Source organism: Olivibacter sp. SDN3, assembly GCF_014334135.1.
Taxonomy (GTDB): domain Bacteria; phylum Bacteroidota; class Bacteroidia; order Sphingobacteriales; family Sphingobacteriaceae; genus Olivibacter.
Genome location: NZ_CP060497.1, coordinates 5651803 through 5707195, shown reverse-complemented (window position 1 = coordinate 5707195; position 55393 = coordinate 5651803). Strand labels below are relative to the sequence as shown.

The window sequence follows — 55393 nt, the reverse complement described above, 5'->3', positions numbered from 1 at the left end:
TCGGACGAACAGAATAAGCTGTCTTCACTATTTAAGGTTTTGGCGCATCCGGCAAGGATTGCCATTCTTCAATATATCATCAATCAGAAAGCATGCATCTGTAATGATCTGGTTGAGGAATTAGGTCTGGCACAGGCAACCATTTCGCAGCATTTAAAAGAACTAAAGAGTATCGGTATCATACAGGGAACTATTGAGGGGAAATCCGTTTGCTATTGCATTGATGACAATATATGGAAAGAAATTCAAGCTGAATTGAACTCTTTTTTCAATCAGGAAGTAAAGGTTACCAAGTGTTGTACGTAGTATTTTTTTAGTATTTAACATCGTTATATTGCAATATATAGTTTAATATGTTTATTTTTTTAAATTCAGTTATTATGAAACTATCAGAAATCAAAGGAGTCCTGCCAACATTGAATAATGTTGAATTTCAGTTAGAGAACGGATCAGCTGTTCCCGAACATTTCCATGTTACGGAAATAGGACAAATCACCAAACATTTTATTGATTGCGGTGGTGTAACCCGTACAGAGAAAACGGTAAACTTCCAATTGTGGGATGCCAACGACTATGAACACAGGTTAAAGCCCACCAAACTATTAAACATTATCAAGCTGTCCGAAGAAAAATTGGGCATTGAGGATGCCGAAATAGAGGTAGAATACCAAGGAGAAACGATTGGAAAATTTGACTTGGATTTTGACGGTAAGCATTTCATCCTAAAGAACAAACAGACGGCTTGCTTGGCAAGTGATGCCTGCGGTATTCCTGCGGAAAAACAAAAAGTAAAATTATCGGAACTGAACAGCACTCGCTGTACACCTAATTCGGGATGTTGCTAAACACTAAACACCAATCGTCATGTATAAGAATTTAGCCGAAACCATAAAGGGGATTATTGACGTCCGAACCGTAAGCGAGGAACGCAAAACGATACTGCAACCGCTGATAGATTATGTACAGCAGAAAGCACACAGCGGAGAGGATATAAACCTCAATTTCATCTGTACCCATAATTCACGCAGAAGCCACTTCGCACAGGTATGGGCGCAGGTCGCAAGTGCGTATTTCAATATCCCGAATATACATTGTTATTCGGGCGGTACGGAAGAAACAGCACTATTTCCGAAAGTGGCGGAAACATTGACTAATCAAGGCTTTAATATTTTCAAGATTGCGGAGACCGATAATCCTGTATATGCTATAAAATACAAGGATAATGCTTTGTCAATCATCGGGTTTTCTAAAAAATACGATAGTCCTTTCAACCCTGCATCGGCATTTGTCGCCATTATGACCTGTTCGCAGGCAGACGGCGGATGCCCGTTCATCGCCGGAGCGGAAAAGAGAATACCCATCACATTTGAAGACCCCAAGGTTTCGGACGGTTCACCCGAACAGGCACAGGTATATGCAGAAAGGAGTTTGCAGATAGCAACAGAGATGTTTTATGTTTTTTCAATGATTAAGAGTTAGCCGATGCAACCCAAACTAAAATTTCTTGACCGTTACCTTACCTTATGGATATTCCTTGCTATGGCGACAGGTGTAGGCTTGGGATATTTCTTTCCGAACATTTCCAATGCTACCGATGCCCTATCCGTAGGCACGACCAATATCCCTTTGGCGATAGGGCTTATATTGATGATGTACCCACCATTGGCTAAAGTGGACTATTCATTGTTGCCCAAAGCTCTTAAAGACACCAAAGTAATCGGTATATCCTTATTGCTGAATTGGGTTATCGGTACGGTACTGATGTTCGGTTTAGCCGTTCTGTTCTTACGGAACGAACCGGATTATATGACGGGTCTGATACTGATTGGCTTGGCGAGATGTATCGCAATGGTCATCGTATGGAGTGACTTGGCAAAAGGAAACAGGGAATACACGGCATTATTGGTGGCATTGAACAGTATCTTTCAGATAATAACCTACAGCTTCTTTGTTTGGCTATTCATCAACGTACTGCCGAACAAATTAGGCTTAGCCGATTTCAATGTAAGCGTATCCATGAAAGATGTAACCGAAAGTGTACTGATATACTTAGGTATTCCTTTCTTAGCAGGTTTTATAAGCCGTTATACACTCATAAAGTCAAAAGGTATAGAATGGTATAACCGCAAATTCGTTCCCAAAATATCACCCGTTACATTATACGCTTTACTGTTTACCATTGTGTTGATGTTTAGTCTGAAAGGCGATAAGATATTGGAACTGCCAATGGATGTGGTAAAAATAGCTGTACCGTTAGTTATCTATTTTGTGCTGATGTTTTTCGTGAGTTTCTTTGTCAACAAATCGTTGAATGTTCCTTACGACAAGAACGCATCCATCGCCTTTACAGCCACAGGGAATAATTTTGAGTTAGCAATAGCCGTGTCCATTGCTGTATTCGGTATTCATTCACCACAGGCATTTGTGGGCGTTATCGGCCCACTTGTAGAAGTGCCTATACTGATACTGTTGGTAAGAACGAGTCTTTGGTTAAAAAAAGTATGCTATACAACCAGATCGACTGTATAAAGTTGTATGCCACACAATGTGGATATGCTTTTCGGATGTTGAATAAGACCCATATTTAATGATCACATAATCATTGTGAACCTTTGATAGAGCGCTCTTTGAAGAATAAAAACTCATTCTTTTTTTATGCTGGCTGAATTGGCGGATTGGCAATGCTGTGTTTTCATCTATTTGTTTGTTTTTAACGGATAATGAGAGCTCACCCGACGATATCGAGTTCGGTTTCATATCAACTTACTTTAGTGGTTGCATACCCGTGTTTCGGTGCTATCTGCTTGGGTTTGATATGTAACAGGTGACTAACAATTAGAAACCGTGTGTCAAACGACCACAAAAAGTAACAAAACAAACAAGCGCAAAAGCTGATTTTTAGATATTTGAACCTATTTCGGTGACCCAAAATTAGGCAAAGAAAATGGGTAACCGAATAGGTCTCATTTTCTTTGGTTTTACTTGAACAAATTGGGGTAAGAAAAAAAGAAAAACCCCTCTAATCATACGATTAGAGGGGTTTTGACCGCCCTTGCTTTCGCAAGAGCTTCAATTTTACTGGTCGTCTTGTCGGGACAATTTTCGAACCATTTTTTGGAAGATTTGGTGAAATTGATGAATCAGGACACTTCATAAACACACTTATAATCAATTTTTTATGATAAAAAATTAAGAGCTTCTAATTTCAAAGCCAGAGAACAAAAAATAAAGGGTTCGAACTTTCATTCAAAAAACCTGCTCTCTTACGCGATATGATGTTCCAGCTTTTCTTTCCACGTTTTCCAGTCGGACATAAGGCTTTTTTGAAGATCAATTATAAAAAGATTGTGAAGTCCCAAGGAACAACGTTCATGAATAACCACATATTCAATATGGATATTTATGGGTATGTTTTTGGGTAAGCAGTTATTTATGGGTATATTTGGGTAATTTTATGGGTATGAATATAGCTTCGTTAAAAATCACACCAGAAATACTGGCCTTAATTGCAGAGATAGATGAGTTTAAAGGCGCATGGAAAGCACTCGGGCAGCTGGCGCCAGAGCAGCTCACATCGCTGAGGCGGGTTGCTACGATTGAAAGTATTGGATCGTCTACCCGCATTGAAGGCAGTAAACTCTCCGACCGTGAGGTAGAGGCGTTGTTGTCCAATCTTCACATCCATCAGTTCGAGCATCGGGATGAGCAGGAGGTAGCTGGATATGCCGAGGTGATGAATACTATTTTCGAACACTACCAAGAGATTCCACTTAATGAGAATTACATCCGTCAGCTTCATCGCGATTTACTGAAATTCAGTGATAAAGACACACGCCATCGTGGCGAATACAAAAAGCATAGCAATCAGGTGGAAGCTTTCGATTCAACCGGCAAAAGTGTAGGTGTTGTTTTTGTTACAGCCAGCCCTTTTGATACACCGTTGCGTATGCAGGATTTGGTAAAATGGACGCGTGAAACATTGGAGACAAAGTCGCTTCATCCCCTTTTGGTAAGTGCAATATTTATCGTTGAATTTCTGGCTATCCACCCGTTTCAGGATGGAAATGGTCGCCTTTCACGCGTTTTGACAACCTATCTTTTACTACATGCGGGGTATACGTATGTACCCTACAGTTCGCTTGAAGCCATCGTTGAATATAGCAAGGAGGCTTATTATCTTGCACTGCGCCAAACTCAAGGCACCTTACATGAAGACACCCCAGATTGGCAACCCTGGGTGTTGTTTTTCCTTAAGGCATTACGGCAACAAAAGCAGCGGCTGGAGACCAAGGTAACCCGCGAGCAATTATTGCTCGGGCAATTGCCTGCCTTATCCCTTCAAATTCTGGAATCTGTAAAATCACGTGGACAAGCGACTATCAGCGAGCTGGTAGTCTTTACTCAGGCTAATCGTAATACGGTGAAGAAATATTTGAAAAATCTGGTGCAGGCCCATCTCCTGACTAAGCATGGCATAGGTAAAGGAACCTATTACACATTCATTAACACACAAACAGCCCAAAAACAGGAAATAACTCAATCTGTTAGCACCCATAGAAAGTTAAGTTAGACTATTGAAAAATTATTCTCTGAATAACTTAATATCTTGCCACGATTTTTTTATAGCTAGCTGCAATTATGTTTTATTCTAATTATCGCGAACATGCTTAATAAATTTCAACTGCCACGTCTATCCAATGAAGATATTTTCGAGCAATTCGTTTGTGACCTGTATAATCTAGAATTTCCTGAAAGCAGCTTTCAACGTTTTGGGAAAAAGGGAAATAACCAAAATGGAATAGACATTATATCAACAAAAAGACGCATAGCCATACAATGCAAAAAAAAAGAAATACAACGGAATAACAAAGGAGTACTTTCTGAGTTAAAACAAGAAAGTATTCCGAACCACATTCACAATCGTTTCAAAAATCCTTTGTTCCAAAAGATATACAGGACTATCCAGCAAAGGCACATGAATATTATGGCGATGTAAGATCGCTCCGGCAAACGTATGTTGGTGAGTACGCTGAAACTAAAATGCAGGGCTACCGCAGTGGCTAAGCTCCCTGTCCTCTCGGTCACCTTGAGCACCAGAAAGCTGCCTATCATGAGCACCAAGACAAAGAGTACCTCCTTTATAGGCGAATAATACACATATATAAAAGATAGATGCCACAGATACCAGATAATACCTACAATGAGAGATTTGATGTAGTCATTCGCACGCACCACTTGCTGGATATAACCCCGCCAACCAAATTCCTCGCCAATGATATACAACAGCCACATGCCCGATACTTTGAGGGCAAATAGATGAGGGTCTATGGATTCCTTATTGGTCACTCCAAGATACACGACGGTGACGATGGGAATGAGCAGGAACACCACCGACTTGACAACCGAATTGCCCCAGAAACGGAGCGTCACACGGCTATTGCGGAACATGGCACCGCTGGCAATGGCGGCTATGAGGGGGCCAATACCGACAAGCATGTTCAGACCATAGTAGCCGCCATAAGGTAGCCGGAAAACGTCCAGCCATTGGGGAGTGAAATGCCTGAAAAGAAAGGATACCAATGTGGCGATTGAGAAATATACCAGTAGGTTTAGTCGAATTTTCTTTTCCATAACGCTGCGATTATGATTTCCATACTGTCTAAGACCATTAAACAAAGCCAAAAATAACCATAAAAAAGATGAAGCGGTGACATGCGCCCTAAAAAGTCCATGACTTGACCTAACAAGGCCTACCCAGCCCTAGGATCGGGCCGGAGAGGCGTCCTCTTACAGCGTGTAACGGTACCACCTGACCCGATGGGAAAAGGGGGATTACAAAACCTATCTGGAATGGAGAGAGGGCGAGATCGGAGACAAACGATAGATGCAGATATATAGGTGTCTAACCGTGTTTTGTACGTTTGCTTATGTAATATTAAAGAGTAACTAAAAACTAGATCTTCTTTGCAGACAGAAGTGAAGCTAAACAGCAAAATCTTTCAAAGAGGTGACATGGATGAAAGTATCATCATAGGTACGCCGTCCACCCATATACGTGCGTAGAGCGGTGCAGTACCTTTGCTGGCTTTGTCTTTCTTAAGAAAGAACTGAAAATTGAATGTGTGATGGCCTGTCATATCATTTGCCCATTTAAACAACTGAATTACAATTTATTACATCTATTTCGAGCACAATAATACGAGAAAAGGATAGGGCACGGAATAGGGCACAAAAACCTTAATATTCCTTGTATTATCTTGATATGATAAAAAAATGAAAAGCCCCTAAATGTGATATTTAGAGGCTTTTTGTAGGCTTTTGCTGCCTATGCTGTTGGGGTGGCAGGATTGGCTGCGACCCACAGCCCCGCACTCTCGGCTGCAGCCATCCAAAGGGGGCAGCTCAGCTAAATTGAAACTGGCACTACGTGCCTGTGACTTTTCTTGTTTTCTCGCTCGCCCAAACAAGTTTGGCATGCCGTAAAACAAGAAAAGCCCTTGCTTTCGCAAGAGCTTCAATTTTGCTGGTCGGGGTGGCAGAATGACCACCTCCTACTCTAAATATCTATATTCCAGCCATTTAATATCCTTATTTAATAAAAGGGCATGAAATAGGGCACGATTTAAACTATATCAAAATAAAACAATCTGTCCTAAAGCTCGATTTTTTTGCTTAAAAATGGTATCAAATCAATCGTCTTTACACTATACGAATATAAGAAATTTAGTTTGCATATTGCTTATTTGTTTTACTTAATCTCTCAAATTCATTCCTAACGGGATTGAGAAAGGATACGTCAGGTTGATCTGTGATAGGGTTGGTTAAAACCGTCATGATATGTGTCATATCATCAATCTTTTCAAGATTAAAATAAAAAGCTTTAAAGGATAAATACCTATCTAACATAAAGAAACCAAGCATTTCAGAAGTTTTATGATTAGCGCGTTCTTTAGAGCTCATTCTTAATAGATCGTTATAATTAGGGCTATCTTTAGAATAGACTAGCAATTCAGTAACATAAAACACTTTCACTATTTTGTTCCTTTCAATTAACTGAGCAATCTCATTGAACTTTCTGTATGTTGTAGTTTTTATAGAGCTATCATTTTTATAGAGCTATCAAAGGACTTAAACTCAAATGTATCATCGTTGTAAACTATCATGCAGGTAGGCATCAAATTTTTTTGCATTTTAAATAAGACAATGTGCATCAAGACAAAATTGTAAAAAGGATCTTTTTCTTTTCCATTAGAAGCCATATTTGACAATCTATCTATAGGAACCCTTTGGGGCGGTGATTCTAAAGTTAATTCGATTCTAGAGCCTTTTTCGAATAAATCTTTCTGACAATTATAAACATAGTCGTCAACGAAAAGCATGTTCTTTGGTACTCTATAGAAATTCATACTATTAATTTTTTGCTCTAATTGGTCACATAAAGTGCATTCCTCATTAATTGCACTTTTTACTGCCGTAACAAATAATTTCATGTGATTAATTCCAGATATTAAGCTTTCGTATAATTCCATGGATTGACCTTTTTCGTAGAAAGAAAATTCAGCAGAGAAAAAAACTTCTATAGGATTTATATTAACAAGAAATATCCTTAAGGAATCGATTATGGTCGAAAACTCAATATCATTTTCAACTGTAAAAATTTTTTCTACTAATGCTAGTGAGGTTTTTCCGGTATATACAGTAATTATTACTTTCTTCTCTAAATCAAACGGCTGTTGTTTTAAAACCTCATTTCTCTTATCAACGAACCATTTACATGTATCATTAACAAGAAATTCGTCTTTAAATTGCTGGTAAATATCGATGTAATTTGTGTGCGCTAAAGATTTCTGTAGCATAAAAGTTATGTTACGATATTCGGAGAAAAAATTATCTAGATATGATATATTATCAAAAAAATTCTTTCCTTTTTCAAATTGTTCCAGACTTTTTAGTGCACTATAGAACTTCTGCATTGCTGGATATAACAATCTTTTTTTAGTTCATCCATTTACATAAAAGTTTTAAGAATGGTATGTGTAAAGATCTTTTGGAAATTAAGCCTTAAAGTTTATTCAGAATCGTCTTAACAACAAATATCGGATAATAGTAGTAAAACTGAGGAGCAATATCAGACAATTATCGATCCGCTATCAAATTTATATCAATATGCTGTATTTAATCCTTTAGGGAATAAAAAAGGAAACATACAGAATTTAGCATAATCTGTCATAATATTGCAGAATACTGACATTTAGTCACCATAATTATTAAAACCTCACTCCTTTTACATTTGGTACATCTGTTGTGCACTGAAAATCAAAAACTTAAATATGGCAACAAAACTACTTAGGTTCAAAGTCTTAAACTTTAGATCCATTGAAGAAAGCGATTGGATTGAAGCTTCAGATAACACTTGTCTTGTAGGCACAAACGAGGCAGGAAAAACCAACTTACTTATAGCTCTTTGGAAGCTTCGTCCTGCAAATAAAGAACCAATAATACCATTGGCAGATTATCCACGCCATCTGTATAGCCAGTATAAAGCCGATGGTCATGATAGCGACGTGTTTATAAAAGCGGACTTCGAAATTGACGAAAAGGTTAAGAATAAAGTGGCAGCAGATTGTAACTGTGATCCAGAACAAGTTGCTGTTGTCCTGATCCAGCGGCAGTACAACGGCACTTATAATATAAGTCTTCCTTATTCCAAAATTGAGAAATATAAAAAAAGCCGTATTGAATAAATTTTTGCTGATTTCATAGGAAAGTTGCATGGTTCTGAGTATTACACCAAGGAGACACGTGAGCTAAAGGAAAAGATTGATAATACACTGAATGGTATTTTTACTGGCTTGGATTCTGAGTATTTAAACCAGCAAGAGGTTGACACAATTTCGGCCAATGTTCAAACTCTTCTTGGTGAATTTGGAAAAAAGCAAAACTTACCAGATTTATTCAATCAACTTTTATTACCTCCATTGAAGAAAATTCAGGACTCATTTAATGGAAAGGCCATTGTTACTTCTGAAGAAACTCGTAAATACATCTTAAAAAACATACCCAAATTTGTGTATTATTCAGATTACGGGAATCTTGACAGCGAGATATACCTTCCAAGAGTAATAGAAGATCTTGAAAGAACAGATTTAACCGATTCAGCAAGAGCAAAGGCGAGGACACTCGATGTATTATTTAAATATGTAAAGTTGTCGCCGGAACAAATCTACGAGTTGGGAAACGATCGCAAGGTGATTATCAAGAAAATGGATGCTTACAATCGGGAGATTAGTTCCACGGAACAAAATCTAAGCGAAGAAGAGGTTACGGAATGGGCAGAGAAGAAGAAAGAGAGAGGAGTGCTACTTAGATCAGCAGCAAGTGAATTAACTAAAAGTTTCAAACAGTGGTGGCAACAGGGTAATTATATCTTTGCTTTTGAAGCAGATGGAAGTCACTTTAGAATCAATGTTTCAGATGAGCTAAGACCGGAATCCATCGAGTTGGAGGGACGGAGTCGTGGATTACAATGGTTCTTTAGTTTCTTTTTAGTCTTTTTGGTGGAAACTAAGCAGGATCACGCAAATGCAATTTTGTTACTTGATGAACCAGGTCTTTCTCTTCATCCCTTGGCTCAATACGATCTCGCTTCCTTTTTTAGAAAGCTATCTGAAAACAATCAACTTATTTACACCTCCCATTCGCCTTTCTTGGTTGACATGGATAACTTGGCAAATGTAAAAGCGGTTTACATTGACAAAACTTCGGGTCGTACAAAAGTATCTTCTAACTTGAGATATGATGAAGTCGATGCGGAAAAATCCATTTACCCAGTTCATGCAGCGCTCGGTTTAACAGTTTCCGACACTTTACTTCTGGGTTGTACGCCAGTGTTGGTTGAGGGGCCAAGTGACCAAATATATTTGACAATGATTAAGCGCTATCTTATCAGTAAAGGAAAATTGTTAAATAGCCGGGAATTTGTATTCATACCGACAGGTGGTGTTAAAGGAATGGGGCCCGTTACTAAATTAGTCTCATCCCGCGATAATGAATTGCCATTTGTTTTGTTAGATTCCGATAAACCTGGCAAGGATTATATAAAGCAAATTAAAAATGGAGTGTATAAAGATCAACAAAATAAAGTACTCGATGTCGGTGCCTTTTTAGGAGACAAGGAGTTTGAAATTGAAGATCTAATTCCGTCCAAACCTCTTGCGCAGATCATTGACCGCAATTTCAAAGGAAGAACTTATTTTGAAGATGTTTTAGCTAAGGGCGATCCCATCGTAAATCAAATCGAAAAATGGGCAAATGACAATACCCTTGTATTGCAACAAGGTTGGAAAGTGGACATTGCTAGAGAGCTTATCAATACTTTTGATAGGGTAATGAAGGATGTTCCTGTTAACCTAGAAGCCAATTGGGTAACGTTATTTGAGACCTTTAATACAAAGAACTAACAATGGCACATAATAGATGGTGAAGATGAGCTGGAATAAAATACAAGATCTTAGTTTGTCACTTAAATGAACTTAAAAGGCACTTAAGGCGCCGCAAAAAAATGCCCCTTGATTTTCGTGGAAAATCGAAGGGGTAAAAATTAAAGTACCGCTAAATTGTCAGATACAATAAATCAACTGCCATTTTAAATTTTTCGTTCGTGGCCTTTTCTTTGGCGTACCTAACCAAACATTCGTTAAAGAAGATTGCATTATGATTAAAGCATAACTGCTCTGCAAAAACATGTCGGCTTTTTATCATGTCATAGCGTAGACGTTTAATAAGACTTTTCGTTTCATGAGCAAGATGAAGCCAAAAACTAAATGTTATTATACTTTTGCTGCTCCATCCACTTTCATAAGCTGTCTTATTTTCAATTAGATTTTCGCAAAACGATAATGTATATTCTAAAAATGGTGCTATCTCTTCGGGAAAAAGCTGGTGTATTAACTTAGCTTTATCGGTATTTGTTAATTCGTCTATTGATTTCATAATAAATTGCGCCCTTTGTGCGGTTGCGCCTCCGCTTGGGTTAAATCATTAATTTAATGCTGCTGCTCCGTACCGTGCAAAACCGTTACAAAGATCAAAGGCCGCTTGTGTCTGCTGCTGAGCCGTTCCGAACATGAGGGATTTTAATTTGTTCTCGCCATCACTGTAATCACGGACATTTTGAAAATAACGTGGGATAAGCTCCTGACGCCTTATCGATATTACTATCGGTAGGTTTCCCTGAACTCTCCCCCGAACCGTACGTACAACTCTCGCTGTATACGGCTCTCCACATAATATATGCAGTCTATTCACCGTTGTGGATTTTTCTATGGCAATCGTGACAGACCGCCAGTGTTTTCCTTCTTCTTGCCATCATGACCAACTCCCAAGGTTGCTTGCCCTCGACATCTTTCATTTTCCTGATGTGGTGCATTTCCAATTGTCCATTTGCCTCACATAACTCGCATTTCTCTGCTTTCAATCTGTCAATCAAGCTTGTAATAGACCTTGTGAAGTATACATCTGGGTGGTTATCCACCTTGTTGTCTTTAATAGCTTCGGTGTTTCTTTTGAAACCTTTGTTATAGAATACACGTTTGAGAGTTTTGCCCTTTTTGTTTTTATAGAATACAGTAAAGTCCTTGTCATGCATGTATTTGTTGAGGATTTTATGTACAGATGACTTGTACTTGGCCGCAAAGGTTCGGTACAGGCTGTATTCCATGATATAACCAAAGTGATTAATCTGTTTGAGATTGTTCACTAATGAATAGTAATTGTAAAAGCCCCGTACTTCAGAGTTGTATCTTGTTAAGATTTCGAGGTCATCGTTATTTATAAGTGAACCTCTATGCAATGGTTTCCAGACTTCTTTACCATTGTGATATTTTACCTGTACCCGACGGTAGTAGAGTAATTTTTTCAGTATGGTTGAACGGGACACCCTTAGCATAACTCGTTTGTTGTGGGCTTTCTTTAAAAAGCCATTCTTGTCTCTCATGCGCAAGTCAGACCTTTGGACAGTGATTTCATAACCGAGGAATATTGCAGGTTTCTTTGAATGGGTAATCAGTGTCTTTTCGTCTGAAAGAGACAGCTTTAATTTTTCATTTAAGAAGTTTTTAATATCCTCTTTAATGAGCTTGCATTCGTCTTTTGAACCGATGACACCTATTATAAAGTCATCTGCGTACCTCACATATTTCAATCGCCTGTAGTTTGCATCCATTTCGTTGCAGCGTTCGATAGAAAGTCTTTTTATCTCAAGCATTCTAATCTCCTTTTTCAGGAGCACTCTCTCATTTTCATCTTTTTCAAGTTTCAATTTCCCGAGCAGATAGGATTTTCGGTATACATTATTCTTGGCAATCTTTGTAATTTGTCGCCTCTTTCCCTTGTCGAACCTTGTAGCATAATCTTTCATGTACTTATCCAGTTTATCAAGGTAGATATTTGCCAGTATGGGGCTTATAATACCACCTTGTGGAGTTCCACTGTAAGTTCTGTGATAGACCCAATCTTCAATGTATCCCGCATTAAGGAACTTCCGTATAAGTCTGATGAACCTGTCATCTGTTATCCGTTCCCGTAAGATGTTCAGCAGTACCTCATGATTGATATTATCGAAGAAACCTTTAATGTCCCCTTCAATGAACCATGCTGCGCCGCTAAAAGTCTTTTTGACCTGTACCAGTGCAGTATGGCAACTCCTCTGAGGTCTGAAACCGTGAGAGCTATATTCAAACTGCTTCTCGAATATGGCTTCAAGTATCATCCGAATAACCTCCTGCACCAATTTATCGTCAAAAGACGGAATACCTAAAGGGCGTTTCTGACCATTTTTCTTGGCTATATAAACCCTTCGTGATGGATTGGGCTGATACGTTTCATCTCTGATAGTATCAATTAGCTTTTCAATCCGTTGTAAGCTCATACCGTCAATTGTGGTATCATTTGAGCCTTTGGTCATGTTTCCTGCTTTAGCATAGATCTTTTGGTAAGCAGTGTAGTACATTTCCACATTGAAAAGAATGCGATAGAGCCTTTCAAATTTGTAACCTGAAATTCTACTATGCTTCGATAGACTGTTTAATACAGATTCTGGATTTCTCATAATGTCTCTCACATTTTCCTTTATTTGTATTAAAAATATTAGCTGCCTCCCTTCGCCATGTACAGGGCCCTGCTCGGACTACTACGGAGGCTCCGTTGCCATGTCGGATATTCAGAGACTGCTCTCATAGCCACGCCAGTGGCTTTCCGATTTAGGTCAATCCCCGTTTAGAAGTGCAATAACATAGCTCGATTAGATTGTCGGATATGACTTATCCTTTACTACTTATTGTAGTCGTGCCGATAGTCTGTTCATGCCCTACTTCCAAACAGGCGAGAAGTGGGTACTATCAGAGTGACGATTTTAGTTGCCTTACGTCAATGCTAGTGCCGTTGCCACTCGGATCATCATTCAATCAGATTCGATTTTATCCTCATATCTATTCATTTCATCTTCCCAATTCAGTCGCAACCTGACAACTGGTTGACTTTTTGGATTCACCGACATGCTACACTCCCTGTCCAGTTTCCCTTCCAGATAAGTCGGTTGATGATAGGCTTCAAAGAACACTCGCCTAATACCTCGCTACAGGTATATTTATTGCACATCCAGTACGGGCGCATCTGTAACCGCATTATAGCAGCCGTACAATGTCCCCATAGTGTTTGGGTCGGTCTGCGTGGGGTCACTAAAGGCATAATTTAGGGTGGCATCAACCTTTTTGTTAAACTGGAGAGATAGCGATTCTTCTCTACCGCTATAAATCTTTTCCAGCACCTCCTTGTTGGGGGCTAAAGCCAATTGTACCAAGCGTTTGACATTGGCATCAGTGATGCGGACTTTTGTCCATTGGTTAAAGATTTCTTTAAGCTCCTGACCAAGTGTGTGACTGATTCCTAAAAGCTTATGGGCTTCTTTTAGTTTGTCCTGCGCGTTGGCCGTGTGCCGTATCCTTACAGCCTTCTCGGTAGTCTGAAGTGCAGCATTAAGTGTGTTATTGCACACGATCCTAATCGGGGTAAATGCAGCCGTTATACTACCAGTGCCATCATGGGCAGTAGTAAGAAAAAGATATTGATCAATTAGATCATCCTTGCCGATCCTAATATAACCTGGTAATTTTGCCGTAATAAATATGCGTTCACCTTTGCCCAATGCTCCGGCTGTTTCGTACATAATCCCGTTTTTACCACCGACAATACTATCAAAAAAGTCAAATGCATGGACGTTCTGCACTACATGATAATCTGAACCAACTACGTCTAAAACTTCATCCGTATCTGTCCGAACAGTGGCGTAATAGTCGGGGACATTAATAGAAGGCAGGAAAAGACCGTTATGATTATCAGCCTCTACCATTTTCGTGTCCAAAGTAAACAAAGGGCGTTTTTCCACCTCAAAATCAAGCCCTGCATATTGGATAGCTTCTGCGCTTGTGGGGTAATCCTGTAATATTGTGCCTAGACCATGCCAAGGGATTTCCTTTACACTAAAAAAACTATGTTCCCCTGTCTTACTGTTAAAATTGATGTTGTGTGCCATTTCCTCTAATTTTTGTTCTGTGATCATTTGCCGATCCTGCATGTTCGCAAATAAAGGCCGTTAACTGAATCTGAAAATCTGTCGGGTTCTCCTCCCTGAATACTTCCCCGTAACCTTCCCAATATAACCCGTCCAAATACTCTAAAAATGCTGTTTCCATCATATGAGATATTAAAATAGTCCCTTGCCCATTCGACAAGGGACATCCATAAATTAAGACGGAAATTGAATTTCACTTTCGATTTCCATTAGCCGATCCGCACATAAAGTATTGATGTATTCAGCCACTTTTTTAACGATAAACGGGTTTTTGGTGACAAAATCCCTTCCTTTATCGTCCTCTATGGTAAGTTCGCAACCCTGATAGTGATTGCTATCGGTTTCCTCGGCATCATCCAATTGCGCTACCTCAAATTCCTTAAGGTTATCAATAGTAGAAATCAGTTTATCACGTTGGATTTTCCTGCGGTGCAATTCCTCTACCAGTTTTAAAGTGCTATCCAAATTAAGGGCAGGCTTTACCAACTTTGGGGCTGCTTCAATTGTGGCATTCCCACTTGTGGATGCATCTGTTACGGGGTTTGGACTTATCTTCTCCGTTTCCGCTGTCTTTTCCTGTTGAGCCTTGTTTTCCTCATTTCGGGGCAGAGAAGGTTTCAAATTGTTTTGTGGTTTAACTGCTTTGTGACCGTTGTTCTTTGCGATATTTTCGGCTGCTTTTTTGTTGTTATTCAATTCTGTAGTTTTCATGATTTCTAATTTTTTGTTTTCAATAATTTGTGACTTCCGTTTTTGTGACGGAGCAGAAGCAACCTGCTTCGCTCTGCCGTGGCTACCGTCAATGGGGGGCTTCTTCCTTTAATTTTTTTCATAGCGCCTAAATTTTAATCCATCGGGCACAAGGCCCTCCGGCATCTGTTAAGCAACCGCTCTTAATAGAATCCCCATCCGTGCAAGGCTTTGCCGAAAAAAATACTCTTTTCCGCTGTAGGCAGCGGGCTTGGGAAAAGGAAGATTTTTTTCGAGCAAACCGAAGGGCAGGCTTGCTCGGTTGGGGATTGTTTAATTTTTTTGCTAACGAATTGCCGGGGGGTACGCCACGATCAAGCTTTAAATGAACTAAAGGAAACGTAAAGGGAGATATGTCTTATCAAAGGCGCAACTGGCGGGTGAGGCACGAGCCTGCCTGTTGCTAAAAAGCAACGGGAAGCGACTTCGAGGGATGAAGAAGTGGCTTCCCGTTTATAGAGGTATTAAACTATAAAAACAACGTTAGGAAGGGAATTATTCGTTTATCTTGGTATAAATTTCAACTTCCCCATTATCTGAAGGCCATCGTATCGTGCCATTATCATCATTGAACGATAGGATTTCTACACCACCCGTTAACTGTTCGACAATACGGAGCGTTGTATCACTGGCCTGAAAGTCCGCTACCAAAGTAGACCCAACATTGCCCTTGTTCCAAACCCCTGCGACTTTGTTGGAAGGTCTGTTGGGATCATCTTTCTTTGCGCTTGACCAATGGGCAATAATCTGTACATCAAATTTGCCATCATCGGTTGGTCGGATTTCCAGTGTATCTCTGTAGTAATCAAAGGTGGATTCGCTCTGTGATGCATACTTGCCCGCAATTCGGGCTTTGACATCCGATCCATTACCGGACGGTGAACAGGAAAAAGTGATTGAAGTAACACCCAAAAAAGAAATTAAATAGAAACTTTTCGATACTTTCATATCAGGACTTTATTGGTAAGACATTCAAATATAATAATTTAAAAAAAAAGCACAATAATGGTCTTTAAAACAGCTATTAGCTTATTAAAATAGAAAAGCCCGACATAAAAAATATCGGGCTTCGTAAATTAATAAAGGAACTCCTTTATTTAGTGTTCTTTATCTCCGTTACGTTGTTACGGATTTCCTGTGCAAGACCTTTAAGCTCCTGCAAAGCTTTACGTAGGCGTGTTCCAGCCGCACTGTTACCTTTACCATAAAATTTCTCCGCATCAGCTTCTACCGAAGTAATGAGGTTTTTTAATTCCGTGAACTTTTCCATAGTGATTTATTGTTTAAGTGAATAATATGAGAATATCCATGTACATCATGGTTGTAACATAATATAGTTAACCTTACCTGCCAATTCCTAAACCTTCGTTTTGGTTCTTTTCTTCTGCCTGTTGCAGCCTTTCACCCGATATATTCCTGTTCTTTTGAAATTCAGGCTTGAGGAAATCCTCCCGTATTTCAGGTTTACCGTTTTCAAGGGAGAAATTTATTTTACGGAACCTGACGGCAGCGGTTATATAAACGGGAAGAGTTTCACCGTTCTTGTTTTCGGCCTTCACTTTTACCTTGTTGCCGTTCATGATACTTTCATGAATTTCCTTTGCCCTCTCTGGATTTTCAAGATCCTTGATGTTATATTGTTTAAGGGCTTCTGTAAGATTAAATCCGTAATTGGGATCACGATAGGGGTTTACTTTAAGGTTATTATAGCGATCCCTTGGTTTATCGGTATTCAGCATTAGCCAAGCTTTATACACCATCCCTTGAGAATCCAGCAGATCGTCTTTGTAAACAGCCCGTCCCTGTACCAAATTTCCGGCCTGTTCTTTGGTCAAGCCCTGTCCCTCACTCACAAAAAAGGTCTGGGGAATAGGGTTGGCGTAATAGGCTCCCTGAAAAGTCTTGGCAACGAAGTTGACTTTACCGTTTTCCATGTTAGCTACCATATTTTTACGGGCGGCATCTTTTCCTATGGCGAGTTCCGCATTTCCATCCTGCTTTTTAAAAAGGTCTATGGCTTCATTTACATTATCAAGTTTCTTGACGATATTTTTGCCATCTTCACCTTTTTTTATAACCATATATTTCTGTCCAGGTTCAAGAGGATCGACCTTGTTATGGACAACCTCGAACTTGCTAAAATAATAGTAATCGGACATGCTGGATTTATTGAAAGGAATCGTATAATCTATCTGCCCTTTATCTGTAGCAGGCATGCTGTCATAAGCTTTAAATTTCGGTACGCCTTGCCGCATATTTTCTTCTACCTGTGCGATTGTTTTTTCACTGAAACCAAGTTCTCTTAACTCGTCTTTTCTGTCTTCCAAATTGTTGAGGTTCATACTGTTTTATTTTTAAGGTTAACAGTTCTGTTAAATGTGCATTGACCGTTTATTTTCCTGCACGCTTTCTGAAATTTTAATGATTGGTTGTGGCTCTTTTGAAACAGCTTGTCTATAGTTGTCCATCTTTTCAAGAAAATCATGTGTTTCCAGCCGACTGCCTTTGCTGTCATGGAACAAAAGTGAACCATTGGCAGGATCAGCCTGTAAATGATAATTTTGACCGTCTTTAGCCTCGATTTTTACCGTGTTGCCTTTTCCAAGTTCAGCGATAACCTGAGCCCTTGCAAGTCCAGTGATCCCTGATTTCCTCGAAAAATCATCCATAACAGCCTTCATATCGTAAGGGTAGTCTGGAGCAAACACCATGATCTTTACTTCTCCTTTTTCCGTAGTTTGATCAAGGTCGGCCTGTACCCATCTTTGAACAGCTAGACCGTCTGGGCTTTCAAAATCTTTTTTAATCGCTCGGCCCTGCAAAAGATTCACTGCATCTTTTAAAGACATATTGTTATCAGCCTGCATAGTGTAATTTCTTCGTTCATCTCTCTGTTCATTGGTAAGAGAGATATCTAAACTTGAAATCCTTATATGTCCGGGCTTTTCCGATGTAAGATTGATATTAAGGTCAATCCTTTCAGCCATGTTAAGTTGTGAACTAAGCGGTAAAATTGTGTTTTCTTTTTCAACACCCACAAGATGCTCTAACCTTCCTGACAAAGAGGACAAGCCTTTCTCCCTGAACTGCTCTTTTAAATATTCCAAGCTTTTTTCTTTCTCCCTTTGAAAATCCCGGATATGATTTGGTCTATCATATAGACGTTCTCTTATTCTGATAAACGTCCGTATAAATAGGTTGGGATACATCTGTTTACGTAGCCGACGTGTTACGGCTCGGAGTACTCTGGCAAACACTTTTTCCTCTGGACTTGCGTTTAAGGAAAGCCTGTAAAGCCCATGCCTTAAATGGTCGTACCTGCTCTGCATAATTGCCCTTAAAGTTCCGTTACCTGATCCTTCGAGGTTCAGGCGGCGCTGCTTTTCCTCCCAACTGTACCAAATTTGTTCAGCCCTGTTCATAGGTCAGGTTTTTAACGGCTTTTAAGATTGTTGTTCTTTAACAAAACTGGCTCTCCGGCCTTGAGTTTGACTTTCATCTTGCGAACCTTTTTACTGATGATGTTCCTTGCCGCATCCATTCCCGCACCCGCCACCTGTGAAGCAATGGACTGGTCAAGGCCGTACATGCCAATGCCGGAAACCAGATTTCCCGTACCAAGGTTTGCCGCTTCTGTAAGAACGGCTTCCGGTGCGTCCAACCCTTCCATTCCATCAAGACCGTAGACACTCAAGTTTACGGGCAGAATGGCTGTTCCCAAGCGAATGTTACGGATATTCAGTAGCACCCGCTGATTGGCGATCCGGCAGGTCGCAAATACGTTGAAGTCTTTGGGTATATGGTGGCCGTTGATCGTAAGGCTATCCTGCAATCGGAGCTTTACGGTTGCACCCTGCACCACCTTTTGCCTGTTCACTATAACGGCGGGTATGGCTTTAAAAACGCTGTCCGATGTTTCGTTCTCCTTTTTTTCAACTTGTAGTGTTTGCTTTATCCTTTCGGGGTGCTGGATGTCAAGGATCGTCTGCAAAAGCCCGTTAAGTTCTTTCACTTCTTCATCATCGGTGCTGTCCTGCCGCATCGTTTTCATTAGTGCTTCCAGTCGGTCAACTTCACTATCCATACCCTGTCTTTGCAATGAACGATTTGGCTTAATCTCGTTGACGAACGTTTCATGCCTGCCTGCCGGAGTTTCTTCCGGTTTTTCCATCTCCCGCTGGATAGTGGAATTGCAACTTAAAATAGGAGACTTTTTTATGCTGCCATTTTCTCTTTTTCCAATAGCATCTCTTCGATCTGCTTAGGGGTTTTATATCCCAGGGCAGAATGTGTTCTTTTGGTATTATAAAAACCTTCAATATATCCAAAGATCTCCAATTTAGCCGATTGCTGATCGATGAATTTTCTATGGTAGATCATTTCAGCCTTTAGTGTCTTGAAAAAGCTCTCAGCTACTGCATTGTCCCAGCAATTGGCCTTCCTACTCATGCTTTGAAGTATCTTGTTTTTTACAATTACCCTCCTGAATTCATCGCAGGCATATTGGATCCCTCTATCCGAATGGAAGATAAGACCATCTTTGATACCTCGGTTTCTAATAGCCATTTTGATGGCTTGTACAGAAGTGTTTTTAGTCGTCATATCGGTGCTTAAAGACCATCCAATGACTTTTCTGTCCGCCAGATCGATAACCGTTGTTAGATAAAGCCACCCTTTGCCGGTATGGATGTAAGTAATGTCGCTAACCCATTTTTGCGATAGGGAATCCGCTGAAAAATCTCTTTGGAGGAGATTTTCAGCTATCCTATAACTATGGCTCGAATCTGTGGTCACCCTATATTTTTTCTTAACCTTACTTCGTATCCCATGTTTCTTCATCAATCTTGCTACGTAGCTTCTTGATACCATTTCACCTTTTTTGTGCAGCTCTGCGGTTATCCGTGGGCTGCCATAGATATACTTACTGTCACTGTGTACCTGCTGTATTTTATCCACAAGTGCTTTACTGCGTTGTTCCCTGGGGGATTCGGGCCAAACCAGCCAACGGTAAAAACAACTGCTGCTAACGTTCAATACTTCGCACATCTTCTCTACGGAATATACTTCTCGGTTCTCCTTTATGAACCGGTATATGGACCGTCTCCCCTGGAGAAGATGGCTATGGCCTTTTTTAAGATATCGCGTTCTAATTCTGTATCTCTTAATTTCTTGCGTAAAATCCTTAACTCCTGCTCCTCCGGACTGATCTTGGGATTGTCAGGTAAAACCTTATTCCCATTATAACGTGGATTTCTACGCCATTTACTCAGTAAACTGGGGTCTATGTCTAATTCCTTAGCTACATCGGCTACAGATCCCTTAACAACGCTCAAATCGACCGCCATTATCTTAAACGAATCATCAAATTTTCTATGCATTTCTACAAATTTAAAATTACTGTCTAAATCTGTCTCGCTTTAAAGGTAGCAACTCCATAGCCCTTAGTTTTTCATTTATCTCAACGGTTTTTGGATCTTCTTCCGCTAAAGAAAAACCTAGCCTGTCCACTACGTCTTTGATGCTGTTTTTAGTCTTTCCGCTGTCCTGTGCCACACGTTCATAAACATCGAGCTTATTAAGTGGCTCCTTTTTTTGCTTAAAGGAAGCTTCCGGAAGTTCTGTATTGATACCTTGCTTTACCGTTTGCATGGTTTTTTCGTTTTCCGTGCCTCCTCCCATCGCATAGAATGCGAATATGAGAAAGGGCATTACCAATAGCGGTAAAAACAGAAACACCTTGCGTGTGTCCCTCAATCTTTCTTTCTTTTCCATAATAATTGATTTGTCAGTGAATAATTGTTTTTAATTGAGTGCCTGCAAGAGCAGGTAAAAGCAATAAGCGCCAAAACATAGAAAAAGCAGTAAAAAAGATGCTATCACAAAACTGTAAGGAAGCTTGGTCGTTTTCCTATTGAGAAATCCTGCCACAGACTTCTGTAACCTGATTATCCTTCCCGCTATCCTATGAGCGGCCTCTTCATTGGGTTGTTGCTTTTTACCTGTTGATAATTTCATCGTATTTGATTTGGTTAATTGCTGTTTTCCAGTATTTCCCATGCCTGAATCAGAAAGCCGTGCGCATTGTCATCTGTTTGCATCTTTAAATCCCTCACATTTCCTTTAGTGACCAGACGTCTCGTGGCCGTGCTCGTTGAGCGTACAAGTTTCTGCGTGGCATAACAGACAAAGGCATAGGGATATTGGTTGATGTCCAGCACGGTACTATCCACTTCGATTTCCTGCGAAATATTGGCAGAGATAAGGTTACTGTAATAACCAGCCTCCTTTAGATTATCGAACTGTTTTTTTGCGGATTGGTCGGCAAGGTATAACGCTTTGGTAATACTGGCCTGTATAGCCTTATCATCCGGTGAAAGGTTAAAAAAATACTGGTGGAAAGTTTTGATGTGATCCTTTAGCTCAATGGATAGATTACTCTTTCTTTCAGAAGCCATTGCTTCCATTACCTTGCCGTTGTAAAGGATATATATTCGGTTCTGTGCCAAGTCCACGAAATGGTAGCTTTTGTAAATGCAGAAGCATACCGTGAGCAGATTAGCAACGATCAATAAAATACTGAATGTTTTGATATGCTTGAATGCAGTATCTATATTTCTAAATTGTGTAAACATAAATGTTGGTTTTAATTGTCGATCAATTCCCGCAAAGCTTATCATGCATATAACTTCCCGCACGTCCCATAGTCCTTCCTGCCGCACCGTGCAGACCCGCACCCTGATGTTCACCGGAATAACCTTCGCTGAAATTCTTGCTCGCTTGCAGGATATTGGCACCTCCCTGCATTGCCGTTGCTGCTCCGGCACCTGCCAATCCTCCCGCTGCGACTGCTGAAGTTGAGACTATGCTGGTTACTTTCTGCAAAAGGGCATTTGCTCCACCTGCCTGTACGATGTAGTTGGCTACATTGGGTACGGTAAAATATCCTACCGTGCCTATCAACAGAAGTAGGCTAAGCACCCGACGCCTTTCCATATTTCTATGGTAGGTTTTCAAATGCTCGCCCCCGAACCGGACTTACACCTCTCAGCGTATCCGGCTCTCCATTAATGGGTCGGTCTATCGAGCCTGCGTGTGTTTTTAGATGGCAACTTCTACAAAGTGCAATGGTTTTCCTACGTCTGGCAATCATCATTTTGTCGACATAACCTTTGCCGTCCAAGTCTTTGAGTTTCCTAACGTGATGCATATCCAAAGTCTCTGTTGCCCCGCATATCTCACATTTTTCAGCTTTGAGCCTATCAATAAGGCCAACTCTGTTACCGTGAATTACTGGGGTGCTGTCATCCAATTTCACATTCATTTCAGGCATTTTTCTTTTAAACCCTCCTTTGTAGAATGATTGGCTTCGTACACCACCTTTCTTGGTAGTATAACTAACTGTGAAGACACCATTTCGCTGATATTGGCGAAGTATCTTACGGACGGATGTTCTATATTTACAGGCAAAAGTCCTGTACATACTGTATTCCATAATGTACCCGTAAGCGTTTAGTATTGCACTGTTGTTTGCTACAGAAAAGTAATTGTAAAACCCTCTTAATGTATAATTGTACATCTGTAGGATTTCCAAATCATCATTGTGCATCATCTTTGAATGTTCTCTAGGTTTCCACCACTCTTTTCCGTTTACGTTATGTCGGATTTCGACAATGCCGAAATCGAGTAGCTTCTTCTTGATGATATCCATCGTAATGCATAGGCGTACCTTATTATTATACGTTCTGGTAAGCCTATTAAGAGAGTCCCGTCTTGGTAGGTCGGAATGGCGTACGGAAACTTCATACCCAAGGAATTTAGCTGGCTTTTCCGAATGGGTTATCAGGGTCTTTTCTTCTGATAGTTCTAGTTTCAGGTCGGCTTCAAGAAAGTTCTTGATGTCGTTCTTTACCTGTCTGCCATCTTCCTTGCTCCCGATTATCCCGATTAGAAAGTCATCCGCATACCTCACATATTTCAGTCTTTTGTACCCATCGTCCATTTCATCGCAACTTGGGAATGTTAATCTCTCTTTGTCAATAGCTTTGATTTGTTTTACAATTTCTCGGCGTTCGTTTTCATCTTTTACATTGTTGAGTTTTACTTGTGCATACCGCTTCTTATTTTCGAACAGATACCTCGTTTCGTGAGGTTTTCTTTTCGTTCCCTTGTTGAATTCTTCGGCATATTTCATCATATACCTGTCCAGTCTGTCCAGATAAATGTTTGCTAAGATTGGACTAACGATACCTCCCTGCGGTGTTCCGCTGTAGGAGTTGTGGAAAGTCCAGTCTTCAACGTAGCCTGCTTTCAGGAACTTCCATATCAATCTCAGGAAACGGTCATCGGAGATGCGTTCTTTGAGGATATTAATCAGTATCTGATGTTCAATCCTATCAAAGAAACCTTTGATATCACCTTCCACGAACCATTTTGCTCCTGTGAATGTCTTTTTGATTTTTACCAGTGCGGTGTGGCAACTGCGATTGGGTCTGAAGCCGTGCGAACAGTCCAAAAACTGTCCTTCATAGATGGCTTCGAGTACCATTCGGGTCACCTCTTGCACCAATTTGTCGTCAAAAGACGGAATTCCTAGAGGGCGTATTTTTCCATCTTTTTTAGGGATGTAAACTCGCCTTGCAGGTTGGGGCTTATAGGTTTCTGTTCGAAGCAAGTCTATTAGTTTAGAGATGCGTTTTAAACTCATACCGTCTATTGTTTTCCCATCGGAACCTGTTGTCATATTACCCTCCTTTGCATAAATGCGCTGGTAGGCAGTATAGAACATTTCCTCGTTGAACAAAAGCCTGTATAGCCTTTCGTACCTGTAGTCTAATTGCGGACTATGCTTTGATAGACCGTTTAATACGTTTGCAGAATTTCTCATAATGTCTCTCACATTGTTCTTTAATTGTATTAAAACCATTAACTGCTTCCCTTCGCCATGTACAAGGCTTTCCCTTGCTCGGACTACTACGGAAGCTCCGTTACCATATCGGATATTCAAAAGCCTAAAGCTCTATAGCCGCGCCAGCGGCATTCCGACTTAGGTAATCCCCGTTTAGCTACATAGTAACTTGGCTCGATAGATTGTCGGATATGGTTTCCGTCTTTTACCACTTACTGTGGTTGCGCTACGATTTATTCCTGCTCCATCTACTGATCTTCGTTAGTGGAGAATCGTAATTTGACGAGTTATAGCTACCTTACGTCAAAGTCCCTACGCCGACCGCTTAGACTGCCATTCAATCAATTCGGACTTTATCCTTATATCTATCATTTCATCTTGCCATTCAGTAGCAGAATAGTAACTTTCTGACTTACGGCGTTTCCAACATGCTACACTCCCTGTCCAGTTTCCCTTTCAGATAAGTTGGATGATGATAGGCTATTGGAATCAAGCCTGGTGTCTTGCCAAAGACACATTTACTATTTAGCCTTTACGGGCGCACAAATAAGGTAAGCGGTATCGTAGGTACTGAAAAAGGTATCTCCGGACTGTCCGATCTGATTGATGTCTATTTTGAGCATGTTTTCCTGGATTTTGGCCAAGATGCTTCCAAAAACGTTGCTAACTGGAAGCCATAGAAAAACATTGATATACCTCGCCATCCATTGGATAAGCGATTGCTGGAATCCGTCGAAAACTGCTAGCCCGAATACGATCGGGCCAAGAATGGATAGTACGATCAGGTAGAAAGTCCTGATAGTGTTGATACAAAGTGAGGCAGCGGCAAAGATAAGCTGCAACACTTCCGACATCCACATTTTGATGCTGTTGCGGAAATTATAGGATTGTTTCTCCATCCAAAACTGGATGTCATGGCCTAATCCGGCAAGCAGCTTGTCTCCTGAGCCTTTTTTGTCTTCGGGATATCGGTATTTGTACCATTCCGAACGGTTCCCGCTGCCATCTTCCCCGACAAATATGTTATACATGTCTGAATTTTTTACCGCTTCTTCCTTCTGTTTCAGTAGGACGGCTATGGCATTGTTGCTATCTTCTACCATTGAGGCAGTAGCGGAAACGGTGGGCTGTAGTACCCCGTTCATCAGGTCGATCACGGAATTAAAGAATATAATAGCGAGCCCGATTGCGAATGGACGGAGTAGCGGATAGAAGTCTACGGGTTCGGCGGATGCGATCTGCCGCCAAACACGGCTGGCAATATACCAGAGGGCGCCAAAACCCGCTATGGCACGGGCTACATCAATGAGACGTCCGCTAAGCGGCTGCATGTCGTCCCGCACGCTGTCCAGTACGGGCTGCATTCCGTTAAGTGTCTCGGAAATGTCCGCATGGGAAACGAGCGGAACGGCCAGCGTGGCTGCCGCCAATAGAACGACTGGAAAAATAGTTGTTTTCATAAGATTCAGTTTATGTTGAAGTATTGTTTGACGGTATTGATTCCTTTTGATTCCCTTTGTCTCTGCAATAACAGTACATCTGCTTTTTCATTGAAATTCCTGACAAAAAGCAACTTGTCCTGCATATCTGCGTAAATTCTGTCAATGGCCTTTAAACGTTCTTCATCACTCATCCTTAACTTGGACGAAGTGATTACTGTCAGTAGGTCATCGAGGTTATCTAGGCTCTGTGCGGATAGTTTTCCGTAAACTCTGCTTATATATTCCATTTCGCCTGTATTGAATAGACCCACACTCCTGTAATGGGCAAAGGCCGACTTGTATTCTGAAATAATCCTGTTCTGATAGGTAATAATATCAGCGATCCGGCCATACTTCCTGACTTCGGGACTGACTAGCATCAGACCGTCCATAAAAACTTCATGCAACGAAAAATTACCCTCTGCTATGTTTTTTATCGTACCGTAACCATTGCTCACGATGGTATAGCCTTTCTTCATCTCATTAAGTATATTCTTGAACTGGTTCAATTTTTCGGCATTGAGCAGTAATTGCTGGATTTCTGTTGATTGGGCCGATACCTGTATGGGCAATGCCACAAAATAGAAGTATAGGCATATGGCAAATAGCAGATACCAGCCCCTGTTAATATTTCGTTTCATAGATATCTTGGATTTGGTTAACTGATTTTAGTTCTCCCTTTTTCTGTCCAATGAGGCTATTTACTTCACTGGCAAAGTATTGGGTAAAGGCCGATCTGTCCCGCATGGACATATAGATTTTATCCAATCTTTTCAGACGTTGGTCTTCGGTCATTTCAACTTTACCGGAAGTAACGACCAATAACAGTTCCTCCATGTCTTTGCCGCAATCCTCCATTACCTTGCTGTTTACCGCATTGATATATTCCTTATGGGGTATAGTTAGGAGCGCTTCGCCATCTTTTTCAAGCGCATTGAACAAATTGCTTATTGCCAATTGGAAGCCTATGATTTCTGCTACCTTTACATGGTTCCGGATCTGTGGGCTTACCTTTTTCAGTGAAGAGATAAAGGAATTATGTAGGTTAAATTCGCCATTTGTAAATCCCCTGACGGTTTCCAGTCCCGAACTTGCGATGTTATAACCTTCCCTCACATAACCTGTATAGACCTGTAAGGCCGCAATCTGACTCAACAGGTATTTTCTCTGCGTTTTCTTCTGACTGAAAAATTCCGCAAAACTCTGTGCATATGCTCCACTGGCGGTGAACAGGGAAAACATGACAAACACCCATAACAGGCTAATTCTCGATTCCATAAATTTCTTTTAAAGTAACCGCCTCATCTATTGACTGTGCCCTTTGGATGCTTAGCTGGATGTTCTCGTGATTGAATTTTTTCAGGTCGGTAACATTGCCGTCTATCCTGTCTGCCGCATTATTGATCATTTCCAATCGTGCCGCATCCGACATCTGTGTTTTGAAGCTGCCTACTACCAGCAAAAGTTCATCGGCATTCTTTAGGCTTTCCTCCAATATGCCTTTGTAGACCTTTTCCATAAAATCCAGTTCTTCAATGGTAAAATGTTTGTCCTTTTTGAATAGGTTCCATGCCCATTTGTATTCGTCTACCAACTCGATTTGCTTAGTGGTGAGTTCCTTCATACGCCTGTAATAGGTGATAGCCGATTTGATCTCCCACAATTCCTGATAGTATTTGCTGTAAAGCTCTTTCTGTTTTTCTGTCCAATCTGCTATTTCTCCCAGTTTGAGTTTCGACAATTGGTTTTCAAGGGTTTTCTGCGCGTTCTGCAACCATATCGTCTCATTCTGTAGCCTTTGGACTCTTAAGTCAACCGCCTTAATGACCCTTTTCACTCCGGTTCGTATCACTTCCGCTATGGCGATCTGTGCGCTGGCTCCTGTGGGAAGGCCGACAAACAACGTTGTGGCACTTATCGGGAGTATAATCATGTATTTTTTCATAACCTTTTTTATTTTGTTGATCGTTCGGGTTATTCCTCTTATCATTTTCATGGCCTTTAAAGATCTGTTATGATTGGTTTTTCTGTTCTTGGGCAAGCATCTCAATTCCCTTTTGCATGCTGCCGTACCGCATGGCATATTCCTGTACCATTAATTTTTCACTCGCTTCTGTCGTATAGGTCAGGTATTCCTTCGGACTTACTTCCGTGCGGTAAACCTTACTGTGGTGACCGCCCAGCGATATGAAGACCTCTTTATATTTCAGGTTGGGATCATTTGCCTTGTTTATGGAAAGCACAAGGTCTTTCTCTTTGTCTGTTAATCCCAATAAATCCTGTACCTGGTCGAATTTGTTCTGATATTTGGACTGATCCAGTAGTATCTTGGTATCGCTGTTGTTGATAATGGCATTTTTAACGATGGGCGAGGATATAATATCGTCTAACTCCTGCGTCACGACAATGGGTTCTCCGTAAAACTTTCTCATAGTTTTCCAGAGATAACGGACGTGTTCGGCCATAGATTCCTTTGCGATTGCTTTCCATGCCTCTTCCAATAGCACCACTTTTCTTATTCCCGGAAGTTTCCGCATTTTGGAAATGATCATTTCCATCGTGACCAACGTAATGACGGGAAAAAGAATTGGATGGTCTTTCACTGCGTCCAGTTCCAGTATTATGAAGCGCTGGTTCAACAGATCAAGATGCTCACTACCGTTCAGCAGATAGTCATACTCGCCATCTTTGTAATAAGATTTAAGGACGTACAGAAAACTCCCGATATCGAAATCCTTTTCTTTAACTTCCGCACTTTTCAAAACATCCCGGTACTCGGATAACAGAAACTCATAAAAGGAATTGAAGCAGGGAAATACATCAGTGTTTTTATCAAGGTATCTGTAATACAGGGTCAGGGCATTGGAAACGGCTATGTATTCTGAACGTTTATAAGGCTCATCATCCTTTTTCCATAGGGTAAGAAGCAGCGTTTTGATGCTTTCTTTTTTTTCGGTATCCAGTGTATCGCCTTGAGCAAGATAGAAAGGATTGAAACGAATAGGGTTTTCGTCTGAATAAGTGAAATAATATCCTCCAACCAGCTCGCACAGACCTTTGTAAGAGTGCCCGATATCGACAATAATTATATGGGCACTGGAGTTGCTACCTTTAAAGCGAGACAGATTTAGATAGTAATTTTAAATTTGTAGAAATGCATAGAAAATTTGATGATTCGTTTAAGACCATGGCGGTCGATTTGAGCGTTGTTAAGGGGTCTGTAGCCGATGTAGCTAAGGAATTAGACATAGACCCCAGTTTGCTCAGTAAGTGGCGTAGAAACCCACGTTATAATGGGAATAAAGTTTTACCTGACAATCCTAAAATTAGCCCAGAGGAACAGGAGTTGAGAATTTTGCGTAAAAAATTAAGAGAAACAGAATTAGAGCGTGATATATTAAAAAAGGCCATAGCCATCTTCTCCAGGGGAGACGGTCCATATACCGGTTCATAAAGGCGAACCGAGAGGTATATTCCGTAGAGAAGATGTGCGAAGTATTGAACGTTAGTAGCAGTTGTTTTTATCGTTGGCTGATTTCTCCGGAGTCCCCTAGTGAACAGCGAAGTAAAGCACTTCTGGATAAAATACAGCAGGTACACAGTGACAGTAAGTATATCTATGGTAGTCCAAGGATAACTGCAGAGCTGCATAAAAAAGGTGAAATGGTATCAAGAAGCTATGTTGCAAGGTTGATGAAGAAACATGGGATACGAAGTAAGGTCAAAAAAAATATAGGGTGACCACAGATTCGAGCCATAGCTATGGGATAGCTGAAAATCTCCTCCAAAGAGATTTTTCAGCGGATGCCCTGTCACAGAAATGGGTTGGCGACATTACCTATATCCATACTGACAAAGGGTGGCTTTATCTAACAACAGTCATTGATCTGGCGGACAGAAAAGTCATCGGATGGTCTTTGAGTACTGATATGACCGCTAAAAACACTTCTGTAGAAGCCATCAGGATGGCTATTAAAAACCGGCGTGTCAAAGATGGACTGATCTTCCATTCGGATAGAGGGATCCAATATGCCTGCGATGAATTCAGGGAGGTAATTGTAGAAAACAGGATACTTCAAAGCATGAGCAGAAAAGCGAATTGCTGGGACAATTCAGTTGCTGAGAGCTTTTTCAAGACATTAAAGGCTGAAATGGTCTATCATAGAAAATTCATGGATCAGCAGTCAGCTAAATTGGAGATCTTTGGATACATTGAAGGATTTTATAACACCAAAAGAACACATTCTGCTCTGGGTTATAAGACACCCAGACAGATCGAAGAAATGCTATTGGAAAAAGAAAAAATGGCAGCATAAAAAAGTCTCCTATTTTTAGTTGCAATTCCACACCCTGTTCATAATAGGAACGCATTAAATGGTTGGTAAGGAAAGATTTTCCACTTCCGCTGGGCCCACAGATGAATTTCGATCTGTTCGTTATCCATCCTCGCCTCATGGGTTCGTCACTGATATCTACATGCACCGGCCTTCCGCTTAAACGATCGCCCAACCGGATACCGAAAGGACTGATGCTGTCCCTGTAACTGGTTTCCAGATTGAAAAAGCAAGTGGCCTGTTCCGCAAACGTATCCCAAGTATCGTTGATGGGAAAGTCTGCCCCCGCACCCGGCATACCTGCATACCAGATTTGTGCCATACCGTCCGTTTCCTGCTTGGCAACACAGTCCATCTGCGCCATTGCCGATCCTACAAGGTTTTTGATCTCCCTGCTTTTAACCGTGTCTTCCGACCATGCCAACACATTGAAATGTGCCTTTAGCGGTGTGCGCTGTTGTGATATGGCTTCATTGAGAAAATCGTTTACGGCATCCTTTGCTATGGCATTTTCCCTACTGTAGAGAGAAAGTGATTGCAGTCGGAGTTTTTTGGATTCCAGTTCCTTGATTGTCCGTTGTCCATCTTCAATAATCACATATTGGTTATAGATGTGGTTGCAATTGAGAAGTTGTCCCAGCGGACTGGCAAACCCTACACTGAATTTGCTACGGTCTGTACTGTATTTCTCATAATTTATCCTGCTGCCGCACATGGCCGGAAGGTTTTCCGGATCGGCCAACGTGTACATTTCACAATGTTTATCGCCAATTTCCAGTCCATTTTGTAGATTAATATCCCTGATCATGGGCTGCTCTCCTTTGGTAAGGAGAAAGCAATAACGTTCTATGATACCTGCCGTCACAGATGTTCCCGCAAGCTCGTCATTTCCCATCCGTTTCAGATCAACGAAACCGCTATCTTTCAGGATACTTTCAAACTGCCCAGCACTGCCTGTAAAATTTCTGAACAGCCTTTCATCGATGGTCTGTGCGGGAACAAGTGATCTTCGCAAAATGTTGCTGTAGGCAGATGTGGACGTCTTTCTATCTTTCGGCTTTTTGGTAATAAAAAGATAACACTTGTGATCCAAATATGGCCGCTCATTGAAAAACTGCTCGCTCGATCTCGCTAGGAACTTGTTTTCCGTTTTTTCAAAGCTGGCCTTATAGGCTGTCTGTATATACCAATCCTGTTTATGCAGTACGGTATGGTTTTGTAATACCTTAATGGCTTTTATCCAAGCCTGATGGTATGCATCATAGTCCCTTTGCGAAAGCGTAAATATTTCGGGAAGTTCCAGTTCATAGGCAAGGGTAATATCCCCTTGCCTGCTTAAGATGCAGTTGCGTTCGACTTTGTAAATGGGTAATATATCGGTTGCTTCGGCTATCATCTTTTTTTGATTTGAGGGTTAATGGAATGTGTTGTGGCATTGAGCGAGGTGAATAGATTCCGTGAACGGAACCGTATCGAGGAGGGCAATCTTCTTTTAGCGAGGAACTTCATCAAACCATCTGTACCGAAGCGGTCACTTAGGTGAAAAATGAGAAAAAAAAGTCCTGTACCTAGCAAAAGGATAAGCGGAAGTACAATGAATACGCTTATGCCTATCACATAAAGTATAGCGAAAAGTATAAGGAGCGCTACCAGCCCGACAGCGAGATAGGCAATATACTGTGCCTTCAATCCCTTGAATACGATCGGTTGCGATACACCTTTATTGATAGAATAGATGCTGCTCATGGTCCCGATCCTCCTAAACGCCAAAAAACGATTGCAGCACGGTGGCCACAATAACCAGAAAAATACAGCTTCCAAACCAACTGGCGGCTACTTTATTGGTGTCCGGTTCTCCGGCGTTCCACTTATTAAAAACCTTGATGGCACCTATGATTCCGACCACAGCGCCAATGGCATACATTAAATTGCAGCCTAGACCAAAATAGCCCCGTATTTGATCGGTTGCTGCCTGTATACCCGCATCTCCATCCTGTGCGAAGAGCTTTAAGGAGATAAGAAAATTATAGGAAGCGAAAACAAAGCTGTAAAGGAGCGCTTTGGCAAAAGCCTGTTTTTTTGGATTGATATGTGATCTGTTCATGTTTTGCGGATTTTAATAGTTTGCTGAAATAGGTCTTATTTCCATATACTTTCGAGTTCTCCGGCAGAGAGCGTATAGGGCACCTGTTTGACAATAAACTCGTTGATGGATTCCTGATTGGTAGCTGTACGTATTTCTTTCAGAGCGGGCTTAAAATTTTCCAAAAGATCAAGGAAATCTGCTTTTGTACCTTCTTCGTCTCTAAGGATCTGGAATTGCAACTAAAAATAGGAGACTTTTTTATGCTGCCATTTTTTCTTTTTCCAATAGCATTTCTTCGATCTGTCTGGGTGTCTTATAACCCAGAGCAGAATGTGTTCTTTTGGTGTTATAAAATCCTTCAATGTATCCAAAGATCTCCAATTTAGCTGACTGCTGATCCATGAATTTTCTATGATAGACCATTTCAGCCTTTAATGTCTTGAAAAAGCTCTCAGCAACTGAATTGTCCCAGCAATTCGCTTTTCTGCTCATGCTTTGAAGTATCCTGTTTTCTACAATTACCTCCCTGAATTCATCGCAGGCATATTGGATCCCTCTATCCGAATGGAAGATCAGTCCATCTTTGACACGCCGGTTTTTAATAGCCATCCTGATGGCTTCTACAGAAGTGTTTTTAGCGGTCATATCAGTACTCAAAGACCATCCGATGACTTTTCTGTCCGCCAGATCAATGACTGTTGTTAGATAAAGCCACCCTTTGTCAGTATGGATATAGGTAATGTCGCCAACCCATTTCTGTGACAGGGCATCCGCTGAAAAATCTCTTTGGAGGAGATTTTCAGCTATCCCATACTATGGCTCGAATCTGTGGTCACCCTATATTTTTTCTTGACCTTACTTCGTATCCCATGTTTCTTCATCAACCTTGCAACATAGCTTCTTGATACCATTTCACCTTTTTTATGCAGCTCTGCAGTTATCCTTGGACTACCATAGATATACTTACTGTCACTGTGTACCTGCTGTATTTTATCCAGAAGTGCTTTACTTCGCTGTTCACTAGGGGACTCCGGAGAAATCAGCCAACGATAAAAACAACTGCTACTAACGTTCAATACTTCGCACATCTTCTCTACGGAATATACCTCTCGGTTCGCCTTTATGAACCGGTATATGGACCGTCTCCCCTGGAGAAGATGGCTATGGCCTTTTTTAATATATCACGCTCTAATTCTGTTTCTCTTAATTTTTTACGCAAAATTCTCAACTCCTGTTCCTCTGGGCTAATTTTAGGATTGTCAGGTAAAACTTTATTCCCATTATAACGTGGGTTTCTACGCCACTTACTGAGCAAACTGGGGTCTATGTCTAATTCCTTAGCTACATCGGCTACAGACCCCTTAACAACGCTCAAATCGACCGCCATGGTCTTAAACGAATCATCAAATTTTCTATGCATTTCTACAAATTTAAAATTACTATCTAAATCTGTCTCGCTTTAAAGGTAGCAACTCCAATCTGGAAAACCTGTTTCATCTCTTCCAATAGGTCGGGAATATTGCCAAACTGTCTATCCTTATCGTCATCTTTGCCCTTAAACCTTAGCTCATCCATTCCCATAATGCTAATTCCTTCGGGAAGTTTAGCCTTACCCATCAGGTCTTGCTCTAGGTTTCCATTCTCCTCCGGAAGAACAGCCTCCTCCGTTTGGTTAGGCGGTGGTTCTGCGTTCCGTTCAGCGATGTTCTTTTTACCTGTCAGGAAATTTTTCAGTTCTTTTCTGTAAAGGAGAAGCATTACAGCCACATACCATAAAAATGTGAGTAGCGTTGCGGCAAGTAGGAACTGTTGCCATGTGATGTGTTTTAACATAAAACTTTGCTTTATCACTGCACGACATTGTGCAGTGTTTACGAAAGCAAAGTTTCAAAGAGTGCGTTTTTTTGTTTGACAACCAATTGGGTACTACCTGAAAATAAAAGTGTAAGCACCTGTTTTTTAGTCATTTCTATTTTGGGTATCAGGGCGGTATTCGTCTTCATCGTCCAGCTTTTTCACAATCGCTTTACTCATTTCGTCCATGAACTTTGTACGGCTTAGCCTTTTGCGCTGTTTGATTTCGGCAAATCTCCTGTACGGACGGCCTATTTTTACGTTGAACACTGTTTCCAGTTTACGTACGATTTTGCCGATCCCTGCCTGCCCATTGTTGATCTGCCCTGTACAGTACCACCCATAGGCCGTTTCAAGCAAGTTGATGCTTTCCCCTGTCCAGGTTATATCGGCAGCGGTTTCTGTTTCCATGTTTCCATCTTTTTCCGAAACAAGCATTTGGAGATAGCGGATCAGGTGCTCATTGGAGATTATCTTGGCTATGAGGTAATCCGCTGGGGTGGAGAAACGTTCGTCATGGTCAACCCTTGCGGGGCATAACCATGATGGCGGTTCATTAACATAACGCATGAACAGCAATCTGTCCAAATGGTCAGCGCCCGAACGGTAATAGGTGTATAGTTCACGATTGTCCGTGTAAAACTTCTCTATCCCTTTAAGGCCATAGCGGTAGTACTTTTTGATTTGTTCTGCTGTGGTTTCGGGCTTGGTGAGTTCCATTCTCTGCCTTACCAAAAGGTAAAGCATATGGCTTACAAACAGCGGCTTTTTTGTCTTGAAGAAGGTTATTTCCTCCTGCTCGTCCTTGAATGATTGGGCTATCGCTTTGTCTTTCAGTTTAATCAGGTAGGATCGAGCTACCTTAAGTTTTTTTGAAATTTCCAGTTTACTGGTTATTGGCTCCTGTTCGATCAATTCGAGTTCTTCAAAAAGCTCCCGATAGAGATCATCTGCAAATTCGAGTATCATAAGCAACGTTTTTTGGTACGTTACAAATACACATATTTTGAGGTTGGGAATAAAGTGGTGAAGGTGGTTGACAAAAAGCTACCCGTGCCATTACGTGGTGTTTTTCTAGCTTTTGGTTACATCTTGGGTGGTGAAAAAATGAGAAAAAGTGAGAAAAAATCAATCAAACCCTTCGCTGAAAAACTCTTTGAGGCTAACATTGAGTGCTTTCAGAACTTTCAAAAGGCTTTTATACTGTAGATTTTCGCCTGCCTCATAGCGACCGTACTGGGAGCGTGCTAGATCTTTCGCATTGGCAAATTTTTCATAATTGGCGTACCCCGCTTCAATGCGAAGTTTCTTTATCCTTTCTCCCAATTTTCTTAAATCTTCATCTTCTGATGGTAATATTTCTTTTTGCGACATGTAAACAAAATAAACCATAAGCATATTTATATGTTACCATTAGTAAGTTCCCCTTAATAAGTGGCAAATATTTTCTATATTTATGCAAATGAAGAAGTTGTCTGAACAGGAAAATATTACAGGTTTGGAAACCGTTCCTTTAAACCAGCATCCCTTAAGCAACGGTTTTATTAAAGTGTGCGATAAAATCGGATGGCTGACAATGGAAGATATTTTCAATGCCGGACTAAAAAAGGTTGCAGGGCATCCGAAGATCAATGATGAATGGTTTGATGAACTGTTGGTTTACCTGAAAAAGCTAGGGATGCTTTACAGAATGAATCCCTGATCAGGGATACTTGGAATTAATATAGGCAAGCATAGACGTTAAAGTCTGTTTTACTTTATTGATTACATTCTGAGAAGGGACCGTGTCTTTGCTCAATAGACTATGTAGTGATAAGTGCTCCCTATTTGGCGTTCCGATAAATTCGGCAATAAAAGCGAGCAACATCTTCTTGGTGCCAACGACCAATATTTTCATTTCCAAGAGTACACGGAAGAAGAAAAGAAGCTGTCTTTCTGTAAGGGAAACCTGAAAATGATATCGGCCTGTACCCGCATCTATTGCCCCTACCGGAAATTTAGACCACAATTTCCTCCGTTTGCCAAGCTCTTTACGCCTACGTTTGGTATACTTTAAAAGCTGTGCTTTGATGGGAGGTATCAGGTTGTCGGCAGCCTGCATTTTTGTCTCAGGTATCAGGTATAGCTGGTTCTGGTATAATAACCATTGTTCTTCCTTTTTATACTCATCATCTAAATTTTCAATAGCCTTCGACATTTTCTCTTTAAGAAAATGACAGAAGGGGGTATAGTTGAAATTAAGCGATACAAGCTGTTCAATAAGCTCCTGTTCGTAGCGTCCCGAATAGGCAAGATAAGAGAGGCGTGCAGGAAATTCCGTGGTAAGTTTAAGGGCGTAATGCCAATGATACCACCTGAAATAATGGATCATGGTATTATCTGAAAATCCGGAAAAATAGTTTTCCAGTATGGTAATCAGGTTCCTATCGACACGGTTTTCCCGCATATTTTCCATTAATGCCTGTAAATTGTTTAGAAGGGTTTTCGACCTGAAATAAGGAATAAAGGAGGGTATTGGGCTATACATCAGAAAATAATCGGGGTAGTACTGAAAAAGTCCTTCCAGAAAATGTATCCCCTGGTTCAGTGCGTAGTAATAGACAGCTACTCTATAGTTATCCTGATAGCTGATTTTTTTCCTTTTTGACTTTTCCCGTTCAAGTTTGTTCCACCATTCCCGCAATATACCTGTTGTACGTAATTGGTACTTGCCGATCAATGTATGCCCACTGAACGGCTCGTGGAGAATCGTGTTTGCAATAGTTGTTTCCAGACAGGAGAAATATTGTTTTAATGCCTCTTTATAGGATGTAAAATTTTCTGATACCAACATTTCGTCAATAAGCTGGTGAAGGTCATCGGGGCAGGCAATCCGGTTCGATCTGGCATACATCTATGTTAACGATTAATGTGGATAAAATGTCTTAAGAACATAATCTCTATATGTTTTCCCAATGGTCAGTGCTGTATTGTCTTTTAGTTTGACCATGCCTTCATCGATCAGGTCAATCATTTTTATGGATACGATATATGATCGGTGTATCCGTATAAAGCCATCAATCAGGCGTAATTCGGATTCAACATCGTCCATACGCATGGATGAGAGTACAAATTCATCATGGGTCTGGAATGCCACATCATTTCCTCTTGCTTTAACGTAAATGATATCACTGAAATCTATTTTCTTCAGTTTTCCTTTGTGTTCAATCTGTACAAAGATGTAATCGTTTTTAACGGGGGGTAGCTCCAATGTTCTCTGCAATATCCTTTCCCGTAATTTTTCCACGGCTTTTGCAAAACGGTCAAACTGCATTGGCTTTAACAGGTAATCCACCGCATCAAGCTCAATGCTCTCGATCGCAAATTCAGAGTAAGCGGTACAGACTACCACTTTGACGGAAGGATCAAGCTTGCGCATAAGATCAGTGCCTGTCATTTCGTCCATTTCCATATCAAGGAACACGACCTTAACATTTAGTTTTTGGATCATCTGTAAACCTTCAAGCGGCCTTGTCGATGTTCCTATTAAACGGAAGCCCTCCACCCGTTTCAGGTAATGGGAAATTTGCTCCAGTGCGGCAGGTTCATCGTCAATTGCTATACAATTTATCATGGTATCTCTTTTGTATCAATGGAAAAGTCAATAAACAGCTCAACGGTATAGATCTCTTCATCTTCTGTGCGTATTAACCTTGCCTTTTTCTCAAAAGCGCCCTTAAGCCTCCGTTCTATATTCTTCAGACCAATATGATTGCCCGAAGTATCCAATGTTGCACTCGCTTTTCTTTTATTGGAGCTATAGAAATAAATCTTGTCACGGTTGATTACAATCTTGATTTGCAAGGGAAACATTGGATCAGAGAGATCGCCATACTTGAAGGCATTTTCCACAAGTGTAATAAAGGACAAAGGAGGTATTGAATGGAGATAGCGATCCCCTTCAAATTCGACTAAGATACTTTTCCCTTTTCCGAAACGTCTTCTATTGATTTCTAGATAGATGTCCAAATATTCCAGCTCTTTATGCACGGGCACCAATTGTTTGCCTTTGACCGCATTGTCCAGCGAGTAACGCATCATCATCGAAAGTAGGTAGATGCTATCGGCCAAAGATTTGGACAGTTTAAGTGCTTCTGTATAGATAAAATTAAGGGAATTATGAAGAAAATGCGGGTTGACCTGTGCTCTTAAAAAAGCCTGTTCATATTCGAATTTTTCCCGCTCTATTTCGTAATGTGCTTTCTCCATCCGACGCTTATAAGCAAGATCGGCAAATCTTTTGAGCACAAAATATAAAATAATGGCGTAGCTCCCGTATTTGATATAGGGCGAAAGAATATTACGTAGGTACAGGCCAAGGTTAAACGGCACATGCTCATAGTAGATTTTAACCCCAAATAGGGGAAGTATCCCATAGATGAATACATAACCCAGTGCCGCTAGAATAAAAAAAGTAGCGATTATCAATAGAAGGGCTGTCACAAGGTTTATCTTCCTGCTCTCTATGAATTTAAGGAGAAAGAAATTACAGTAAAAAATAATCGAATACAGAAAGCAGAGAAAAAGTATATGACCATAGTCGACATAGCTGATTTTTGGTAGATTATAGACATATACAAACTGCGCATAGATCATCCAACAGATAATATTGAACAACAGGGGGTGTTTACGGAAATAAGCTGCCATATCTTCCGGGCTTTTGGGTTCATCATACCACAATATAAAGATATTAGGCCATTTTCCGTGAAAAAGTGTGCAAATAAAGTTATTCCGCCCAGAGATTGTTCCTATTGATAGCATATTTCCTTTTAGATTTCTAAAACCACCTTGTTTTTTATCAGATCGCCCATACTGTTCCGCTGTAATAACGGCACTGTAAATGGGTATTCATTATTATAGATCTGTTCCAGCCGATGATATAACCAGCGTTCAATGCTGAAACATTGATAATCGCTTTTCCTGAAAAGGAAATACTGGTTTCTTATCCAGAAAAAGCTATAGTCCTCTTCATTGAACCTGACCAGCCTTTTCTTTTTCCCTTCTGTGCTAACCGGAGCTGATAACCGTTCAGCTATCGGATTGGCAATATCGGCATGCTCATGCAGGTGCAGCCAAGCTTCCCATTGCCAAGGCTTTTTGTAAACAGCCTTCTCAAGATATTTATAAATCCGTGAAATGGACTGTTCTACGAATACCTTCCTATCGATTCCTTTATGCGGCAGTATAGGTTGGAAAAAGTCAAGACAGGGCACGAACCTCCATAGACGTGTCGAAACAACGGGATAGATCGGGGTATTGGTGATGTAAGAAATAAAAGCTGCTCCGGCCCTTACCTTGATCTGTTGGTTAAGGAATGGGATGGATAAGAGGTTACGGCCTGCAAGGTCATCACCTGTTCCGGTATTTCCGTCCACATAGACCAATATGTTTTTTCCCTTCCGTAATTCCCTGTTAATTCTGAAAAGACTGTTCTTATCGTTGGCATTGATCAGATCGAAACCAACGTGCTGTCTTTTTCGGTCATCATATTTGCCGCTGGCTAGCTCATTCTCTTTTAGTACGCTACTACCGGAAACGACCAGCACAAATGGGATATCATTTTTTACGAGGTAATGTTGGAATTGCAACTAAAAATAGGAGACTTTTTTATGCTGCCATTTTTTCTTTTTCCAATAGCATTTCTTCGATCTGTCTGGGTGTCTTATAACCCAGAGCAGAATGTGTTCTTTTGGTGTTATAAAATCCTTCAATGTATCCAAAGATCTCCAATTTAGCTGACTGCTGATCCATGAATTTTCTATGATAGACCATTTCAGCCTTTAATGTCTTGAAAAAGCTCTCAGCAACTGAATTGTCCCAGCAATTCGCTTTTCTGCTCATGCTTTGAAGTATCCTGTTTTCTACAATTACCTCCCTGAATTCATCGCAGGCATATTGGATCCCTCTATCCGAATGGAAGATCAGTCCATCTTTGACACGCCGGTTTTTAATAGCCATCCTGATGGCTTCTACAGAAGTGTTTTTAGCGGTCATATCAGTACTCAAAGACCATCCGATGACTTTTCTGTCCGCCAGATCAATGACTGTTGTTAGATAAAGCCACCCTTTGTCAGTATGGATATAGGTAATGTCGCCAACCCATTTCTGTGACAGGGCATCCGCTGAAAAATCTCTTTGGAGGAGATTTTCAGCTATCCCATAGCTATGGCTCGAATCTGTGGTCACCCTATATTTTTTCTTGACCTTACTTCGTATCCCATGTTTCTTCATCAACCTTGCAACATAGCTTCTTGATACCATTTCACCTTTTTTATGCAGCTCTGCAGTTATCCTTGGACTACCATAGATATACTTACTGTCACTGTGTACCTGCTGTATTTTATCCAGAAGTGCTTTACTTCGCTGTTCACTAGGGGACTCCGGAGAAATCAGCCAACGATAAAAACAACTGCTACTAACGTTCAATACTTCGCACATCTTCTCTACGGAATATACCTCTCGGTTCGCCTTTATGAACCGGTATATGGACCGTCTCCCCTGGAGAAGATGGCTATGGCCTTTTTTAATATATCACGCTCTAATTCTGTTTCTCTTAATTTTTTACGCAAAATTCTCAACTCCTGTTCCTCTGGGCTAATTTTAGGATTGTCAGGTAAAACTTTATTCCCATTATAACGTGGGTTTCTACGCCACTTACTGAGCAAACTGGGGTCTATGTCTAATTCCTTAGCTACATCGGCTACAGACCCCTTAACAACGCTCAAATCGACCGCCATGGTCTTAAACGAATCATCAAATTTTCTATGCATTTCTACAAATTTAAAATTACTATCTAAATCTGTCTCGCTTTAAAGGTAGCAACTCCAAACCCTTTTATGTTCCGTTTCATCGAAACGGACGTTGATCCTGAACTTCTTTTTATTTTCTATTGCGGGTCTTCCGCCTTTGTTCTTGGTGTCTTTCATTTTATTGTTGCTTTTAGCTGTGACCATCGGGAGCGAATAGGTTTTGGGGTCACCAAAACACAACCTTGCTTCCTACCTATTCGATAGTTTTCTGCCAGTATGGCGATTTTCGATTTTGGTGTCGGATAGACCCTGTACCAGATAATCATTTACGTCTTTTATCAGACTGTTCCTGCGCTGTAGTTCCTGTATTCCGTTTTTGAGAACGTGGGTTTTTCCAAAGCGGATTTCCAAATCCCTGTATGCCTTTGTTCCCGACCCGTCCGTGTCCAGATAGCTGACGATAGTTTTGTGCCGTTCCAAAAAAGGGAATGACCTTTTCAGATGGGCGGTGGTGTTCAGTATGCAATAATCTGTACGTGGAAACGGTCGGTCTGCAATCTTCCTTAGGGTCAAAAAAGAAAGCCAGTCCATAAATCCCTCGAACAGCATAACCCTGTCGCTTCCGTTGTCTACGGTGGTGATGTCCTTTGTCATTAACGACCGTTTGTCATAGGGGTTGCGCAGTTCAAACCCTCCCGAATCATTGGCAGAGCATACGGCAAAATACGTCTGCCCATTTGCCGTCCGGTAATAGATTTCCTTGCAGAAAGCCCTGGCAATATCGGGGTCAATCTTACGCTCATTGGACAGGTAGCCAAGCAATGCTTTGTTTTCAAGCGGTTTTACGGACAATATGGTGTAGCCTGTATCTTTTTCTGTCTGTACGGCGTGCTGACTATCCAGAACGGTCTGCTGTTGAAAAGAAAGGATATTTTTTCTTTCATCAGCCCACTCCAAGACTTTAGCAAGTTCGGACGTGCCTAAGAACTTCATCAGGAAATCAATGTTGTTCCCACCGATACCCTCGGAATGGGAGTACCAAATATTTCGATGTACGTCCACCTTTGTCGATGCCGTCCGTTCATCCCCTCCGTTAAAGGGGTTCTTAAACCATGCTTCCCTGCTGTTCATCTTGGCGCACGGAATCTGTAAATGCTGTAATATGGATATGAGCGGTATTCGCTTTAATTCTTCACATGTCATATTCTTGATTTTTAGAGAGGTTTAGTTTAGTCTATCTATATATAGGGGCAGACTAAACTAAACCTGTTTTTCAGTAATAAAATTTGGGGTTGAACCGATAGGTCTTGTCGTTCTTTACAATCATCCTTTTGTTTTCAAGGAACGTCTTTAGCTGTTTTGCCTTGTTCGTCCCGAAATTGAACCCATGTGCCAAATAGCCCTCCTGTAGCCTGCTCACGAAGTCGCCGTAACTACACGTTATTTCTCCGCCAGTGAACAACGTCTGTAACACCTCACGGTGATTATCGGCGGACAGTTCCTGATAATCGAAGCCTTTCCTTGCTTTGGGGATTGCCATTTCCAGACTCTCTTCCAGTCGGGGCAAGCCGTCCTCGATATAGAATGCGAACGGCTCAAATTCGATGTCACGGATAAACTTCGGCGATACGATGCTGTAATTTGCGTCCAGATCGTTTTTGCTTATCTGTAGGACAGTTTCTGCCTTGTTGTTGATCTCCGTTCCCAGATGCCCCCGTGTATTGTCATCGCCTTTGTTGAGGTGCAGGACAACGTGGATATGTACATTGAGTTCCTGTGACCATTTCATGAGCTTACCCGTTATTTCGGTGGCCTCGGTGGCATTGTTGATGTCAAAGACAAGGTCACGGATGCCGTCAATGACGACCAGTCCGATCTTGCCTGCGTACTTGAAAAGTGCGTATTCGATGATGTTGATACGCTCTTTGGTAGGGTACTCCCGCAGAGCGATAAAATTCAGGTTCTCGTGGACTTCGGTCGTTGGATAGCCTATGAGCTTATACACTCTTGAAAGAAGCCTGTGGCAATGGTATTTCCCTTGCTCGGTATCGCAGTACAGTACCATGGGGCGGTTGCGTGGCACGTCCACCCTGTACTGTAATATCTGCTTTCCACTCAATGCCGATGCGATCAATGAAATGACGTTGAATGTCTTTCTGCTCTTTGCCTTTCCCGTAGAGGCACTGAAATTCCCAAGTGTTCCGATGACGGAATCCGAACTGCATATCTTTATCATGATGGGTGGCTCTAAAAATTTATCTGTAATCCTGACCAGAGAGCGGTCGAACGCCTCAACGGTCTCCTGCTTGAACGGCATCATCATTTACCTCCCCTGTTATGGTTGAAGTTCGTCATGGACGCCATAACGTCTTCTTTGTTGAAGTAAATGCGTTTTCCCATACGTCTGTACGGAATACGTCCCTGCTTCATCCATTCGGTCAGGCTCACAAGTGAAATATCCAGTTCGTCCGCCATTTCCTTTTTGGTCAACAGTTTTGCTGTCTGTGGTTTCTGTGGATTGTCAGCCGTCTTCTTGACGTCTGTAATGAAAAGGTGCAGTTCCTCCCTTACGGCATCCCTGATGCAGTCTTTGAGGGCTTTTTGGTCGAGTAAAATCATAGTTTGCTCATGTTTATCAATGTAAGAATGTCGAAGTCGTGGCCACTTTCTCCGAGTGAGTTAACATGGGCAAAGTTGGGAAGTACACAAATCAAAAATCCCCTCAAAATTAATTTTGAGGGGATTTTTGATTTGCAAATTACTGAAAAACAGACGTATGTGTTTTACGTGTATATTCTATCAGATTCTTTAATATTGAAATATTTACTCCTGTTTTTTGATTTTAGCATCTCTTTTCCTAAGTTGTCCTTAAAGTAATCAAGTATCGTATCGTAGCTAAGTAGTTGACGGTTGTCTTCTTTGCTGTTTGTGTGGGACAACGTGAAATAGTTATGGATCAATCTTGCCCATAGTTCAGGCTTTGCCGATAGGAAATTATTGTCTGTCCTGGGAACTTTTAAGTCTCTCAATTGCATGAAAAGGTCAATTAATAGTTTTTGGTCTCCGTTCAAAATTGCAATTTTATATTCCGGAGCAACATTTTTCAATTGGTTCTGCAGATCCTTTACGGTTGACTGTTCTTTTTCCAAAAGCACCTCCAATTCATTTTTCCTCTCAATGATCCGTTGATATTCTATAAAAAACTGGTCAGAACCCCTCTCGTCAAACAAGAATTTGGACAATACGGATTTTGTGTCGTTGGTATTCTGCCAGTTCATTATTTCCTGCACGTAGGAGACGGACTGCCGTAAACGTTCTTCGTTGGTCACCGTCAGACCCCATCTGTCCACCTCTTTAAGAGCTTCCCGAAATCTGGTCAATTTGTGTATCCTTGTCTTAGACCGCGTATTGTAATAGTATAACGTTTCCCGTGATTTCCTGTCCTTATCGACAATTTCCAGTACTTTTGCTAAAAACGTTTCTTCATTGCCGTCAGGGTTGCATGCAAGGTAGTACTTTTTATGGTGTTGATAGAAAGGGATATATTCCTGTTCGGTTATGTTAAATATCCGCATGACAAAATACCCCGAAATGTGGATAGGATTCATATTGAACAACGGTCCTATATCAAATCTGTTCTTTCGTTTTCTCCATGTTTTTCTCAACTTAAAGTATTTACCGTCCATGATATTAAAATTTATTCAGTGCATCGATTAGCGAGTCCGTGCTTGCCGATTCATATTTCATTAAAGTCCGTATATCGGAATGTGCCGTCAGTTTCTGTACAAGTGTAATGGGTACGTTTCTGCTCAATAGGTTTGTGACCATTGACCGCCTGCCAACATGGCTCGATAGAAAATCGTACTTCTTTTTTTCTATCACCAGTTTTTGCTTGCCCGAATACCTCGTTATCTTTATGGTTTCGTTCAGCCCTGCCAGTTTTCCGACCATTTTAATATATTCATTGAACTTCTGGTTCGATATCTTGGGTACTTTGTAGCCGATACGCTCCAGAATATCCTTTGCGGGGGCGATGTATCCCTCGAAAGGTACGATTACCCTTTTCTTGACCTTGATCGAGATAAAGTCCCAAGCATTGTTCCTGATATCCTTTGCGTCAAAGTTGATCAGATCCTCAAACCTCTGCCCTGTGTAGCACAATAGACAGAACAGATCCCGTACCCTTTCCAGACTGGGCTTGTCCGAAAGATCATGGTTCAGTATCTTCTCAATTTCCTTTTCAGACAGCGCAATGATTTCGTTATATGCTTTCTTTTTAAAATTTGTTTTTTGCGTTTTGAAAACGTCGGGATGCACCAGATAATCATTGTCGTTGCACCACTTTAGGAATACCTTTAGCGTGGATATGTATTTGTGTATGGTATCATTCAGCAAGCCCGTCTTATCATCATCGTTCGTGTTCTTTTTCCTGCTTAGAAATACCTCAAACTGATCGAGAAATTTTCCGTCCATTTCCCTAAGGATCAGTTTTGTTCCCTTATGCTTCTCAAAATCCTCCAATCCCTTAAAGACTGTCCGGTATTCTTTTAACGTACCCTCTTTGACAAAATTGGATTTGTAGGAAAGGAACTGGGTCTTCAGGTGGGAAATGGATATTTCGCTATTGACGGCATTGTCCCTGTCAATACAGTCCTGTACAATCTGTTTATAATCCTCTTTGGAAAGAAACTGGTTTGTGTCTTTTTTGCGCATTGCTTCCCTTGTACAGCAGTTTGCAAGGTTGTTCAGTTCGACATTGAACTCCAATGCACCGCTGACACTTGGCTTCATACGCTCCTTTTCAAAATCCCAGTTCTTGGACAGTATCTTGTAGTTGGTTCTGTATTTTATCCTGCAGGACTTATCCGGTGAAAAGAAAAGATACAGCGCAGTCGGGGATGGATTCCAGAACTTGGGCGCAAGATTCTTCTTTTTTCCGCCAACCTTAGCCAGTTCCTGCCTGATCTTTTCAGGGGCGACGTTGGGATTATAGGGCTTATCTAAATAAAAATTCACTTTCATATTTCTCGGACATATTTCGGACAGAAATGCTTAATATTACCATATTTTACCTTTGTAAAGATGGGTAAAGTTAGGAATTAATTTTTATAAGCACCTAATAATCAGTATAAAATAAGAAAAGTAAAAGTAGGGTATGATAACAGTTCGAATCCTGCCACCCCGACCAGCAAAATTGAAGCTCTTGCGAAAGCAGGGGCTTTTCTTGTTTTACGGCGAGCCAAGTTTGCTTGAGCGAGCCGTTAAAACAGGAAAAGCCAGAGCATGAAACGCTGTTTCAATTTTTAGCTGTGGCACCCCTCTTTTAGGATGGCTGCGGCTGTTCGTGCGTGGCTATGGGCCGCAGCTAATCCTGCCTACCCCGACAAAAAAGTTCGACCAAAGTCGGGCTTTCTTTGTTTTGGGTGCAGACTGAGAACCGTTTGTTCGATCCGTAGGAGACCCAGGGACGGGTGCGGGATATGCGGGGCCTAGCGCTCTTGACCTTGACTGCAATCAGCATGGACACCTCTGGGTAATGTATTCGCTTTTACGATTTTAGCTGCTTGGTAAATCCCAACTACTTCCCCGATAATGATAATGGCGGGATGATTTATGTTGTGTTGGTTCGCCGTGCTAGGTAATTCTGCGACTTTGCAATGTATTTGCTTTTGCTGTGGGAGTGTGCCATGTTGGATAATGGCTGACGGTATATCTCCTTTCCCGTGTACGATATAGGTTTGGGCAATTTCGTCTAGCTTTTTCATACCCATGTAAATTATAACGGTTGCACTGCTCTGTATGGCTAATTGTAAATCTAATGATAGTTTGCGATTTTTATTTGTGCCGGTGAGCATCCAGATGCCCTCGCTGATCCCGCGATAGGTCAAAGGAATATGTTGGAACCCGCTGCATTGCATACTACTTATTCCGGGTACATATTGCACCGCTATCCCGTTTTGTTCTGCATATAATAATTCTTCAAACCCCCTTCCAAATATATATGGGTCTCCACCCTTTAATCTTACAATATGGGTGAACTGCCCGGAATAGTACTTGATGAGAGCGTGTATATCTTCCTGAGGAACATAATCCCCGTACGGCTTTTTACCTACATAGATTTTTTTACATTTTTTATCAGCTATGTTAAGTAGGTCTTTATTGGCTAAATGGTCAAATAGTATTACTTCCGCTGTTTGAAGAATTTTATGAGCTTTAATGGTAAGTAAATCTGGGTCTCCAGGTCCTGCGCCGATAATATATAATGTGGTTTTTGTTTGTTTTGGTGATTTAATACTCATTTTTTTTATAAAATTTAAAATTAATGTTTTTTATAGATCTTTTGTGTTGTTTTATTTGTAATTCTATTTGTTTTTCCGTGTAATATCATGTTTTGTTAGGTGTTTTCAACTATTTTTTGTTAAAAATATAAAAATAATATGATATAAATCATAAATTTATTGATGATTTGTTTTCAATATTTGTATTTTAGCGGATATTAATCGTATTTATTGTTTTTTTTGTATAAAATATGCGTCATGGATAAAAAAAGAATAGTTGTAATCGGTAATGGGATGGTTGGGTATAAGTTTTGTGAGAAAATAACCGAAAAAACAAATGACTATGATATTGTTGTCTTTGCTGAAGAGCCAAGAAGGGCTTATGATCGTGTCCATCTTAGTGCGTATTTTGATGGGAAGACAGTTGAAGATTTGTATCTGTCTAAAGAAAATTGGTACGAAGCGAACGGTATTACACTTCATCTAAATGATCCGGTCAATAGCGTAGATATTGATACGAAGATGGTTTACTCATTAAAAGGAATGATCGTCAAGTATGATTATTTGATTTTTGCTACAGGTTCTTCGGCTTTTGTGCCGGATATTCCTGGAGTAAATAAGGAAGGTGTTTTTGTCTACCGAACTATTGAAGATCTTGATCTGATTAAGGCTTATGCACCTTCCGCAAAAAAAGGAACAGTAATAGGTGGCGGCTTATTAGGGCTTGAGGCTGCTAAAGCATTAATCGACTTAGGTATCCGGCAGACTAATGTGGTAGAATTCGCTCCTCGCTTAATGCCGAGGCAGATAGACCTTGCAGGTAGTATTGTCCTGCAACAGAAGCTTAACTTACTTGGACTTACTTGTCATTTGAGTAAAGTTACCAGCAGTATCGAAGGTGAAGGTAAAGTGGAAGCCTTGAAATTCGATGATGGTTCGGTGTTAGAAACGGATATACTGATCTTTTCAGCAGGAATTCGGCCAAGAGATGAGCTTGCGGCAAAAAGTGGAATAATGGTAGGACCTCGGGGTGGGATAGTGGTTAACGAATATATGCAAACAAGCGATGCGTCTGTTTTTGCCATAGGCGAATGTGCATTGTTTGACGGGACAACTTATGGTTTGGTGGCGCCTGGTTACGAGATGGCTGAGATTGCTGCTACTACTATTTGTGGTGGCCAGAGGATCTTTAAAAGCGTTGACATGAGTACTAAACTGAAGTTGATAGGTGTAGACGTTGCTAGTTTCGGTAATCCGTTTATAGACGAACCTGACTCCCGTGCCATTGTTTTTGAAGATAAAAATAAAGGTGTCTATAAACGGCTGAATCTTAGTATTGATGGAAAGTACCTATTGGGTGGTGTGCTTGTCGGTGATGCAGATAATTACAACATATTGTTACAAACGGTAAATAATCAGCTCATTCTGCCAGATAACCCGGAAGATTTAGTGTTAGGTACCCGCGGGACTATAAGCGACATCGTTTCTGCGGGAGTTTCTACGTTACCGGATGAAGCGTTAATCTGTAGTTGCGAAGGAGTTACGAAAGGTCAAATATGTAGTGCGGTGGTTGATCAGAACTGCGAAAGTGCAGATGCCGTTAAATATTGTACAAAAGCTGGATCCGGCTGCGGAGGTTGTGTACCAATGGTAAAAGACCTCATCACCGCCGTCATGAAGCAACAGGGAAAATATATACGAAACGTGGTTTGTGAACATTTTCAACTGAGTCGTCAGGAACTCTATGATCTTATTAAAATTCATGAGTTCAAAAATTATGATCACGTACTGGATGCATTGGGCAGGGGTGATGGTTGTGAAGTATGTAAACCCTTGGTTTCTTCATTATTGGCTAGCATATGGAATGAAATGATTCTAAAAAAAGGAAATGACGTAGCTCAGGATAGTAATGATCGTTATCTCGCCAATATCCAGAAAGGGGGGACGTATTCTGTGGTGCCTCGTATTCCCGGAGGGGAGATCATGCCTGATAAATTGATTGTAATTGGAGAGGTTGCAAAAAAATATGGACTGTATACCAAAATAACCGGAGGGCAGCGAATCGATATGTTTGGCGCGCATTTAAATGACCTTCCTCTAATATGGGAAGAACTGATTGCTGCTGGTTTCGAGAGTGGACATGCTTATGGTAAAGCATTACGGACCGTAAAGAGCTGTGTTGGTAGTACCTGGTGCCGTTTCGGGCTGCATGACAGTGTATCTTTTGCTATCCGCGTAGAGGAACGGTATCGTGGACTAAGGGCCCCACATAAAATAAAATCAGCTGTGAGCGGTTGCATTCGAGAATGTGCAGAAGCACAGAGTAAGGACTTTGGCATAATAGCTACTGAGAAAGGTTGGAATCTTTACGTTTGCGGTAATGGCGGGAGTAAACCACAACATGCTTTGCTTCTCGCTGCCGATATAGACAGCGAAACATGTATTCAGTATATCGATAGGTTCTTGATGTTTTATATTCAGACGGCAGATCCTTTAACACGGACAGCGACTTGGCTCAACAAAATGGAGGGGGGAATGGATTACCTGCGAAATGTGATCGTCAACGATAGTCTTGGTATGGCCGCAAAATGGGAAGATGAAATGGAAAAATTGGTGTTGGCATACCATTGTGAATGGAAAACAGCAGTTGAAGATCCAACAATCAGACAGCGTTTTAGACATTTTATTAATGCACCCAAAGAGAAAGATGCATCAGTGAAGTTTGAGGAGCTTCGTGGTCAGAAAAAAGCAGCAGACTGGCCACTTTCATAAATTATGGAATTAAAATATTTACAAAGAATAACTTATAAATCAAATTATCATGGAAATGACAACTGCAACAACAAAATGGCTAGTGGCCTGTAAGGTAGAAGAAGCCATAGAAAACGGTGGGGTATGCGTAAAGTATGAAAGTAATCAGATTGCGCTATTTTATTTCACTAGACGTAATGAATGGTATGCAACACAGAACGAATGTCCTCACAAAAGGCAGATGGCACTTAGCAGGGGCATGATCGGCTCAATGGGTGAAGAGCCGAAAGTGGCTTGCCCTTTTCACAAAAAAACGTTCTCCCTAAGTACAGGACAGTGCTTGTCTGGAGATGATTGTGTCATAAAAACATATCCAGTTAAAGTTGAAGAAGGTTTAGTTTACATCGGAATTACAGCGTGATTTATAGATTTTTATACGAAGAATATCCGCTGTCTATTTCACAATATTCGTTTTTCTACTTAAATTATTTGTTATGGATTATATTAACCCTAAAGAGGTCGCGAACACCATGATGGTTGCTGCCATCAATAAGTCTAAATTGTCTGTCAAAGATCTCCTCATTCGTGGATCGTTGTCGGGCGCGTTATTAGCAATATCTGTGACATTGGCCTTCATGGCCACCTCACAAACCAATTTAAGCCTTATTGGAGCTTTTGTCTTTCCGGTAGGCTTTGTTATTATAGTTATTCTTGGACTTGAGCTTGTAACCGGTAGTTTTTCCCTTGTACCACTTGCGTGGTTTGAAAAAAAGATTTCTGCAGTCGCCATGCTCACCAATCTATTTTGGGTGTTTGCCGGAAACTTGTTGGGCAGTGTGCTTTTCGCACTGATGTTTTGGTCTGCAACAACGGAGACTGGTCAGATAAGTCAAATCGGGGCTGTAGAGCAACTACTTGTCAAGGCAAGCGAAAATAAGACCATAGGATACGCACAACATGGAGCTGCTGGTTTGTTTTCTGCTTTTGTGAAAGCGATATTGTGCAATTGGATGGTTTGTATGGGAGTTGTGATGTCTATGACATCTAGATCTACTTTGGGAAAAATCTTGGCGGCCGGAATTCCTATTTTTATCTTTTTTGCCCTAGGTTATGAGCATGCGGTAGTTAATATGTTTGTCATTCCTGCAGGAATGATGTTCGGTGCAAATGTAACGCTTTCAGATTGGTGGCTTTACAATCAATTGATTGTGACGCTTGGCAATATCATTGGAGGGCTTTTGTTTACTGGTATGGGTATTTACTATACTTATGGAAAGGAAGAGAAACCTGTTTCTTCTACAATAAAATAAATTTAATAGTATATGAGCGTTAAGTATTATTTTGCCATTTTTGGAGGCTTGGCCTGCTGCCTACTTCATGGCAATGCGAAAGCACAATCGGATAAAGTGCAGGCTTCCTTATTTGATGGCATTTTAGTGGCAGGTTATGCTGATGAAGGCGCATACCTAAATTGTACCGGACCGGCCGTAAAGTATATTCATAAATCATTTAGCGTGATGATTGGACTATTGCCAACACTGAAAATAAAAAAAGACCGTGTAGAAGATAATGCCACTCGAAATGCATTAATCACACCAACATTAGGTTTTGGGATGACTGTTAGCTATAGGCATTTTGTAGTTCAAATTCCGGCATTTTATACTAATAAAACCAATGTGGAGAATGGAAGATGGAATCCTGGTGTTGGTGTTGGATACAAATTTTAGCTTTCATCTTCTGTTATCGCTTTCAGTTTTTGCAGATGCTTGATGTATATTTTTCTTCCATCTGTAGCGATTATCTTGTCAGCTACAAGTTCATTTATCATTCTAAAAACGGTTTCATAGGTTGTTCCGACGTAAGAGGCGAGATCCTGTTTACTTAGCTGTATGTTGATGAAGCCTGATGTCGAAATACCGAAGCTATCATAAAGCTTTATGATAGCCCAAGCTAAACGGGCTTTGACTTTCATATGCGCGAGATTACGCAGTTTTTGCTCGGTTAACTGTAACTCATCAGCATAAAACATCATTAATTCATAGGTAAAGTCAGTGTTTACTTTTAGCGTGGAAATAAAGAAATCTAGATCAATGAAACAAACCAGGCTAGGTTCCAGGGCGGTAGCGGAAATGGGAAACATTTTTGTCTTGGTAGCAATTCCTCGATGGCCTACTATGGAACCCTTCTGTGCGAATCGAATGATCATTTCCTTGTTGCCCCATTGCTTGTGTACCTTAACCGTTCCGGAATGAACGAAATAAATGCCTGTAACAGGATCTCCCTCTTGTATAAACTGCTGGCCTTTTTTTAACAGCATGTTCTTTTTTTGCGATGCTATGGTAGGTAGCCACTCTTTTAATACATGCCTGCACATAAAACAAGATAAATCACATTTTCGATCCTTTTTCATATGCTGCATGTATATTTATCGGTGTAGATCTGTTTCACTTGCAATGATAATATAAATTAAGAAGATATCCTTTTTGATTACAATAATTCGATTTTGTTCAAACCTTCAGACAAAAATATGATGTTTTTCGATAGGCACAAATAAACGGGTTAATTCATACCATACAAATTTTTTTGTTTGCCTATCGTAAAAAGATATCTGTATAATTGCTCAGACAAGAGCTGTTTTTCTGTTCTATCAATAAAGCATTTGAAACCAATATGAGATTGAGTAACTTGGCTTTAAGTTTGGAAATCATCTTTGAGTAAAAATAAAGATGTTCCAGCTATAAATTGATAATGATGAGAAAACAGTTTATTATAGCAATAGTAATAACGGCGATTTTTACTATGCAAGAGCTGATGGCACAAGATCGTAAGCACAACAATAGTCATCCTAATAGCGAGCGGGTAGAAAAAGCCAACGAACATATGCACAGATCTTCAATAGAAGAACTTGTCAAGCGTTTTGAATCTCCCGAAAGAGACCGCTATCAGCAACCTGATAAAGTGCTGGAATATTTGGGGGAAATAATAGGAAAAAACGTTATGGATATAGGGGCGGGAACAGGATACTTTTCTGTAAAACTTGCGAAAAAGGGCGCGAAAGTGATAGCCGCCGACGTGAATGATGAATTTCAAAGGTATTTGGAAAAGCGTATTGAGGAGGATAAACTACAAAATATAACGTTGCGCAAAACTCCCCATGATAACCCCGCGTTGGCAGATGGAGAGGTCGATAAGATACTTATCGTCAATACGTATCATCATATTGAGAAACGCCCGGAATATTTTAGAATAGCCAAAAAAGGCATTGCTGAAGGGGGGGAGCTGGTAATTGTTGATTTCTTTAAAACGGATATTCCCGTGGGACCACCAACTGGCCATAAAGTGTCTATTGATGAGGTGATTTCTGAGTTAAAGGAAGCAGGGTATGCAGATTTTGACGTAAAAGTTGATTTATTGCCTTATCAATTTGTTATCAAGGCAAAATAAATGGTGTTAACGCTTTAGTTAAGGCAACGTGTATAGAAAAAATGCAAGGTCTTTTGGACCTGTAGTTTAACGGTAAACTATCAATTAAGTAAAAAATGTTGGAATTACTCAAACAACCATGGCCCTGGTATATTGCCGGGCCCTTAATAGGACTGACTGTTCCTGTTTTATTACTCATTGGAAATAAATCGTTTGGCATTAGCTCATCATTGCGGCATATTTGTGCAGCCTGCCTTCCTTCCAAACTTCCTTTCTTTCGGTATGACTGGAAAAAGGAAGTTTGGAACTTGGTTTTTGTTCTGGGGATATTTCTTGGCGGCGTTATAGCGGTAACGTTTCTAGCCAATCCAGAAGCGGTTGAGGTTAATCCAATATTGGCCACTGAACTCGCGGGATATGGTATTAATGACTATAGCGGGTTAGTTCCTGAAGATATCTTCAATTGGCAGTCATTATTAACTTTAAAAGGTCTTCTGATAATAGTGGTTGGAGGATTTTTAGTTGGCTTTGGTACCCGTTATGCAGGAGGTTGTACCAGTGGACATGCTATTATGGGTTTGTCTAATTTGCAATGGCCATCCTTAGTTGCAACTATTTGCTTTATGATTGGCGGTTTTATAACTGCAAATCTGGTTTTACCAATTATCCTTTCACTTTAAAATTTTAATAAAACATGTTAAATGCAGAAACAAACACAGATTTTGAGGTCCGTTCTCTAGATATAGCAGGTGAAAACACAAGCTCATCAGAACGTAAATGGTACCATTATCTAAAGTATTTAGGCGTTGGCACATTATTCGGTATTGCATTTGTAAAAGCAGAGGTAATCAGCTGGTTTAGGATACAGGAAATGTTTCGGTTGCAGTCTTTTCACATGTACGGAATCATTGGCAGCGCCATAATTGTAGGTGTATTTTCCATATGGCTGATAAAAAAATTCAATATCAAAACTATATATGGCGAACCTATAAAATTATATCCAAAGAAGTTCAATAAAGGGCAGATTTACGGTGGATTGCTTTTTGGTATCGGTTGGGCAATTACAGGTGCTTGCCCTGGGCCCCTGTTTGCTCAGATAGGTACTGGGGTAACGGTTGTGAGTATTACTTTGTTGAGTGCTATTGCAGGAACATGGTGTTACGGCTTTCTTAAGGATAGATTGCCGCATTAGGTTTTGTCTTCAAGTGTAGCTATTACCCAGTACTTTCCATTAGCAGTTGTGAATAATGGGCTTTTCTAAAGTTGTTAATGACTATCGCGTAGCTAAGAAGCAAAGACAAATGCAAAGAAGTAACAAACAACTGGTATGGATCTTCCGCTGCTGATGAATCTATTTACATAATTACCATATGCAATGGGAATAACAGCGCTGTAGTGTTAATTTATTACTTGCTTAACGTAATTATTGTGGATAAGGAGAGTTTTGTTTCTCTGGCAATTTCGATGTCCGTGAACCCGTCCTTTTTCATGCCTTTAGCGATAGCAATAAGGTCTTTCTTGTCTACTTTTTTAAGCAGCAGGGTATTGTTGCTTTTTATTGGGGGTACTGTTGGTGTAGCCATAATAAAAATAATTTATTTACAGTATAAAGGTAAAAATACCTATGATAAGATAATGTTAAATGTTGTTATATTAGAAAATCTGACAAGATTTTGATGAATGTGTCTAAAAGTGTGCTGTTTTTTCTCAGTATAACCGACTAAATAGATGTTTGAGCGGTTTTTTGAGATAAGTTTCTCTTAAATCCTTTGTTAGCGCGAATTAACAACAGATAAAATCATGCAGGGGTGCTCGAAATATTTATTAGAATAAACTAAGAGTCAATTTTTCGCTGCCTGATTTTAAAATAACTAATTAATGTTACTACCGCGATACTTAGCCAAAAGAGATCCAGAAATAAGATATCTGTAGCACCTGATGAAAACGTATTCCAAAACCAGTTGTCGGAGAAAATTCCATTAGCTATGGGTACGCCAAAAGATAATAAAGAACCTAATAGTAAGGTCTCACGGTTAGTTCGGTTGAGATTTTTTCTACAGATATAATAAAGTGATAAAATAAGCCAACTGTAGAAGTAAATCTGATAAATGAAT

General features: G+C 40.6%; 66 protein-coding genes and 3 pseudogenes (2 of these 69 running past the window's edge). 17 read left to right on the top strand and 52 right to left on the bottom strand.

The window, feature by feature from the left end:
- The 5 genes from H8S90_RS24030 to H8S90_RS24010 all read left to right on the top strand — a co-directional run.
- On the top strand, nucleotides 1–306 hold the 3' portion of the coding sequence (locus H8S90_RS24030; protein WP_187340301.1) for a helix-turn-helix transcriptional regulator. 27 nt of this gene lie to the left of the window's left edge; only the last 306 of its 333 coding nucleotides appear in the window; its start codon lies beyond the left edge, outside the window; its stop codon occupies nucleotides 304–306.
- Nucleotides 307–380: 74 nt separating this feature from the next.
- Nucleotides 381–845, top strand: coding sequence for a DUF6428 family protein (locus H8S90_RS24025; protein ID WP_187340300.1), 465 nt, complete (start codon nucleotides 381–383; stop codon nucleotides 843–845).
- A gap of 19 nt (nucleotides 846–864) precedes the next feature.
- Nucleotides 865–1479: a low molecular weight phosphatase family protein gene (locus tag H8S90_RS24020; protein ID WP_187340299.1), complete on the top strand. Its 615-nt coding sequence runs from the start codon at nucleotides 865–867 to the stop codon at nucleotides 1477–1479.
- 3 nt (nucleotides 1480–1482) lie between these two features.
- Nucleotides 1483–2529 (top strand): ACR3 family arsenite efflux transporter, encoded by a 1047-nt coding sequence (gene arsB / locus H8S90_RS24015; protein ID WP_187340298.1) that lies wholly within the window; start codon nucleotides 1483–1485, stop codon nucleotides 2527–2529.
- A gap of 931 nt (nucleotides 2530–3460) precedes the next feature.
- Nucleotides 3461–4570: a Fic family protein gene (locus H8S90_RS24010; protein WP_187340297.1), complete on the top strand. Its 1110-nt coding sequence runs from the start codon at nucleotides 3461–3463 to the stop codon at nucleotides 4568–4570.
- 344 nt (nucleotides 4571–4914) lie between these two features.
- On the opposite strand, the gene H8S90_RS24005 is transcribed toward H8S90_RS24010, so the two are convergent.
- From H8S90_RS24005 to H8S90_RS23990, 4 genes are all read right to left on the bottom strand, one after another.
- A complete protein-coding gene (locus H8S90_RS24005) occupies nucleotides 4915–5631 on the bottom strand; it encodes a CPBP family intramembrane glutamic endopeptidase (protein WP_187340296.1) in 717 nt (238 codons plus the stop codon).
- Nucleotides 5632–5999: 368 nt separating this feature from the next.
- Nucleotides 6000–6137: a hypothetical protein gene (locus H8S90_RS24000; protein ID WP_187340295.1), complete on the bottom strand. Its 138-nt coding sequence runs from the start codon at nucleotides 6135–6137 to the stop codon at nucleotides 6000–6002.
- A gap of 586 nt (nucleotides 6138–6723) precedes the next feature.
- A complete protein-coding gene (locus tag H8S90_RS23995; RefSeq protein ID WP_187340294.1) occupies nucleotides 6724–6960 on the bottom strand; it encodes a hypothetical protein in 237 nt (78 codons plus the stop codon).
- A 131-nt stretch (nucleotides 6961–7091) separates the two neighbouring features.
- Nucleotides 7092–7856: a hypothetical protein gene (locus H8S90_RS23990; RefSeq protein ID WP_187340293.1), complete on the bottom strand. Its 765-nt coding sequence runs from the start codon at nucleotides 7854–7856 to the stop codon at nucleotides 7092–7094.
- Nucleotides 7857–8330: 474 nt separating this feature from the next.
- On the opposite strand from H8S90_RS23990, the pseudogene H8S90_RS23985 reads away from it, so the two are divergent.
- Nucleotides 8331–10460, top strand: a pseudogene (locus tag H8S90_RS23985) (AAA family ATPase).
- A 151-nt stretch (nucleotides 10461–10611) separates the two neighbouring features.
- On the opposite strand, the gene H8S90_RS23980 reads toward H8S90_RS23985, so the two are convergent.
- The 23 genes and pseudogenes from H8S90_RS23980 to H8S90_RS23870 all read right to left on the bottom strand — a co-directional run.
- A complete protein-coding gene (locus H8S90_RS23980) occupies nucleotides 10612–10992 on the bottom strand; it encodes a hypothetical protein (RefSeq protein WP_187340292.1) in 381 nt (126 codons plus the stop codon).
- Nucleotides 10993–11040: 48 nt separating this feature from the next.
- On the bottom strand, nucleotides 11041–11307 hold the full coding sequence (locus H8S90_RS23975) for a hypothetical protein (protein WP_187340291.1): 267 nt from the start codon (nucleotides 11305–11307) through the stop codon (nucleotides 11041–11043).
- Nucleotides 11300–13108 carry a reverse transcriptase/maturase family protein gene (locus H8S90_RS23970; protein ID WP_002979465.1) on the bottom strand — a complete coding sequence of 603 codons (1809 nt, stop codon included), beginning with the start codon at nucleotides 13106–13108 and terminating at the stop codon, nucleotides 11300–11302. Before H8S90_RS23970 ends, H8S90_RS23975 begins: the two co-directional genes overlap by 8 nt.
- A 537-nt stretch (nucleotides 13109–13645) precedes the next feature.
- The gene (locus H8S90_RS23965) at nucleotides 13646–14590 is read right to left on the bottom strand and encodes a DUF932 domain-containing protein (protein ID WP_187340290.1); all 945 of its coding nucleotides are present in this window, start codon (nucleotides 14588–14590) and stop codon (nucleotides 13646–13648) included.
- The gene (locus H8S90_RS23960; protein ID WP_187340289.1) at nucleotides 14568–14753 is read right to left on the bottom strand and encodes a hypothetical protein; all 186 of its coding nucleotides are present in this window, start codon (nucleotides 14751–14753) and stop codon (nucleotides 14568–14570) included. The genes H8S90_RS23965 and H8S90_RS23960 overlap by 23 nt, the downstream gene beginning before the upstream one ends.
- A gap of 50 nt (nucleotides 14754–14803) precedes the next feature.
- On the bottom strand, nucleotides 14804–15340 hold the full coding sequence (locus H8S90_RS23955) for a hypothetical protein (protein ID WP_187340288.1): 537 nt from the start codon (nucleotides 15338–15340) through the stop codon (nucleotides 14804–14806).
- Nucleotides 15341–15874: 534 nt separating this feature from the next.
- Nucleotides 15875–16327 carry a hypothetical protein gene (locus H8S90_RS23950; RefSeq protein WP_187340287.1) on the bottom strand — a complete coding sequence of 151 codons (453 nt, stop codon included), beginning with the start codon at nucleotides 16325–16327 and terminating at the stop codon, nucleotides 15875–15877.
- A gap of 145 nt (nucleotides 16328–16472) precedes the next feature.
- Nucleotides 16473–16649: a histone H1 gene (locus H8S90_RS23945; protein ID WP_187340286.1), complete on the bottom strand. Its 177-nt coding sequence runs from the start codon at nucleotides 16647–16649 to the stop codon at nucleotides 16473–16475.
- A 73-nt stretch (nucleotides 16650–16722) separates the two neighbouring features.
- Nucleotides 16723–17721, bottom strand: coding sequence for a hypothetical protein (locus H8S90_RS23940; RefSeq protein WP_187340285.1), 999 nt, complete (start codon nucleotides 17719–17721; stop codon nucleotides 16723–16725).
- Between the two features lie 30 nt (nucleotides 17722–17751).
- Nucleotides 17752–18801 (bottom strand): hypothetical protein, encoded by a 1050-nt coding sequence (locus tag H8S90_RS23935; RefSeq protein ID WP_187340284.1) that lies wholly within the window; start codon nucleotides 18799–18801, stop codon nucleotides 17752–17754.
- 11 nt (nucleotides 18802–18812) lie between these two features.
- Nucleotides 18813–19478 carry a conjugative transposon protein TraM gene (traM, locus tag H8S90_RS23930; RefSeq protein WP_187340283.1) on the bottom strand — a complete coding sequence of 222 codons (666 nt, stop codon included), beginning with the start codon at nucleotides 19476–19478 and terminating at the stop codon, nucleotides 18813–18815.
- Between the two features lie 116 nt (nucleotides 19479–19594).
- Complete coding sequence (locus tag H8S90_RS23925) at nucleotides 19595–20530, bottom strand: IS3 family transposase (RefSeq protein ID WP_255501942.1); 936 nt, start codon at nucleotides 20528–20530, stop codon at nucleotides 19595–19597.
- A complete protein-coding gene (locus H8S90_RS23920) occupies nucleotides 20458–20757 on the bottom strand; it encodes a transposase (RefSeq protein WP_187339052.1) in 300 nt (99 codons plus the stop codon). Before H8S90_RS23920 ends, H8S90_RS23925 begins: the two co-directional genes overlap by 73 nt.
- Nucleotides 20758–20773: 16 nt before the next feature.
- On the bottom strand, nucleotides 20774–21151 hold the full coding sequence (locus tag H8S90_RS23915; RefSeq protein WP_187340282.1) for a hypothetical protein: 378 nt from the start codon (nucleotides 21149–21151) through the stop codon (nucleotides 20774–20776).
- A 30-nt stretch (nucleotides 21152–21181) separates the two neighbouring features.
- Nucleotides 21182–21394, bottom strand: a complete 213-nt coding sequence (locus H8S90_RS23910; RefSeq protein ID WP_187340281.1) for a hypothetical protein — start codon at nucleotides 21392–21394, stop codon at nucleotides 21182–21184.
- Between the two features lie 14 nt (nucleotides 21395–21408).
- Nucleotides 21409–22011, bottom strand: coding sequence for a conjugative transposon protein TraK (gene traK, locus H8S90_RS23905; protein WP_187340280.1), 603 nt, complete (start codon nucleotides 22009–22011; stop codon nucleotides 21409–21411).
- A 22-nt stretch (nucleotides 22012–22033) separates the two neighbouring features.
- Complete coding sequence (locus H8S90_RS23900; RefSeq protein ID WP_187340279.1) at nucleotides 22034–22372, bottom strand: hypothetical protein; 339 nt, start codon at nucleotides 22370–22372, stop codon at nucleotides 22034–22036.
- A 4-nt stretch (nucleotides 22373–22376) separates the two neighbouring features.
- A complete protein-coding gene (locus H8S90_RS23895; RefSeq protein ID WP_187343173.1) occupies nucleotides 22377–24263 on the bottom strand; it encodes a reverse transcriptase domain-containing protein in 1887 nt (628 codons plus the stop codon).
- 542 nt (nucleotides 24264–24805) lie between these two features.
- Entirely contained in the window at nucleotides 24806–25744 is a 939-nt protein-coding gene (gene traJ, locus H8S90_RS23890) for a conjugative transposon protein TraJ (RefSeq protein ID WP_305082282.1), read from the bottom strand.
- 5 nt (nucleotides 25745–25749) lie between these two features.
- The gene (locus H8S90_RS23885; protein WP_222852178.1) at nucleotides 25750–26406 is read right to left on the bottom strand and encodes a TerB family tellurite resistance protein; all 657 of its coding nucleotides are present in this window, start codon (nucleotides 26404–26406) and stop codon (nucleotides 25750–25752) included.
- Nucleotides 26390–27043: a hypothetical protein gene (locus tag H8S90_RS23880; protein WP_187340278.1), complete on the bottom strand. Its 654-nt coding sequence runs from the start codon at nucleotides 27041–27043 to the stop codon at nucleotides 26390–26392. Before H8S90_RS23880 ends, H8S90_RS23885 begins: the two co-directional genes overlap by 17 nt.
- A complete protein-coding gene (locus H8S90_RS23875; protein WP_255501720.1) occupies nucleotides 27027–27710 on the bottom strand; it encodes a conjugal transfer protein TraI in 684 nt (227 codons plus the stop codon). Before H8S90_RS23875 ends, H8S90_RS23880 begins: the two co-directional genes overlap by 17 nt.
- A gap of 67 nt (nucleotides 27711–27777) precedes the next feature.
- Nucleotides 27778–28860 (bottom strand): annotated as a pseudogene (locus tag H8S90_RS23870) (TraG family conjugative transposon ATPase); the annotation flags it as partial.
- A 59-nt stretch (nucleotides 28861–28919) separates the two neighbouring features.
- Here H8S90_RS23870 and H8S90_RS23865 point away from each other — a divergent pair.
- The 3 genes from H8S90_RS23865 to H8S90_RS26295 are packed head-to-tail and all read left to right on the top strand — an operon-like array spanning nucleotide 28920 to nucleotide 30081.
- Nucleotides 28920–29219 carry a transposase gene (locus H8S90_RS23865; RefSeq protein WP_187340262.1) on the top strand — a complete coding sequence of 100 codons (300 nt, stop codon included), beginning with the start codon at nucleotides 28920–28922 and terminating at the stop codon, nucleotides 29217–29219.
- A 32-nt stretch (nucleotides 29220–29251) separates the two neighbouring features.
- Nucleotides 29252–29506, top strand: coding sequence for an IS3 family transposase (locus tag H8S90_RS23860; protein WP_187340276.1), 255 nt, complete (start codon nucleotides 29252–29254; stop codon nucleotides 29504–29506).
- Nucleotides 29503–30081, top strand: a complete 579-nt coding sequence (locus H8S90_RS26295) for an IS3 family transposase (protein ID WP_187342824.1) — start codon at nucleotides 29503–29505, stop codon at nucleotides 30079–30081. Before H8S90_RS23860 ends, H8S90_RS26295 begins: the two co-directional genes overlap by 4 nt.
- Nucleotides 30082–30115: 34 nt before the next feature.
- On the opposite strand, the pseudogene H8S90_RS23855 reads toward H8S90_RS26295, so the two are convergent.
- From H8S90_RS23855 to H8S90_RS23810, 10 genes and pseudogenes are all read right to left on the bottom strand, one after another.
- Nucleotides 30116–31495, bottom strand: a pseudogene (locus tag H8S90_RS23855) (TraG family conjugative transposon ATPase); the annotation flags it as partial.
- Nucleotides 31492–31845: a DUF4133 domain-containing protein gene (locus tag H8S90_RS23850; protein ID WP_187340274.1), complete on the bottom strand. Its 354-nt coding sequence runs from the start codon at nucleotides 31843–31845 to the stop codon at nucleotides 31492–31494. The pseudogene H8S90_RS23855 and the gene H8S90_RS23850, both read right to left, overlap by 4 nt.
- A gap of 13 nt (nucleotides 31846–31858) precedes the next feature.
- A complete protein-coding gene (locus H8S90_RS23845) occupies nucleotides 31859–32203 on the bottom strand; it encodes a DUF4134 domain-containing protein (protein ID WP_187340273.1) in 345 nt (114 codons plus the stop codon).
- 35 nt (nucleotides 32204–32238) lie between these two features.
- Nucleotides 32239–32424, bottom strand: coding sequence for a hypothetical protein (locus H8S90_RS23840; RefSeq protein ID WP_187340272.1), 186 nt, complete (start codon nucleotides 32422–32424; stop codon nucleotides 32239–32241).
- A 19-nt stretch (nucleotides 32425–32443) separates the two neighbouring features.
- Nucleotides 32444–32950 (bottom strand): IS3 family transposase, encoded by a 507-nt coding sequence (locus H8S90_RS23835; protein WP_255501966.1) that lies wholly within the window; start codon nucleotides 32948–32950, stop codon nucleotides 32444–32446.
- Nucleotides 32951–32988: 38 nt separating this feature from the next.
- Nucleotides 32989–33273: an IS3 family transposase gene (locus tag H8S90_RS23830; protein WP_187340271.1), complete on the bottom strand. Its 285-nt coding sequence runs from the start codon at nucleotides 33271–33273 to the stop codon at nucleotides 32989–32991.
- Nucleotides 33274–33305: 32 nt separating this feature from the next.
- Nucleotides 33306–33605 (bottom strand): transposase, encoded by a 300-nt coding sequence (locus tag H8S90_RS23825; protein WP_187340262.1) that lies wholly within the window; start codon nucleotides 33603–33605, stop codon nucleotides 33306–33308.
- Between the two features lie 23 nt (nucleotides 33606–33628).
- Nucleotides 33629–34018, bottom strand: a complete 390-nt coding sequence (locus H8S90_RS23820) for a hypothetical protein (RefSeq protein WP_187340270.1) — start codon at nucleotides 34016–34018, stop codon at nucleotides 33629–33631.
- 126 nt (nucleotides 34019–34144) lie between these two features.
- On the bottom strand, nucleotides 34145–35008 hold the full coding sequence (locus H8S90_RS23815) for an RteC domain-containing protein (RefSeq protein ID WP_187340269.1): 864 nt from the start codon (nucleotides 35006–35008) through the stop codon (nucleotides 34145–34147).
- A 159-nt stretch (nucleotides 35009–35167) separates the two neighbouring features.
- Nucleotides 35168–35413, bottom strand: coding sequence for a helix-turn-helix domain-containing protein (locus H8S90_RS23810; RefSeq protein ID WP_255501719.1), 246 nt, complete (start codon nucleotides 35411–35413; stop codon nucleotides 35168–35170).
- An 88-nt stretch (nucleotides 35414–35501) separates the two neighbouring features.
- Here H8S90_RS23810 and H8S90_RS23805 point away from each other — a divergent pair, with 88 nt between their 5' ends.
- Nucleotides 35502–35741: a hypothetical protein gene (locus H8S90_RS23805; protein WP_187340267.1), complete on the top strand. Its 240-nt coding sequence runs from the start codon at nucleotides 35502–35504 to the stop codon at nucleotides 35739–35741.
- Here H8S90_RS23805 and H8S90_RS23800 read toward each other — a convergent pair whose 3' ends face one another.
- The 12 genes from H8S90_RS23800 to cobA form a co-directional block, all read right to left on the bottom strand.
- Nucleotides 35742–36932 (bottom strand): hypothetical protein, encoded by a 1191-nt coding sequence (locus H8S90_RS23800; RefSeq protein WP_187340266.1) that lies wholly within the window; start codon nucleotides 36930–36932, stop codon nucleotides 35742–35744.
- Between the two features lie 12 nt (nucleotides 36933–36944).
- Nucleotides 36945–37652, bottom strand: coding sequence for a LytTR family DNA-binding domain-containing protein (locus H8S90_RS23795; protein ID WP_187340265.1), 708 nt, complete (start codon nucleotides 37650–37652; stop codon nucleotides 36945–36947).
- Nucleotides 37649–38725 carry a sensor histidine kinase gene (locus H8S90_RS23790; protein ID WP_222852177.1) on the bottom strand — a complete coding sequence of 359 codons (1077 nt, stop codon included), beginning with the start codon at nucleotides 38723–38725 and terminating at the stop codon, nucleotides 37649–37651. The genes H8S90_RS23795 and H8S90_RS23790 overlap by 4 nt, the downstream gene beginning before the upstream one ends.
- Nucleotides 38726–38847: 122 nt before the next feature.
- On the bottom strand, nucleotides 38848–39666 hold the full coding sequence (locus H8S90_RS23785; RefSeq protein WP_187340263.1) for a hypothetical protein: 819 nt from the start codon (nucleotides 39664–39666) through the stop codon (nucleotides 38848–38850).
- Between the two features lie 19 nt (nucleotides 39667–39685).
- A complete protein-coding gene (locus H8S90_RS23780; RefSeq protein WP_255501947.1) occupies nucleotides 39686–40552 on the bottom strand; it encodes an IS3 family transposase in 867 nt (288 codons plus the stop codon).
- Complete coding sequence (locus tag H8S90_RS23775) at nucleotides 40549–40848, bottom strand: transposase (protein ID WP_187340262.1); 300 nt, start codon at nucleotides 40846–40848, stop codon at nucleotides 40549–40551. The genes H8S90_RS23780 and H8S90_RS23775 overlap by 4 nt, the downstream gene beginning before the upstream one ends.
- A gap of 228 nt (nucleotides 40849–41076) precedes the next feature.
- Nucleotides 41077–42030, bottom strand: a complete 954-nt coding sequence (locus H8S90_RS23770) for a toprim domain-containing protein (RefSeq protein ID WP_187340261.1) — start codon at nucleotides 42028–42030, stop codon at nucleotides 41077–41079.
- Between the two features lie 70 nt (nucleotides 42031–42100).
- Entirely contained in the window at nucleotides 42101–43150 is a 1050-nt protein-coding gene (locus H8S90_RS23765; protein WP_255501718.1) for an AAA family ATPase, read from the bottom strand.
- Nucleotides 43147–43446, bottom strand: a complete 300-nt coding sequence (locus H8S90_RS23760) for a helix-turn-helix domain-containing protein (protein WP_187340260.1) — start codon at nucleotides 43444–43446, stop codon at nucleotides 43147–43149. Before H8S90_RS23760 ends, H8S90_RS23765 begins: the two co-directional genes overlap by 4 nt.
- A 164-nt stretch (nucleotides 43447–43610) precedes the next feature.
- Nucleotides 43611–44513: a hypothetical protein gene (locus H8S90_RS23755; RefSeq protein WP_187340259.1), complete on the bottom strand. Its 903-nt coding sequence runs from the start codon at nucleotides 44511–44513 to the stop codon at nucleotides 43611–43613.
- A 4-nt stretch (nucleotides 44514–44517) separates the two neighbouring features.
- On the bottom strand, nucleotides 44518–45849 hold the full coding sequence (locus tag H8S90_RS23750; RefSeq protein ID WP_187340258.1) for a site-specific integrase: 1332 nt from the start codon (nucleotides 45847–45849) through the stop codon (nucleotides 44518–44520).
- A gap of 467 nt (nucleotides 45850–46316) precedes the next feature.
- Nucleotides 46317–47126, bottom strand: coding sequence for a uroporphyrinogen-III C-methyltransferase (cobA, locus tag H8S90_RS23745; RefSeq protein ID WP_187340257.1), 810 nt, complete (start codon nucleotides 47124–47126; stop codon nucleotides 46317–46319).
- A gap of 237 nt (nucleotides 47127–47363) precedes the next feature.
- Between cobA and nirB the strand changes: the two genes are divergently transcribed.
- From nirB to H8S90_RS23725, 4 genes are all read left to right on the top strand, one after another.
- The gene (gene nirB, locus H8S90_RS23740; RefSeq protein ID WP_187340256.1) at nucleotides 47364–49877 is read left to right on the top strand and encodes a nitrite reductase large subunit NirB; all 2514 of its coding nucleotides are present in this window, start codon (nucleotides 47364–47366) and stop codon (nucleotides 49875–49877) included.
- Nucleotides 49878–49926: 49 nt separating this feature from the next.
- Nucleotides 49927–50277 (top strand): nitrite reductase small subunit NirD, encoded by a 351-nt coding sequence (gene nirD / locus H8S90_RS23735; protein ID WP_255501717.1) that lies wholly within the window; start codon nucleotides 49927–49929, stop codon nucleotides 50275–50277.
- A gap of 73 nt (nucleotides 50278–50350) precedes the next feature.
- Entirely contained in the window at nucleotides 50351–51166 is an 816-nt protein-coding gene (locus H8S90_RS23730; protein WP_187340255.1) for a formate/nitrite transporter family protein, read from the top strand.
- A gap of 12 nt (nucleotides 51167–51178) precedes the next feature.
- On the top strand, nucleotides 51179–51583 hold the full coding sequence (locus H8S90_RS23725; RefSeq protein ID WP_187340254.1) for a hypothetical protein: 405 nt from the start codon (nucleotides 51179–51181) through the stop codon (nucleotides 51581–51583).
- Here H8S90_RS23725 and H8S90_RS23720 read toward each other — a convergent pair.
- Complete coding sequence (locus H8S90_RS23720; protein WP_187340253.1) at nucleotides 51580–52266, bottom strand: Crp/Fnr family transcriptional regulator; 687 nt, start codon at nucleotides 52264–52266, stop codon at nucleotides 51580–51582. The two genes, H8S90_RS23725 and H8S90_RS23720, sit on opposite strands and share 4 nt — an antisense overlap.
- Before the next feature lie 338 nt (nucleotides 52267–52604).
- On the opposite strand from H8S90_RS23720, the gene H8S90_RS23715 reads away from it, so the two are divergent.
- The 3 genes from H8S90_RS23715 to H8S90_RS23705 all read left to right on the top strand — a co-directional run bounded on the left by H8S90_RS23715 (nucleotide 52605) and on the right by H8S90_RS23705 (nucleotide 54471).
- Complete coding sequence (locus H8S90_RS23715; protein ID WP_187340252.1) at nucleotides 52605–53300, top strand: class I SAM-dependent methyltransferase; 696 nt, start codon at nucleotides 52605–52607, stop codon at nucleotides 53298–53300.
- A gap of 95 nt (nucleotides 53301–53395) precedes the next feature.
- Nucleotides 53396–53959: a YeeE/YedE family protein gene (locus H8S90_RS23710; RefSeq protein ID WP_187340251.1), complete on the top strand. Its 564-nt coding sequence runs from the start codon at nucleotides 53396–53398 to the stop codon at nucleotides 53957–53959.
- Nucleotides 53960–53973: 14 nt separating this feature from the next.
- Nucleotides 53974–54471: a DUF6691 family protein gene (locus H8S90_RS23705; protein WP_187340250.1), complete on the top strand. Its 498-nt coding sequence runs from the start codon at nucleotides 53974–53976 to the stop codon at nucleotides 54469–54471.
- A 214-nt stretch (nucleotides 54472–54685) separates the two neighbouring features.
- On the opposite strand, the gene H8S90_RS23700 is transcribed toward H8S90_RS23705, so the two are convergent.
- On the bottom strand, nucleotides 54686–54862 hold the full coding sequence (locus H8S90_RS23700) for a hypothetical protein (protein ID WP_187340249.1): 177 nt from the start codon (nucleotides 54860–54862) through the stop codon (nucleotides 54686–54688).
- Nucleotides 54863–55113: 251 nt separating this feature from the next.
- Nucleotides 55114–55393: the 3' end of a PepSY domain-containing protein gene (locus tag H8S90_RS23695; RefSeq protein WP_187340248.1), read on the bottom strand. Its footprint extends 1301 nt past the window's final position; 280 of the gene's 1581 nt are visible here — the last part of the coding sequence; its start codon lies beyond the right edge, outside the window — the gene reads right to left on this strand; the stop codon is at nucleotides 55114–55116.

Excerpts from the sequence above, each read along its gene's own strand:
- H8S90_RS23970 (WP_002979465.1), bottom strand. The coding sequence starts at position 13,108 with ATGAGAAATCCAGAATCTGTATTAAACAGTCTATCGAAGCATAGTAGA.
- H8S90_RS23765 (WP_255501718.1), bottom strand. The coding sequence starts at position 43,150 with ATGATGATGCCGTTCAAGCAGGAGACCGTTGAGGCGTTCGACCGCTCT.
- H8S90_RS23710 (WP_187340251.1), top strand. The coding sequence starts at position 53,396 with ATGTTGGAATTACTCAAACAACCATGGCCCTGGTATATTGCCGGGCCC.
- H8S90_RS23850 (WP_187340274.1), bottom strand. The coding sequence starts at position 31,845 with ATGAGCAGCATCTATTCTATCAATAAAGGTGTATCGCAACCGATCGTA.
- nirB (WP_187340256.1), top strand. The coding sequence starts at position 47,364 with ATGGATAAAAAAAGAATAGTTGTAATCGGTAATGGGATGGTTGGGTAT.
- H8S90_RS23980 (WP_187340292.1), bottom strand. The coding sequence starts at position 10,992 with ATGAAATCAATAGACGAATTAACAAATACCGATAAAGCTAAGTTAATA.
- H8S90_RS24010 (WP_187340297.1), top strand. The coding sequence starts at position 3,461 with ATGAATATAGCTTCGTTAAAAATCACACCAGAAATACTGGCCTTAATT.
- H8S90_RS24025 (WP_187340300.1), top strand. The coding sequence starts at position 381 with ATGAAACTATCAGAAATCAAAGGAGTCCTGCCAACATTGAATAATGTT.
- H8S90_RS23875 (WP_255501720.1), bottom strand. The coding sequence starts at position 27,710 with ATGAAAAAATACATGATTATACTCCCGATAAGTGCCACAACGTTGTTT.
- H8S90_RS23700 (WP_187340249.1), bottom strand. The coding sequence starts at position 54,862 with ATGGCTACACCAACAGTACCCCCAATAAAAAGCAACAATACCCTGCTG.
- H8S90_RS23755 (WP_187340259.1), bottom strand. The coding sequence starts at position 44,513 with ATGGACGGTAAATACTTTAAGTTGAGAAAAACATGGAGAAAACGAAAG.
- traJ (WP_305082282.1), bottom strand. The coding sequence starts at position 25,744 with ATGAAAACAACTATTTTTCCAGTCGTTCTATTGGCGGCAGCCACGCTG.
- H8S90_RS24005 (WP_187340296.1), bottom strand. The coding sequence starts at position 5,631 with ATGGAAAAGAAAATTCGACTAAACCTACTGGTATATTTCTCAATCGCC.
- H8S90_RS23990 (WP_187340293.1), bottom strand. The coding sequence starts at position 7,856 with ATGCTACAGAAATCTTTAGCGCACACAAATTACATCGATATTTACCAG.
- H8S90_RS23750 (WP_187340258.1), bottom strand. The coding sequence starts at position 45,849 with ATGAAAGTGAATTTTTATTTAGATAAGCCCTATAATCCCAACGTCGCC.
- H8S90_RS23860 (WP_187340276.1), top strand. The coding sequence starts at position 29,252 with ATGTGCGAAGTATTGAACGTTAGTAGCAGTTGTTTTTATCGTTGGCTG.
- H8S90_RS23775 (WP_187340262.1), bottom strand. The coding sequence starts at position 40,848 with ATGCATAGAAAATTTGATGATTCGTTTAAGACCATGGCGGTCGATTTG.
- H8S90_RS23995 (WP_187340294.1), bottom strand. The coding sequence starts at position 6,960 with ATGAGCTCTAAAGAACGCGCTAATCATAAAACTTCTGAAATGCTTGGT.
- H8S90_RS23770 (WP_187340261.1), bottom strand. The coding sequence starts at position 42,030 with ATGACATGTGAAGAATTAAAGCGAATACCGCTCATATCCATATTACAG.
- H8S90_RS23720 (WP_187340253.1), bottom strand. The coding sequence starts at position 52,266 with ATGAAAAAGGATCGAAAATGTGATTTATCTTGTTTTATGTGCAGGCAT.
- H8S90_RS23915 (WP_187340282.1), bottom strand. The coding sequence starts at position 21,151 with ATGGAAAAGAAAGAAAGATTGAGGGACACACGCAAGGTGTTTCTGTTT.
- H8S90_RS23795 (WP_187340265.1), bottom strand. The coding sequence starts at position 37,652 with ATGATAAATTGTATAGCAATTGACGATGAACCTGCCGCACTGGAGCAA.
- H8S90_RS23945 (WP_187340286.1), bottom strand. The coding sequence starts at position 16,649 with ATGGAAAAGTTCACGGAATTAAAAAACCTCATTACTTCGGTAGAAGCT.
- H8S90_RS24000 (WP_187340295.1), bottom strand. The coding sequence starts at position 6,137 with ATGACAGGCCATCACACATTCAATTTTCAGTTCTTTCTTAAGAAAGAC.
- H8S90_RS23715 (WP_187340252.1), top strand. The coding sequence starts at position 52,605 with ATGATGAGAAAACAGTTTATTATAGCAATAGTAATAACGGCGATTTTT.
- H8S90_RS23800 (WP_187340266.1), bottom strand. The coding sequence starts at position 36,932 with ATGTATGCCAGATCGAACCGGATTGCCTGCCCCGATGACCTTCACCAG.
- H8S90_RS23825 (WP_187340262.1), bottom strand. The coding sequence starts at position 33,605 with ATGCATAGAAAATTTGATGATTCGTTTAAGACCATGGCGGTCGATTTG.
- H8S90_RS24020 (WP_187340299.1), top strand. The coding sequence starts at position 865 with ATGTATAAGAATTTAGCCGAAACCATAAAGGGGATTATTGACGTCCGA.
- H8S90_RS23885 (WP_222852178.1), bottom strand. The coding sequence starts at position 26,406 with ATGAAACGAAATATTAACAGGGGCTGGTATCTGCTATTTGCCATATGC.
- H8S90_RS23865 (WP_187340262.1), top strand. The coding sequence starts at position 28,920 with ATGCATAGAAAATTTGATGATTCGTTTAAGACCATGGCGGTCGATTTG.
- H8S90_RS23935 (WP_187340284.1), bottom strand. The coding sequence starts at position 18,801 with ATGAACAGGGCTGAACAAATTTGGTACAGTTGGGAGGAAAAGCAGCGC.
- H8S90_RS23820 (WP_187340270.1), bottom strand. The coding sequence starts at position 34,018 with ATGTTAAAACACATCACATGGCAACAGTTCCTACTTGCCGCAACGCTA.
- H8S90_RS23895 (WP_187343173.1), bottom strand. The coding sequence starts at position 24,263 with ATGAGAAATTCTGCAAACGTATTAAACGGTCTATCAAAGCATAGTCCG.
- H8S90_RS23950 (WP_187340287.1), bottom strand. The coding sequence starts at position 16,327 with ATGAAAGTATCGAAAAGTTTCTATTTAATTTCTTTTTTGGGTGTTACT.
- cobA (WP_187340257.1), bottom strand. The coding sequence starts at position 47,126 with ATGAGTATTAAATCACCAAAACAAACAAAAACCACATTATATATTATC.
- H8S90_RS23900 (WP_187340279.1), bottom strand. The coding sequence starts at position 22,372 with ATGGAAAGGCGTCGGGTGCTTAGCCTACTTCTGTTGATAGGCACGGTA.
- H8S90_RS23790 (WP_222852177.1), bottom strand. The coding sequence starts at position 38,725 with ATGGCAGCTTATTTCCGTAAACACCCCCTGTTGTTCAATATTATCTGT.
- traK (WP_187340280.1), bottom strand. The coding sequence starts at position 22,011 with ATGTTTACACAATTTAGAAATATAGATACTGCATTCAAGCATATCAAA.
- H8S90_RS23830 (WP_187340271.1), bottom strand. The coding sequence starts at position 33,273 with ATGTGCGAAGTATTGAACGTTAGTAGCAGTTGTTTTTATCGTTGGCTG.
- nirD (WP_255501717.1), top strand. The coding sequence starts at position 49,927 with ATGGAAATGACAACTGCAACAACAAAATGGCTAGTGGCCTGTAAGGTA.
- H8S90_RS23760 (WP_187340260.1), bottom strand. The coding sequence starts at position 43,446 with ATGATTTTACTCGACCAAAAAGCCCTCAAAGACTGCATCAGGGATGCC.
- H8S90_RS23815 (WP_187340269.1), bottom strand. The coding sequence starts at position 35,008 with ATGATACTCGAATTTGCAGATGATCTCTATCGGGAGCTTTTTGAAGAA.
- H8S90_RS23920 (WP_187339052.1), bottom strand. The coding sequence starts at position 20,757 with ATGCATAGAAAATTTGATGATTCGTTTAAGATAATGGCGGTCGATTTG.
- H8S90_RS23955 (WP_187340288.1), bottom strand. The coding sequence starts at position 15,340 with ATGAAAACTACAGAATTGAATAACAACAAAAAAGCAGCCGAAAATATC.
- H8S90_RS23845 (WP_187340273.1), bottom strand. The coding sequence starts at position 32,203 with ATGAACAGATCACATATCAATCCAAAAAAACAGGCTTTTGCCAAAGCG.
- H8S90_RS23940 (WP_187340285.1), bottom strand. The coding sequence starts at position 17,721 with ATGAACCTCAACAATTTGGAAGACAGAAAAGACGAGTTAAGAGAACTT.
- H8S90_RS23910 (WP_187340281.1), bottom strand. The coding sequence starts at position 21,394 with ATGAAATTATCAACAGGTAAAAAGCAACAACCCAATGAAGAGGCCGCT.
- H8S90_RS23805 (WP_187340267.1), top strand. The coding sequence starts at position 35,502 with ATGAAGAAGTTGTCTGAACAGGAAAATATTACAGGTTTGGAAACCGTT.
- arsB (WP_187340298.1), top strand. The coding sequence starts at position 1,483 with ATGCAACCCAAACTAAAATTTCTTGACCGTTACCTTACCTTATGGATA.
- H8S90_RS23730 (WP_187340255.1), top strand. The coding sequence starts at position 50,351 with ATGGATTATATTAACCCTAAAGAGGTCGCGAACACCATGATGGTTGCT.
- H8S90_RS23960 (WP_187340289.1), bottom strand. The coding sequence starts at position 14,753 with ATGATGGAAACAGCATTTTTAGAGTATTTGGACGGGTTATATTGGGAA.
- H8S90_RS23705 (WP_187340250.1), top strand. The coding sequence starts at position 53,974 with ATGTTAAATGCAGAAACAAACACAGATTTTGAGGTCCGTTCTCTAGAT.
- H8S90_RS23725 (WP_187340254.1), top strand. The coding sequence starts at position 51,179 with ATGAGCGTTAAGTATTATTTTGCCATTTTTGGAGGCTTGGCCTGCTGC.
- H8S90_RS23965 (WP_187340290.1), bottom strand. The coding sequence starts at position 14,590 with ATGGCACACAACATCAATTTTAACAGTAAGACAGGGGAACATAGTTTT.
- H8S90_RS23880 (WP_187340278.1), bottom strand. The coding sequence starts at position 27,043 with ATGGAATCGAGAATTAGCCTGTTATGGGTGTTTGTCATGTTTTCCCTG.
- H8S90_RS23810 (WP_255501719.1), bottom strand. The coding sequence starts at position 35,413 with ATGTCGCAAAAAGAAATATTACCATCAGAAGATGAAGATTTAAGAAAA.